Genomic DNA, 43729 nt, shown 5'->3' on the forward strand with positions numbered 1-43729 from the left:
TTTCTTGTATTGTTCGCATATTTTTATTCTTAGGTGTATTTATTTTGGGGATTGTACTTGTTTCTTTCGTGTATGAAGAATTAGTGGGATGCAATGCTATCGAAAATTATCCTCCCCCAGATGAATCTTCTTTTCACAGATCATCCCTGGGTTTTGGGGTATATACAGACGCATCTCATTCATGGGATATTACTGATGAAGTACTTTATCAAATAGACGCTCAGTACAAGGAAATTTTAGGATGTTCTGAGGAGGTTCTCAATGCTGAGGTAGATATTAATATTGAACCGGCAGAGCGCCCGCCATCTCTTGTGGGTAACGGTTTCCATATGGATACCGGTTCTTATTCTCAGAAAATACATGCCGTAGAAGGAAGAGACGGCACGGGTTCCCTAGATGTGCAATCTGCTGTTATCGAGGAAGCGCGTCTCCTTACCGGGAAGATAGCAAGCGATTTCAAGATTGTTTTAGTGAGCAAGGATTCCTGCATTGGGGAAAAAGGAATTGAAGGTGCCTATAAATATCTTGGTGATACAATAACAATTTGGGCAAATCAATTAGGTGATGTACTTGGACATGAATGGGAGCATGTTATTGCGAGGGTGCTGGACCTCACAGAGGAAGATGAAGAGAAACTCTATTCGTGTACGCCGTGGATAGAGCATATAGATGTTGAATAAAGACTATCTCTTTTTCGTGTCGCCATGCCCCGGTTTTGGAACACGTTCAACCACATGAGTGGATTTTTGTCGGCGTGCTTTCTCCACTGTTGTGAATCTACCTGTTCCGGCATCACGACCACGTAGAGAAGTTTTTGATTTCTTACTCATAATGAAAGTGGCCTCCTAGATATATTATTTTCATTCTATCTACAAATGAGATTAGTGTCAAGTATTAAGGACTTTCAATATTTAAGGCCTTATGATAAACTTTACGTATGCACCCAATACAAGAAAAACTCCTGGAGCTCTCAAAGAGTAAGAATCTAGCGAAGATGAGCTTGCGGGAGATGGCACACGCTGTCGGCATGCCGAATGAATCACCCCAAAAAATTAAGCATCATTTATTGCAACTTCAGAAGAGGGGCTTTCTGACCATTGATAGGGCAAAGGGGATGATGGAACGCACTAGTAACCAGCCTAGCTGGGCTAAGGGCTTGCTCGAAAAGCCTAAAAGTCTCTTTTCAATTCCGATAGTGGGGGCTGCAAACTGCGGCCCTGCCAACATATTTGCAGAGCCGAATTATCAAGGTTTTTTGCGGGTGTCGAGCAAACTGGTGGGCCGGTCTAAGCCGGACGGGCTATATGCCATAAAAGCTGACGGCTCTTCGATGAATCGAGTCAATATTAAGGGTAAAGGTATTGATGATGGGGATTATGTGATTATTGACGGTAATGATAAAGTTGCTGAAGATAAAAATATTGTTGTGGCAATAATTGACGGCAGGGCAACCATTAAGCGATTCATAGATGACAAAAAGAACAAACAAGTTGTACTCATGGCCGATTCTTCATTTGATTATGGACCGATATATATTCATCCAGAAGATCAAATCAGTATATGTGGGAAAGTGATCGGGGTAATTAAAAGACCGAAAAATTGAAAGTGAAGAAACATCCTCGAATGGCGAAAGTTATTATAGGTTACTGTAATTGACCAGCTATCGACGATAATAGGAGCTTTTGAATGCCTTCGCGCCATGTTCAAGAGAGTAAGAGAATAATTCCTACAGAATATAAACTATGGAAAACGAAATAACTCCAAATGAAGATACGGGTCTAACGGATATACCGCAACTACAACGAAGAGAGGAAAACTTTAGAAGTCATATTACCAACAGGATTAGAGATCTTTTTGCTACTCTATTCTGGCTTTATGTTATTTTAAAGCTCTTCATCTTTGATATTGATTTGTTCTTGATAAACAAATTCTTCCCGAACTATTCCTGGTTATCGAATTTCAAATTATTCGTTTTGATCGGAAGCTTAGCAATCATTTGGTTATTCACTAAAAATAGGCATATTGTAACTTGGTCACTCTATATATTATTTTTTCCCCTTATAGTCATTTTTTGGAAAGTCCCAAGATTCGTGCTGAAACAAAAGAGTTGGATTTTTACGTTTGCAGTTATCAATGCTCTGCTTTCATTCATCAAGTCAATCAAATATAACTTTATTGTCCTAGCATTCTTTTTGGTATCAGTAGCTATAATTTTTAACTTTTCGGATCAAAAGTTATTATGGTTTTCTCTTTCAATGTTGTTCATTATACTTACTATAATTTATGTCCATAGATTCATTCTCGTATTCAAACCATCCAGCATATATCAAGCTCATATCAAAATTTTAACCAGAGTCAGAATGCAAGGATTAGCTCCTTTCGCTTTAGAGGAAAATATCAGAAATCTACCAGTAGAAAGCTTAGACAAGAAACAGTTAGAAAAATGGACCACTAGCTTACAAACCTCAGTATTATTTAACAGGGTTTGTCTCTTTACAGCAAAGAAGCTACGAAATTATCAAAATAGTGGCTTCGATGTAGTTTCTGATGTATTGACCATCATATTATTGATATTGATGACAGTATTCTCTTTTTCCATGATCAATTTTGGTCTTTATAAAATCAACCATGACGTTTTTACCCTTTCTACTTCGCCATCATTTTTTACTTTCTTTTATTACAGCTTTAACAATCTCTGGCTTAATTCAATCAATGAGGTTGTTCCAATTATGCCAGTTTCGCAAGTGACGTTTATGATTGAGTCACTGTTTTCTTTTTTCCTCATCGCTATATTCTTATCACTCTTGTTTTCAGTTAAAAGTAAGAGGCATGAAGAAGAACTAAATGAAGTTATTAGAGGTATTGAAGGGCAAGGAAAGGACATGGAACATTTTATAAAAGATGAATACAGAATTAATAGTATTGAAGATGCTATGGCTGAATTGGATAAATTGAAAGCCAGTCTAGCAAAATTCCTTTATAAAATTTCAGAGAGTATAAAATAATTCTAATCAACTGCAAGCTATATTTTTTATCAAATCTCACTTTTATCACTTCCCTATATTTTCCGAAGAGTGATTAAAACCGTTTGCAATAGATTTCAAATGATCACAACAGAAAATTTTGTTTCTATTCAACGAGCTTTTATTAGAGTCATAAGTTTCATATTTTTCATGGGTTTCCCGAAAATGGCACAAAAAGGTAAACAGGAATGAATTCGAAATCAAGTAACAACGATGGGGAGCATTCATCTGTACACTTTGGTAATCATTAGAGTATCATTTAATAGATGAACACTTACGAACAGATCTTTCCACCTATAGAAACAGTTCTAGACATGGAACCAGAAGAACTCGCTCCTTTAGTTTTGAAACATCTAAGTGAATCAGGACAGCAGAAACTAAATATACACAACTACACCTTAGACACTGACCCTGATTTTATTAAATGGGCTGGCGACAACCATAAACGCAGGCAAGAAGTATTACAAAGATTTATCGTAGCATGGAGGTGGCTCGAACGAGAGCTATTTATTGCTCCGCAACCGGGGGATATAAATTGGGTATTTATAACTCCGCGAGGTCGAGTAGTGCTTGAATCTCAGGATTTTGATACATATAGAAAAGGACATCTTTTGCCTTCTGAGGGCTTAGACCCGGTTCTAGTTAGAAAAGTAAAACAAGCGTTTATCAGGGGCGATTATGATACAGCTGTTTTCCAGGCATTTAAGGAAGTTGAAGTCAGAGTAAGGAATAAAGCAGGACTAAGTAATAGCGACATCGGGGTCAAGCTTATACGTAAAGCATTTAATCCCACTAATGGTGTGTTCACCGATAAAAGCATGGACGAGGGTGAACAAGCTGCTCGCATGGAACTTTTCACAGGTGCTATTGGCACTTATAAGAATCCTGCCAGTCATCGTGATGTTGCTCTTTCAGACCCCAGGGAAGCAGCGGATATAATCCACATTGCGAATCAGCTGTTACGAATTGTCGATTCAATTCAAAATTCTTAGTTCTGTGATAATAATTTGAACTCAGAAGATTTTTTAACCGCCGCCGCGAGAATGCCTCACCGAAAAACTGAAAAATCATTATTCGAAACAAATGCTTACTGCGCCAACCAAAATTGTACAGGAGGTGCGTTAGATACTACAAAAAGCTTGGCTACGTTACCTAAGTAAAGATATCATTCTTTTGATCGAATCAGCTAATTGCTTTGGTGTGAACAAGGGTCGATTTTGATTATCTCCATGATGAATTCGATTTCTAATATATGTCATTAAAGTCTCCTCTTGTATGTTACCGTTAGCATCTGTCCACTTTATCTCTTTTGATTGTCCGTTCGAGGTGAACCAGGCTTCGATGTCACAAACACGCTCAAACCCAATTTTATCTTGTAAGCTTGCGTAAAGATCATCATGAAACTCATTCGTTGGTAAGTTATATGCGAAGTAGCAAATTTCTCCCCACGATGGGCTCCATTGTAATAATCCAAACCATTTATCTTTTGCATCACGAACGCGTACTTTGTCATCATTTATCTCTGCAAGCAAAACCTTAATACCAGATCGCTCAAAGCAGTTTTTAAAGAAGAATGGTGAGTGGGTTGAAGCAAAGACTTGTGAGGTTTTAGAGATATGTTCTAAATGATGGGCAATCTTATCCTGTAATGTTGGGTGTAAATGAAGTTCTGGCTCATCAATAATTATACATATTTCACTTTTTGAAATACGTGCTAGTGTCTCCAAAAAAACTAGAGCAGTAATCATTTCTATACCGCTCCCTGCTAATTGGATTGGGAGTTCAAACCCGTCAAAACGTTTTACGACCTCCGCAGTGTCATATGGAGTCAAGGTTTTGATTAAACTCAAATCAATGGGTGGTATATCCAACCTCTTAAGAGTCTTGTTGGTTTCTTCGATAGTACTTTTAAGAGTATCGCCGCCGGTATTATCATAGACATGTTTTTCCAAATCAGCTCGTTTATGTTTGAACTTTTCCGCATCTTCTTTGACACGTTCATTCTTCTCAAATCTCCAATTCAGGTCGTCTATTATATTTGATATTGATGTCTTAAATCTCTTTTGTAAATGTTTACCTCTGTCTCTACCGAAATAAAATGCTTTTGGCACTTCTGATGAGGCGTAGGACAAAGCCAAATGCCGCGCTGTAACTTTTAATTCACTTCCTGATTTTCTAGTTATGCTCCATCCTTCTTCACCCTTTTCTTCAATTGGCAGATAATGATGTTCTGCTACAACTAGATCATTAAAGGCTTTTCCTGGGGCAGACCTATCGCGTTTCTTTGCAGTTAGCGCGATTCCATTGCATTGTATTGTTTGTGCGTTTCCATATAAATCGGGGATGGAGACATTAAAAGGTTCTTCAAAAAAAGTTTTAATTTCTATTGGCTTGTCGCTTCCAAGGTAGAAATCTTTGATCGATAATCGTGAGGCTGCATAGCTAGATGATAAGCACAAATTAATTGCTTCTAGAATTGCAGTTTTCGATGTGCCATTATCTCCAATAAACAGGTTAAAATTTTCGCACTCAAAAGATGTCGGCTCATCACCGCCAATCCCTCGGAAATTTTTTACTGATACTGTTTTTATCTTCATCTAAACTTGCATACAATTGATTAATGCTTTCGAGAAACAGAACCTGTTTCGAATTTAGATGACCGGGGCTTTGTCCCTATCATCACTACAATAAGATTACATTAGCTTATCCGCGGGTAGAATAGTGTGTTAAATAATAGATTATTTTCAGATAGCTGTCCATTAAAACAAAATAAGCCCCATTAAATTGGAGATGAGAGGTTGGACCATCTATATTTACCCGTGTTCAGCTTATTTCCAAATAAAGCAGATCAAGATTCCCCTTAGAAATCTTGCCTAAAAAGGTAAATTTAGCTGTTTTATTGTGTACAAACTGTCTCAGGTATCTGGCATGCTTTAAGAGTCAAATTTCCCCACCTACCTTTAATTTTCCTTTTGGATATTCTGGGAAGTATAAAAATTAAATATCACGCCGCTTTTCTAAAATCTCTGAAATCAATAAGAGGTTTATTCTGTATGAGTTCATGTGTCTCAAAAACCCATTCTTCCCAGCGGTTCCAAGTTTTTAACATCATCTCCACATTGGTATATATTATTCACGTTCTTCCATGTTCCGTCTTGCGCGTCTTAACGGAATGGAGGTTCTACTGAACCAAACAGCATTAAATGAAAATTAAACCCATTCTCGAAAAAATAAGGTGCTATTCCGAGTCACTTCTGGTGGCAATTTTACGTCGTGGACGGAATACTATTTATGTCGAATCTAATATGAGAAAGTGGGTGAAAAAAGTTTTATTCTTCCTCAATCTATTCCTTATCTTTGTTCCGCCAATCATACTTGCAACTCCATTTCCGCCGTACATTGGTATCTATAAAATAGAACTTGTTCAGTTACAACCGGATGACCCTAAACCAACTGAAATTAGCATTCCTGAAAAAGCACAGTCACTTGGTGTCCCGTTCTTCTCAAAACTCACCGGTATAGAAGCCTATACACTTAAGACAGAAATCTGCCTGTGGAACAGAAATGACGTATTTCTGGGAGGTGAATATAAAAGTAAAAAAGCTTTATCTGATGGCGTCGAGGCAGGCGCAATGGAGATTAATATTGAATATGCCGATGGAGAAATATCCCCACTCTACTCTCCGAGAAATGAACTACGTTGTCTACCATTAAGAGATAATGCTGGAACCCCAACTTTAAAGAATAATCCGATAGTAAGAGGTCCAAATCCATTCGGGCAACCTATTGTTGAAGACACCGATAATGGTCCTATTGTAAAAATACCCGTGTACTCACAAGGTATTGATTCAAACAAAACAAGGATATTCGCAATACCGAATTTCAAGTCCAGAGAGTACCTTTTTAATTTAGTCCTATTTTTCTTGGCATGGAGCCTTCTGTATGTACACGCGATAAAAATTGGCAAGATAATAATAAACACATGGCGGTGGTCGAGAAAATAAGAGGTTCTAACATATTCCCGCAATCTACCCTAGACGACCCGCGATTCACATGTGCTACTAAATTCTTTTAGAGATCGTATATACTGCATATTCTCACAATCACACAAAGAGGTTCTAACGTCATTCATTAGGCTCCATAAATAAAAATAATCCTGTTTTAATGGGATTATTTTTATTTACAGGACTATGATGCGGAGGGGGAATTGAAGGGCGTAGGTATAATTTTGTTTTTGCGAAGCAGAAGGCAAAATTACCGAGCCGGGATCGCGAGATTTTCCCGCCAGGGAAAATACTTGTGACCAATTCCCAACTCATTGACAAAGCACCTTTATTTTAGTATTTTGTTTTTGGATGGTATTTATGGTCGGCATTTTTTGTTTGCCGTGCGTTCTCCATATTCGCAAGCAATCCTATGAAAACGAGAGAATATTTAAAATGAGAGGTGAGAAATGAATAAAGACGCAAAGAGGTTGCTGATTCTGGGAAGCATCGCAGCCATCGGCATTATTCTTCTGCTAGTTTTTTATCCATGCTAAACAAAAAAGCCCCCCTCGGGGCTTTTTATATTATTCGCGAATGACTGTGCCTCCGGCGTTTTCCCAATCCACAAGTCCTCCGATATTCTCTACATGGGTAAAGTCGTTTTGTTCGAGGATATCTTTTGCTCTTCCTGCGCGCGCTCCTCCTTTGCAGTATGCGTATATTGTTATGTCTTGTGATATGCTGGGGAGTTCTCCTGCTTGTAATCGTGCGAGGTCAAAGTGCGTGGAACCTGCCGCGTAGCCGTCGGTTTGCAATTCCGCATCTGTTCGTACATCTAAAAGAACCGCGGTGCCGTTGTTTACTTCTTCGGTAATGCGCGTAGGGTCAAGTCGAGGAGATTGTTCGTCGCCGGTGAAGCGAGGCAAGACAAAGGCGTAGACAAGATACCCCGCGGCAATGAGAGCAGGGATGGCAACAAGAGACTTTTTCATATAATGATTGTGTGTGAGATTGATAAAAGAGGCCTTTCTTTGATTGTATATCGGACAAACTCTACACCTTTTTATTCTTGTGTATATGTGATATAGAAATAGTGGAATAAGAACCAAGGAGGTTGCTATGGACCTTTTACAATTTGAGAACGATATTCCGCAAGACGCGAAGCAGATACGCGCAACGCTTCAAAAAATAATCACGGATCATCATCTTGTTTTTAAGACGAATGAGTGGTGGAGAGCCCATGAGTTTCCGGTGAAAGAGGTTGTCACTATTCTCCAGAAAGGAGATTTGATGCGGCTTGATACTGTTGTTGACGAAACATATGGCTGCTGGAGATGCGATTACCTGACATACGGTCTTTTTTCAGAAATGCTTGAATCGGTAGACAGCGGGCTCCGGAGTTTTCTTCCGTCGGTGACCAAGGGGCTTGTGCGTTATGCTATTCATCAATTTGGCTCTGAAGAGCAGAAACAAAAATATATTCCCGGTCTTGCTGATGGTTCGCTTATCGGGTGTTTTGCGCTTACCGGTCCTCCCGGGGGTTCTAACCCGCAGGACATGGAGATGAAGGCACGCATGACGCCGGATAAAAAGCATATTGCGCTCGATGGGAGCAAGATCTGGATTACAAACGGCTCTGTCGCGGATATAGCAATCGTGTGGGCGAGTCTCGGGGCGCGTTATAAAAAATTGCCGGAGATTCGTGCGTTCATCGTAGAGCGCGGCGAGAAGGGATTTACACAACAAGAAATGAAACATAAGGGAACACTCTGTGCATCAAACACCGGGCAGCTTTTTTTTGAGAACTGCTGTCTGCCGAAAGAAGCGATGCTCCCCGGAACGGAAAAGGGAATCAGTGCCGCATACGAATGCTTAAACCAGGCGCGGTTTTCTATCGGGTGGGGTGTTATAGGAGCGGCAAAAGCATGTTTCGCCGAAGCACTTACATTTGCGGGGGGCCGTTCATTCTTCAATATTGAGCGGGACATTATAAGTCAGCCGCTCAAGAAGAAGCAGATCATGCAGGCGTATTTCGCGGATATGGGTGCGCGGATAAGTTCTATGGAGGCGCGGGCATGGCGTGTTGCCCGTTTGATAGATGAGAAGGGGGGCATTACACGCAATCTTGCAGAAGCAATTTCGTTTTTAAAATGGCAAAATGTTGCGGATGCAAGACAGGTGGCGAATACCGCGCGGCGCATTCTTGCATCAAACGCATATCAGATAGAAGGAACCAACGAAACATATCGGCATTACATTAATTTAGATGCAGTAGAAACATACGAAGGCACGCCCGAGATACATCAGCTTATTTTGGGCAATTATTTCACAGCATGAATACAAAAACGGAGCATTGCGCTCCGTTTTTTATTTTGAGGAGCAGTGGTTCGGCTATTGACTTTTTCTAAAAAATATGATATTATGGCACCCAGTAAACGCAATTTTAAAAATAGAAAAAACATAAACAGGAGGCATGCAAATGCCAAGAAAATCTGCAAGCAAAATGCCGGATACTGTTGCAATGACGGTTAAATTACCACAATTAAAAGCTGCGGGAGGGTTGGTGTATAATGACAGGCACCACATTCTTCTTATTTTTAAACGCGGCAAGTGGGATTTGCCGAAGGGTCGTTTGGAGACGAGTACTGCAAATGCTGTAGAGACGGCATTGCGCGAAGTCAGCGAAGAGACGGGGCTCGACAATACGAAGCTTACCTCGGAGGGCAAAATCGTTTCGACATACCATACGACGCGGCATGGCAACAAAAAGTATATCAAAAAAACGAATTGGTTTGTTGTGCGCTATCACGGAGTAGACTCCGATGTTTCTCCGCTGATTGAAGAAGGTATTATTGAGTGCAGGTGGGTGCATCTCTCCGATCTCGACAATTACCTTCCGTTATTACTGCCCCGGATACATTATGTAATAGATTTTTGGTTAGAGAATCTCGCGTATGCGCCAAGAAAGTAAACAATAATAAATCCCCGCCCAGAGTTTTGGGCGGGGATGTTTTTATGCGCCAGTGTGTTAATTGCATTGACAGAAACACTAAGTATTTGTACAATATTCTCGGTTTTGAAAATAAAAAGGAGGGAATGAATCTATGAAAATCGGCATACCGCGGGAGATCAAGAATCACGAGGGCCGGGTCGGCCTTGATCCAAAGCATGTCTTCTTTCTGGTGCGGAGCGGAGAGGAAGTCTTTGTAGAGTGGGGCGCGGGGGAATTGTCCGGGTTTTCTGATGCAATGTATGAGGGCGCGGGTGCGCGCATGACAAGCCAGCAGAATGTCTGGGCGCAAAGCGACATGGTCATCAAGGTAAAAGAACCGCTCGAAAGCGAATACGAATTTTTACGCCCGCACCTTTCCGTAATGGCGTTTTTTCATTTTTCGGGGAACCCCGAATTAAGAAAGATATGTAAAAAAAAGAAGGTCATTTCTATTCCTTACGAAAATCTTAAAATAGGTGACCGTTATCCCATTTTAAGTGCAATGAGCGTCATAGCGGGAGAATACGGAGGCCGGGTAGTTGTGAGTAAGCATTTTTTAAAGAAGAGAAACGGAAGACGCATACACATGGAAGATGCCGCAGCAACTATTATCGGTATGGGCACGGCAGGCAAAGCGGCATTCCAGATGTTATACGAAAGCGGAGTGAAAAGATTCTTTGTTATTGATGAGCGCACTGTTCCTGCTCCGTACAAAGACATATTCTTTGTTTCTGGGAGCCCGGCCGCGTGTAATATCGTAGACGCATTGGCGCAAAGCGATATCGTTATCGGTGCTGTGCGTACGACCAAGGGAGCGCCGAAACTTATCACCCGGAGCATGCTTGCGAATATGGAGCCGTTTTCACTGTTCGTCGATATAAGTATTGATGAAGGCGGAATCTCCGAAACATCACGGCCCACATCGCATAGCAACCCCACATACATAGAAGAAGGCGTTGTTCATTATTGCGTGCCGAATATACCGGGCATTGTCCCGGATCGTTCAACCCCGGCGCTTATAGAGGGAACATTCCAGCTTATTGAGGAATATATACAAAAAAAGAAAGCGCGGTTTTCATAAATAAAAATCCCGTCCAAGGTTTTGGACGGGATTATTTTTTTGGCAATGTGAGCCATTCGGAACGCGGCAAGAATGGCCGTGTCCATGACACAGTGTGTCCCGCAAGAACGCAGGAAACAAATATAACCAAGGATGGGGCGAGAAAATCAATTGGTCCCAGATCGCGCTGTATCGAATATGTCGTTATTTTTAAAAAAAGCAGATACATAAACAATCCTATGCTTCCCATTATGCCCGCCGCATACCAAAGACGGAGAACAATATGGCGTGCGTACCATACATATAGCCGCATGCTACACCTCCAGATATCTTATTTACATTGGATATACCATGAAAGAGGTTCTCTTGCAATCGTGCGGGATGTGTCGTATACTCAATACTATCTGCAAGAGAAAACAAACATAAACAATAGCATACGAGCATCCGAACTCCGCGTAATTGATGCAGAGGGCGGTAACCTCGGTATTCTTTCGAAGGAAGAAGCGCTGGCGCGCGCGAAAGAGAAGGGGCTTGATCTTATAGAGATATCGCCGAATGCAAAACCTCCGGTGGCAAAGATTATGGATTACGGGAAGTACCGCTATCAGCAGGAAAAGAAGGGTCGTGAGTCAAAGAAGTCCCATCAAGTACAGGTACGCGAGGTTCAAGTAGGCCTGAATACCTCCCAGCATGACCTTGAGATGAAAGCCCGGAAGGCGTCTGAATTTTTGAAAGGAGGGGACCGGGTGCGGGTAGAGATTAGGCTTCGCGGCCGCGCAAAATATCTTGATAAAGAGTTTTTGCATCAAAGATTGAAGCGAGTGCTTGATTTTGTTGCCGAAGAGTATACTATTGTTGAGGGGCCACTCAAAAGCCCGAGAGGATTTTATCTCTTGATTGAGCGAAAAAAATAATCATGGTTATGGCTTCACTAAAAACGAACAAATCATTTTCAAAGCGCCTTAGGGTAACACGCAGAGGCAAAGTATTGCGCCGCAAGCCGGGGCAGGATCACTTTTTGGCGAAAGAATCACGCAGGAAGCAGCTTGCTCGGAAAGGGTGGGAGAATTTTCCTATTTCAAAAAAAGATCTTAGTCAGCGGATACCGTATTAATTATTATGGCACGAGTAAAACGAGGGACAACTTCAATAAAGCGAAGACGAAGAGTATTGCGGAAGGCAAAAGGATTCCGTTGGGGAGGCAGTACCAAAGAAAAAGAAGCAAAGGTGCGCTTGCTTCATGCGGGCGCGCATGCATTTCATGACCGCAGGAAAAAGAAGCGTGTAAATCGTAAGCTTTGGAATATAAAAATAAATGCTGCAAGCCGCAGCGGAGGAGAACTCTCTTATTCACGGTTTATCGACGCGCTTAAAAAGAAAAACATTGATATCAACCGGAAGATGCTTGCAGAGATAGCAGAACATCATCCGGACGCATTCCAAAAAATTCTTGAAGAAGCAAAAAAATAATTCCGCCGATATGCGGAATTATTTTTTTATTGCAAAAAGCTTCTTTCTTGGGCTTTTATTACACCATGTGTTTTTTGTGTGGCAATGTATCCGCGCTTAAAAATCTTGCTATAATACACCCCAGAATATCTTTGAAACCATGAGGTGATTTCATGAATGCAAAGCATGCACTCATAGCCGTACTCTTTTTGTGCGGGTTTGTGTTTTCCGGATGCGGCTCGGTAGCGATATCTGTTATAAAAAAACCCACAGCGGGTAAGAGCGATGAAGCCTTCATTCCTGAAAGAAGAGCGGATATCCCCGGCAACATCCTGAAGAAAAAAATACAACCGTACACGCACCAGGCTCCCGAGGGTCCTATAATCGTATTTGAGGGATACTCGTATGTATATCTGAACAAGGATTGCGGGCGTACCGATTCGTGTATATTGCGCACACTCTCGTTGCGGGAGGAAAAATATGCACTTCCGCCCACAGAAACTGACTCAACATTTTATAGCACTCTGGGAACAGTAGAGTGGACCGCAGCTGACGGACGCAAAGAAGATTTTCGGGTAGTGCAGTTCGTGCGCGGACGCAAGTGGGATACAGTAGAGCGCCCAGACGGAACCTATGCACGCTTCGTGTATTGGGAAGAAAAGGAATTTGTTCCGATGCCGGTAGGGTATAGTTTTCCCGTACAGGTGTTGCCGCGGTCAGAAAAACGGGACGAACAGGGAAATATCATTCCCGCCCATGTGTTAATACTTCCTTCCGGCTCGTATATCGATCAAAAGGCGCATTACCCCGGCTATAAAAAGGGCGTTGCGCATAACACCGCTTTTCAGCTCAAGACATGTATCTATAAAGCGGAATATTTTTCAAAGAAAATGACCGCTGATGAGGTAACGCAATTAGAGCCCATCGCATGCATAGAATGGTCAAGCGGATTTGTGTACGATTTTACGCAGCAAAAAATGCGCCAAATAGGCGATATGAATTCATTCTTAAGCCATCAATAACCATCAATACCTCGGTGCTTCACCGGGGTATTTTTATTTGCGTTATCCATAAAATATAGGTACCATCGTGTATACATTCTTTAAAAAGGAAGGGAGGGCGCATGAAGATATTTTTCGTGTTTGTGGGAGATTCCCGTGGCGAAATGCTCACTCCGCTCGGAGTGCGGCAGGCATACAAAACAGCCGATTTTTTGACGGAATATTTTAAAGAACACGGCATGGAGCCGAAGAAGGCATGTACCGTGCATTCAGACGAAAAAAACACATCCGATTGTACAAAAATTATCTTTGACATGCTTGGTCCCAAAAAGTGTTTTGAAGCGGACTGGCTTGAAGAAAATTCCCATACGGCGCATACGGAGCTCGCGCGGTTTTATATGAAGTGCTTTGTTGAGGGGTTTGAGGCCATTGTAGTAGTTGGCCACCAGCGCCAGCTTATGGATATCGTGTACGGTTACGAAAAACAGCTTTCTTGCACCATGCAAAGCATATGTTTTTATCGTGGCGGCGTGTACAAGATTGATGTGGGCGCAAGGTCTATAGGGCTCATATTTTATCCCGAACAAGAAAGATAGTACTATCCCGGCACATGTCGGGATTTTTTTGTTTTTACTATTGCGTAGCGGTAGGGCGTATATTATAGTAATTTTTATGCGAGATTTTTTGAACGGAACGGTTATGGCGATAACCGTCGGTATCAGTGCCGTCGTTCTTTTTCCATTGCTTCCCATTTGGACATTTGCGATATGGTTTACCGAAGGCGTTGATGTATTGGACGCAGCTGCCGATGTATTTGAATCGTATTTAAAGATTATCAAGATTGTGTAATTATTGACCTAAAAAAAGTATCTTGATACGCTGGCTTCAATATGAAGCCAGCGTTTTTGTTTTTTATCGCACTATTTCTTCCGTTAGCTGTCAACGCTTCTGTTGGTATCAATGAGGTTGCGTGGATGGGAACCGAGACTAATACTGCTGATGAGTGGATAGAGCTATTTTCTACGAGCGCAGAAAATCTTGATGGTTGGATATTGGAGGCAGCGGACGGCTCGCCAATAATCTCTTTTTCAGACAATTGTCCGGGCGCAAATATTTCTGCGGGAGGGTTTTTTCTCTTAGAACGGACGGATGATGAAAGTGTCCCGGGCATCCCCGCGGATTGTATCTATGTCGGTGCTCTTGGAAACGGAGGAGAGGCTCTTATACTTCGTAATTCTTCTGGTGCTGTTGCTGACAGCATTGATGCTTCTGCGGGGTGGCCTGCGGGGGATAGTGCTACAAAACAAACGATGCAAAAATCAGGAAACGAGTGGGTAACTGCAGATGGGACGCCGCGTACGGCGAATGCAGGAAGCGGCGGGGCGGAGGCAGAGGATACTGCTGACATGTCTGCGGAAGACGACATAGAATATCCCGCAGAAGAAAAGAAAGCGGTGGGATTTATTGAGAAAAAAAATTTTGGAGCAGATGCGGGCGGTGATACGGTTGCAATCGTTGGCGTTGAAAAGCTTTTTGAGGGGCGGGGATATGATCTTGATGGAGACCCGCTTGAGTCAGCTGATTTTTTATGGACATTCGGAGACGGGGCAAGTGCCCGCGGAATGAATGTACGTCATACATTTGTATATCCTGGAACATATCGGGTTGTATTTGATGTATCCTCGGGTATTTATAATGCGTCTGATGCAATTCTTATTACCGTTATCTTGCCCCCGCTTTCTATCGCCGAAGTAAAACCAGGCACGGACGGCTTTGTGGAATTACACAATACATCTGAATACGAAATGGACATATCGTATTGGGGGATTGGAAATGGTGCATTGATATATTATTTTCCGCATGGCATGCGCATATTGCCGCGTGCGTATCTTGTTGTCCCGTACACTGTTTCCGGGGTAGAATTTTTTTCTTCCGGGGATGCCGCGCTATATTATCCGAATGGCATTATAACCGACTCCATGCAGTATGGAGGTGCTGCGCAGTATGACGAAAGTTTTCATGTTATAAACGGCGATGCGCGGCTTGGTATCGCAAGCCCCGGGTCCGAACGCTTTGTTGCACGGGCGATACACAGCGTTTCAGGCGTTACCGGAACGGCTCATGTGTCCGTTTCAAAAAATGAACCAATGTCTGTTGTCGCAATGGAAGAAATAAAACAAGACGCAGCCCTGCAAACCGCAGCAGCATTTTCTTCCGCGGGGCGTATGTATGAGCAGACATGGTTTTGGTTTGCGGCAGCCCTTCTTTTGGGTGCGCTTTCAGGTATCGGTATTTTTGTGGCGCGAAAATTCATACACTAAACGGCTCACACTCCCGTGTGAGCCGTTTCATTATTGCCTTTTTGTGTTTTGCGTGCTAGCGTAGCAGAAACATTTCTTTCCTAAGGGGGTAGTATGTATGAAAGCATTACCCATGTTTTTCGTGATGGCATGTGCATCCATATTTTTTTTCTGCGGTTCTGATCTAGAAGATGTGTCGGCGGCAGGAGTTATGAATGCATCCATTGGAGCTGACACGCCGACATTAGTGGAGTTTTACGGTGATGGGTGCTACTACTGCGATGTTGTTGCTCCGTATATAACGAAGCTCAAAGAGGAAGAGGGAATCCACATAGAGAAGATAGAAGTGTGGCATAACGAAGAAAATGCAAAGATTTGGGAACGGTATAATGCCCGTTGCGGAGTGCCGTTATTCGTAAACATGAAAACAGGCGATACGCTATGCGGCGCTGTTCCTTACGAAAAGCTAAAAGCGTGGGCGAAAGAGTCGTTAGAAAAAACAAAATAGGAAATGGATTTTGGGCGCGCCTGACCAGGGGCTTAACATCATTTGAAAATACTTTTATAGAAAAAATAACCCATTTATATCCAAAAAGAGCGGTAAAAACCGCTCTTTTCTTTTGGTGTTTTTCATTGTATAGTAATGAAGATTAACTATGAGGATACTCATTGCAACAGGGCTTTTCCCGCCCGATATTGGGGGGCCTGCGCAATACGCAAAACATCTCGTTCTTGCTCTTGAGAAGCAGGGGCATACGGTAGATGTCGTTTCTTTCGCAAAAGACCGGGATTTGCCCACGGGCATCCGGCATGTTTTTTATTTCGCGCGCATTCTTCCGTATGTGCGGCGGTCTGATTTTATCATCGCAATGGATACATTTAGTGCCGGGTTCCCCGCGGTGCTTGCTGCGGAATTCTTCGGAAAGCGCATAGCGCTTCGTGTTGGCGGCGATTTTTTATGGGAATCATTTGTGGAGCGTACGCACCGGACGATAACGCTCAGAGAGTTTAACCGGAAACGCCCCGCATTGAGCGCAAAAGAAAAAATAGTGTTCACTATGTCTGCGTTTGCCATGAAGCACGCCTCTGCGGTTGTATTTAATTCTGAATGGCAAAAAAATATTTTTCGTGACAGTTACGGCCTTTCTCCGGGCCGGCTTTTTGTCGTAGAGAATTTTTATGGGGAACGGATAGCGGGAGAGACGCCACAAAAAAAGAATTTTTTGTGGGCAGGACGGCCGATGTTCTTAAAAAACACGGCAATGCTCAAGCGTGCATTTACGCACGCGCAAACAGAACGAAGCGGCATAACCCTTGAGTGCATAAGCGGCATGCCATATGAGGAGCTTAAAAAAAAGATAGCGGAATGTTATGCCGTTGTGCTCCCGTCTTTTTCTGATGTGCACCCGAATTTTATTATTGACGCGCTTCAGGCAGGACGGCCATTCATTATGACGCGGGAGTCCGGGCTTGCCGAAAAGCTCTGCGATATCGGCATATGTATTGACCCGTTTGATGAGCGGGGTCTCGTAGAGAGTATCATGCGCTTAGCGGAGGACGCAGAATACCGCGAATATAAAAAACGCGTAGAATCATTTTTGTATACACATTCTTGGGAGGAGATAGCGCATGAATTTACGAATATATATACGAACATACAATCATGAAGGTTTTAGTTATAGGGTCAGATAGAAAATTATTTGAAGAGGGTTCGGATGTACGCGGGCGTATTATTGAGTACGGCTCGCTTTTTGAAGAATTGCATATCATCGTATTTTCAACCACGCGCTTGCAAAAGCAACGGATAGCACCAAATGTATGGATATATCCGACAAATTCACGAAGTAGATTTTTCTATAGCATAGACGCGGTGCATCTCGGCAAACAGGTATGCAGAAAAGCGCGTTTTGACCGCGCGGCGGATATCATTTCCACCCAAGATCCGTTTGAGGCGGGTTTGTCCGGGTGGCTCCTAAAGCGGGCATCGGGCATTCCGCTCCAGATGCAGGTACATACTGATTTTTTGAGCCCATATTTCGGCAAGGAGTCCGCACTCAACCGCATCCGTGTACGTATCGCAACATTTCTTCTTCCGCGCGCAGACGGGATACGCGTCGTATCCGAACGCATCCGGCAATCAATTCTTCCGATTGTTGGAGAGCACAGGAATGCCATATTCGTCCTTCCTATTTTTACAGATACAGCAGCGTTTGAGCATGCGTCTCGGGTGTCTGATATGCGCGCCGAGTTTCCGGACGGCAGTTTTGTGCTGTTTATGGCGTCCCGTCTTACGCCTGAAAAAAACATCCATATGGCGATACAGGCGTTGCGAGATCCATGTATACGCGAATACGATATTTGTCTCTATATTATTGGGGAGGGTCCGCAGAAAGATATGCTCACGCAGGAAATCTCCGCATACGGCCTGGATAAGCGTGTTAGGATAAAAGAATGGACGAGCGCTGTTGCTTCGTATTACACATCTGCCGACGCGTTCGTACTCACATCCGATTACGAAGGGTATGGCAGGACCGCAATTGAAGCGATGGCCGCAGGTGTTCCGGTTATCATGACCAATGTGGGGGTTGCCGGAGAACTTCTTTTGCATGAAGAAAACGGCATTGTTATTCCGGTGCGGGATACGAAAGCGCTTGCGCGCGCTATACGTGAATTGTATGAAGACCCCGAAAAAAGAAAGCGGATAATAAAAGCTGCGCATGACACTATACAGCATCTTTCGCAAACCACACATGCTGAATACCTGCATGCGTACAAACAATCACTTGAACGATGTCTACAGTAATAAGAAGAACAAAAGTATGTTATGTGCTACCCGTGTATGATACACGCACGGATACGCATTTTAGTTATCTGTACGACATGCTGGTGCGTATAGGTGAACGCATGGATGTATTCTTAATCATAGAGCGGGCACCGGGCGGCGTTGCTTCCATCCCGAACATGAGAGGAATATATGTCCAGCAGTTCCGCTTCTTTCCGCTCCGTATTGTTGAGAATTTTTTAGTTTTGTTTTTTACGCGCCTGCGCGGCTATAGGAATATGTATGTCCATTACTCCTATATTTCTGCATGGAACGCGGGGATTGTAACACGGCTTCTTACGGGCAGGTCATATTATTGGAATTGCGGCATGCCGTGGCTTTTTGGAGAAGATGGATTTTTAAAAACTGCTCTTAGCATGGTGCATGTGCTTGTTACGGGGACCCCGCACATGGCGGATCTCTACGCGGGCGTATATGGCATCTCGGAAAAAAAGATAAAAGTTATACCGAATTGGATTTCGGTTGCTGATTTCGCCATCTCATTCTCTGATGAAGAAAAAGCGGCGCTCCGCAAAAAGCTTGCCATTGCTCCCGGGCAGAAAATAGCACTTTTCGTGCATCGGTTGTCGGAGCGCAAGGGCACGGGGATTCTGCCGCAGATTATTTCCTCTCTCGTGCCGCGTAACACCGTAACGGTTATTGTGGGTGATGGCCCTGGGCGCGAGACACTCGAATCTAATATAGTTGAATTGGATATTGCTTCTTCTGTGCGCATGGTGGGGAGTGTCCCGCACGGCGACTTGCCCCTGTATTACGCAATTGCAGATATTTTTATCATGCCTTCACTTGAAGAGGGATTCCCGCATGTGCTTCTTGAAGCTATGGCATACGGTGTCCCGTTTGTAGCGACTGACGTGGGCGGGGTGCGGGATATCGTACCACCGTCATTTCAGCAATATGTTGTTTCTTCGGATGACCCGGGAGATTTTGCGGTCAAGGCGGGAAATTTGCTATCACGCACCCCTGAAGAAGACCGGAACATGCAAGCATTATTCCGGGGATGGGTAAAACAATATGATATTTCTCTTGTCGCGAATAAGTTTGAAGAATTGTTCCATATATGATATTGAATAGGTGTATTTATGAATAAAGAACGTATACTCCAAGCAGCACAAGAAACAGCAGAATTGTTGGCACATGAGACGCTCGCAGACGATTTGGTGCGAACATATAATACGCTTATGCACTCGCTCAAAAATGGAGGGACCATCTTTGTGTGCGGGAATGGCGGGAGCGCAGAACAAGCCGGGCACTTTGCAGGAGAGCTTGTGGGGCGGTTTAAAAAAGAACGCAAGGGAATACGCGCTGTTGCGCTCGGAATGGCAGTTGCAACGCTTACCGCCTGGTCAAATGATTACGATTATGAGGGTGCGTTTTCCCGAGAACTTGAAACATTGGGGAGATCGGGCGATGTGCTTGTCGGGCTGAGCACGAGCGGGAATTCAAAGAATGTTATACACGCCGTAGCCAAAGCAAAAGACATAGGCATGCAGACAGTCGGATTTTTAGGAAAAGGAGGGGCGCTTGCGTCTATGGTTGATGTTGCGGTCCGCATCCCCGCAGAAGAGACTGCCCGTGTTCAGGAGGCTCATCTCTTTATTATTCATATGTTGTCTGAAGCGATTGAAGATGCATTGTCTGTATGAACAAGGCACAAAAAGAAAAATTGCATACCATTATAGACGGCTTTGCGGGGAAGTCGGTTGGCGTTGTGGGCGACATTATGCTTGACCATTATATCCATGGGGATGCAACGCGCATGTCTCAAGAAGCCCCCGCGCCCATACTTCGTGCCGAACGGGAGTCGTTTGTTTTAGGGGGAGCCGCGAATACTGCGGCAAATCTAAGAGCATTCGGCGCTGGAGTTATGCTTATCGGGCCGCTTGGGAGAGACGAAGAAGCGCGGGCAGTAAAAGCATTATGCAAAAAGGAAGGCATTGCTTGTGATGCTTGCATTGAGAGCAAGGCGCGGTCTACCACAACTAAAACGCGTCTTATTGCGAAGGGGCAGCAGATAGCCCGGATTGACCGCGAATCGGTAACACCACTTTCTCCATCAGAGGAGAAACAGATACTCCGTGCGATAGAAAAGCATATCCCCGAATGGCATGTTCTTGTCATCTCGGACTATGCGAAAGGAGGCATGACGCAATCGCTCGCGAAAGAGTGCGTTCGTCTCGCGCGCCGGTACAACATGCCGATTATCGTAGACACAAAGCCTCAGCACTTTTATTTTTTCAGAAATGCAACGGCGTATACCCCGAATATCCACGAAGCCGAAGCCGTATTCGGAAGCGCGCTCGCAAATGAAAAAGACATTCGTGATGCCGGCCGGTTTCTGCAAAAAAAGACAAAAGCAAATATTCTTATCACACGGGGGGCTGATGGGATGACATTATTCCAGGCGAATAGAACATATCACATCCCTTCAAGCGCACGGGAGGTCTATGATGTAACGGGTGCCGGAGACACGGTGATTGCGGCGTTTGCGCTTGCGCTTGCGGGAGGCGCTTCGTTCTCGCATTCGGCGACCATCGCAAATACTGCGGCAGGCGTTGTTGTCGGCAAGCAAGGGACGGCAACCGTATCGCAAGCCGAAGTTAAAAGCGCACTACTATAATGAAGGAGAAAAAAATAGTATCTGCTCCCCGGATGAAAGCGATTGCTTTGCTTTTGCGGAAAAAGAAAAAGACACTCGTCGCAGTAAGCGGTGCATTTGATATACTGCATTATGGTCATGTGCGATTTTTGCAGACGGCAAAAAAACAGGGAGATAGCCTTCTTGTATTTTTGAATAGCGATTCATCGGTGCGGGCGTACAAAGGCAAGGGCAGGCCAATCAACAAAGCGCGTGACCGCGCAGAGATGCTTGAGGCGCTTTCTGTTGTTGATTACATCGTTATATTTTCTGAGAAAGATCCGCGCAAGATACTTTCGCTTATTCGCCCGCATATATTTTATCAGGGGTCAGATTGGGGAAAGAATTGTATTGAACGCGAAACTGTTGAATCGTACGGAGGGGAAATACGAGTATTCCCGCGTATCAAAAAAATATCAACTACGGCACTGCTCAAACATACAAAGCATTTATGATACCAAACAGATTCAAACGGATAGCATTCATGGCAAAAGCGATACTTTTATCGCCCATATTCTATAGTATGATATGGAGCCGGGCGCGAAGACGGAACAAAGAAAAGCCATTGCGTATTCTTGTGATTCCGCAATTAACGCGTCTCGGCGATCTGGTGTGCGCAACGCCGGTTTTTGCCGCTATCAAGAAAAAATACCCTCAGAGTTTTTTGGCGGTGCTTACGACAGACAAGGTAGAAGGCATCATACGAAACAACCCCCATATTGATCAGATACTTCTCTACAAGAGCAACGACCTCGGAGGGCTTGTACAAAAAATCAGAAGCCTTCGCTTTGATTGGAGTTTTACATTGCCGGTATCTCCATTCGGATTATTGCTTTCTTTTGTCAGTCTTATCCCTCGGCGTGCCAAATTGATGCGTGAGGGGCGCCCGGCAAGTGAAATAATGACCGACTGGCTCTCGAATGCCCCGCTCCGGTATTATCATCATACATATCTCCCGCATGCGTATGTGGAGCTTCTTGAATATATTCATATCCATAACCCGGGGACAAAAAAGGAGGTGTATATAGACTCAGAAAGTGAAAAACGCGTTGCCGCATTCTTATCCGAACACGGGGTGAGAAAAAGCGATAGATTGGTGGGCATAAGCATTGCTGCGGGAAACGCGATAAAAGAGTGGGGGGATGAAAAATTTACGGAACTTGCTTCGCATATCCGGACGGTTCATCGGGCCCGGGTGCTTTTTTTGGGAACCGGCAAAGATGGGGATCGGGTAGATGCAATACGAAAATCGCTTGGCGATGATCTGGGTTGCATCAAAGCAACCGGGTTTTCCTTAATGGAACTTCCGGCGCTTCTTAATGCGTGCACTCTTTTTATTGCGGTAGACACAGGGCCCATTTATATTGCGCATGCCCTTGGCGTTCCGCTTATTGATATTACGGGGCCGGTAGACATCCGCGAACAGCCGCCGGAAGATGAGCGGAGCATACTCATAGCACCCGAAGGAGTGCCGCCATCAAGTTTTGTATTTAAAAAACCGGGGAGCGCGGAGGAACGGCGCCGGGCGGTTGAGGCAATACCCGTATCGCAGGTGGCAGCGGGGGTAGACGATATGATGAAGATGTATGGATAACAGTAGTCTTAAAATAGTATATGTAACGCATGCGCGCATCCCCACGCAAAAAGCCCATGGCCTTGCAACGGTAAAGTTATGCGAAGCATTTGCGAAGGCGGGCGCAGAGGTAGAGCTGGTTGTCCCTCGGGTATGGTTTTCGGGGGACGAGGATATCCACTCATTTTATAATACGCAGCGGAACTTTGCTGTTACGCGCCTTCCTGCTATTGACCTTGGGTTTCTTGGAATGTTTGAGCGGGCAACATTCCCGCTGCGGTTTATTTCGTTTTCAAAAATAGCCGCGTGGTATTGTTTGTGGAAATACAACAAAGCAAACCGTGTGGTGTATATGTCTCACGATACTATCCCGCTCTATTTTCTCAGCTTTATTGCTAAAAATATTTTTTACGATATTCATGACTTCCCTTCGCATTCGCTTTTCGCGCGGCGTGTTATGAAGACCGCGCGGGGGTTTTCCGTCCAGGCGCGCTCAAAAATCCCGTTTTTAATGGAGCACTTCGGCGTATCCCAAGAAAAGATTGCATATTGGCCGAATGGAACGGAAGTATCTCAATTCATGGCAGAAGGTATTACAAAAGAAGAGGCGAGAAAAAAGCTCTCAATTCCTTTGCAGAAAAAAATAGTACTTTATACCGGTCAGCTTTTCGGGTGGAAAGGCGTAGACACATTCATCCGCGCATCAAGTATGATTCCCGATGCCGATTTTTATATTGTGGGAGGGACTAAAAAAGATATCATGCGGACCAAACGCGAAGCCCGCGAATCTCAAAATGCCAACATCCATTTTTTTGGATATCGGCCGCATGATCAGATGCCGGTATGGCTCCGTGCAGCAGATGTGGCGGTACTTCCGAACACCGGCCGGGAAGATATTTCGCGGTATTGGACATCCCCCATGAAATTATTTGAATATATGGCTTCAGGCACTCCCATTGTTGCATCGCGCTTGCCTTCAATAGAGGAGGTCGTAGATGAGGGGTCGGCATTCTTTGCGGAGGCTGATAGCCCGCAGTCATTCGCTGATGCAATACAAAAAGCATTCCGTCACGGAAAAGAAAAAGGCGAGCGTGCACAGCAAGAATCAGCGCGCTATACATGGGATGCGCGCGCAGAAAAAATACTCACACACATCCGTACAGTATTAGGGTAGGCGGAGAAAGATTATTGTCCCGGGAGAATCGCGTTGAATTGAGAGAGGAGCTCTGAAAGCCGCGCAACATTGCTGGAGAATGCTTCAAGATACGGCTGTACTTTGATGAACCCGATAACAAGCAGCGCAATGACCAGTCCCCACTTTACAAAAAAGAAAAACCGGCCCCATAGGCGCGCGCGGTTCAGCGCTTTGAGTATCTTTAATGATTCACGCGATACCTTGAGGTTTTCCTCAAGGAGTTTTTTTAGTTCTTTATCGTCCATAGAGTAAGTATACTACGGGTTTGGGGGAGTGTCTGCATTTATTGACTTTTTGTAATTTTAGTGTATAATAGCATCAGTTTAAAAATCAAATATATGCTCGGTTTTGTCATATGAGACCGGGCAAGGAGGAGTCGTATGAATGCTGTCGCGGTACAAGAAAAGACGAAGAAAGTTTCGCCGCAGGTTGTCATCAAGAATTACATTATGAATGACCTGCGTGCGCTTGCTATGAAAGCTTTTTTGAATGGCAAGGGTGATATTTCTTGTGTCTCGTATGAAATAACAACCCCCGAACTTGCGAAGATGTTTGAGGGAGGCCTTTTGCCCGGCATCAAACGCAAGCATCTCCAGCAGTATGTGCGGGAGGTTCTCTGTGCGTGCGAGGACAAGAAAGAGATATTGCTGGTGCGCGACGGGAAGAAAGCAGTTCGGCGCATTCAATTTCGTATGCATTTTGGAGAGCATGCGGCAGGCATATGCAAGGGAAAACAAAAAACAATTCTCCGTAAAAAAAACGGGAACGATGTCCTTGTAGAGAGAATAAAGAACGGGATACAGCGTCCTGCGGGGCGTTTCATTTTTCCAAAGAGCAAGAAGCGCGGTGAGGCGCATGAGGCATGTAATAAAGGCGACAGGAATGAGATGCGCTTTTACCAGCTTATTTCTCTCTGGTGCGCTCGCATTACTTTTGCGCTCAAAGAGTTAGGCGTGACAATCCGTACACAAAAGTCAGGCAGACACAGACCCGAAGCAGGATTGTTCGACCGCAAGGACAAAGCGGGAGAGGACGTGGATGTTCTGGTGTTTCTCGGAAAGAAGCGTTTCTGGTTTATCTTTGATGTGAAGTCCTCGCGGAGCAGGGCGAAAGATTTTAATAAAAATATTTTTCTCACCAAGCATCAAAAAGACGCGACATTAAAACGGGCGATATTAGTGAATGATGAACGGAGTGATGACGACATTATAAAGGAAGTCATTCGTCACATTGCCCGGGCAACTACCGTTACTCTTCCTTTGTATTAAAAAACAGCCGCCTCTTCTGGCAACAGAAAGGCGGTTTTTTGTTACAATTTTTTAAGCACTCGCATCACAGCTTATTCGCTCCCGCCGTTTCGGGCGAAAGTGAAAATTGGCGGAGGCGGGAGGATTCGAACCTCCGAACCCTTTTTGGGGTTAATCTCACTTGCGGTAGGATTGCTTTGTTTTTGTTCCTTTTGATTTCGCAAAAACCCTGGGTGCGTCTTATAAACAATGCGGAGGCGGGAGGATTCGAACCTCCGAACCCCTTTTGGGGGTTAACACATTAGCAGTGTGTTGCTTTCAGCCACTCAGCCACGCCTCCGCATTGTTTATAAAATTTGAAGCACCCCCGCGAAAAGCAAAATTTTTTGCTTTTCGCCCACTCAGCCATCCCCTCCGTATTTCTTACAAAACAAGAACTTATGCCTCCATGTATGTGTAAAACTATATCATATTCCTCATCCCTTCGCTATGGTTATACCGAATATTTTTTCCGCACCGGCGTCTCGTAATATGCGCGCGCATTCGTTGAGTGTTGCGCCTGATGTGAGCACATCATCAACCAGGATGATTGCGCGTTCTTTTGGAGAAAAATTCTTTGCCAGAGTGAGCGATCCTCGGATATTTTTCTTTCGTTCCATTTTTGTGCGAAGTGTTGTTTGCGATGGCGTGTGTGTTGTTTTTAGTATTGCGTGCATATCTGTTTCCCAGTTGCACGCCTTTGCCACATGTTCCATAAATACTTCTGCGTGGTTGTATCCGCGTATTCGTTTTGTTTTTTGTGATATGGGCACAGGAACCAGAAGGGGGGAATGTGTTTCGGGAAAAAGCGAAGAGAGATCCCGCGCGTAATGTGCGGAGATACCTCCAAACCGCTCCGCGAGCCGTTTTGCGCGGCGGTATTTAATATGCCGTATAGCTTTCCGTACCGCGGGGGTGCTGTAGTGAAATAGCGAAAGCACGATAACGCCTGAAGAAAGCCGCGTGCGTTCGGGGCTTGCAAAGAAGCGCTCACACGCCTCGCAAAAAAGCTCATCTGCCTTCCCGCACCCAAAGCATCGCTCGGGGAAAAGGATGCCAGACGCCTTTAGGAGTGCTGTGTGGATAAGTCGGAATACCATGCGCATTTTTTATAGTATAATAAAAGGAGATTGACAAGGCTTTTTGCTTTATAGATGAATGATTACGCGCCTTTTATGGTATACTAAATAGACAGCGCTTGTTTCGTGTCTTGTGAATGGCACGACTTTTAGCGTAAGTATACATGGCCGACATTTCTTTTTTCAAAAATCTTGGTTTCGGAAAGAAAATTTCATTGTGGAGTAAGAGCACAAAGAGTATTACGGGTGTTGACTTAGGGTTGTCATCGGTAAAAATAGTCCAGCTCCGCAGAGAAAAAGAACGCGCAGTGCTTGAAACATACGGAGAGCTTGCAACGGGTCCGTATAGCGGACTTTCCGTAGGGCAGGCGGTTCAGCTTGTCGACGAAAAAATTGTGGAGATGCTGAAAGACCTGATCAAAGAGTCAGGCATTACCGCAAAAGATGTCGTACTTTCGATTCCGCTTCGTTCAAGCTTTGTGACACTTATTAAGGTGCCGCTTATGTCCGATGCGGAGATTAATCAGATGGTTCCGTATGAAGCGCGTAAATATATTCCCGTCCCGATTGATGAGGTGGTTCTTGATTGGTGGGCGATTCCTGAAGGATTTGTCCAAACAAAAGAAGGAGGCCCCGATGCCGGCGAGCCTATTGCTCCCGAAGAAGAAAGAAAGCGCACCGTTTCCATTCTGCTTGTTGCAATCCATAAAGAAACAATCGCCAAATATAAGGCGATTATGGAGAGTGTCGGGTTAAGTGTACGCGCTCTTGAGATTGAGGTGTTTAGTATCGCCCGTTCTCTGCTTGCGCGCGATTTAGCGCCTATTTTGCTTGTTGATTTCGGTGCGTCGTCTACAAAAATAACCGTTGTTGATTATGGTATTGTGCGCTCTTCACACAGCGTAGACAGGGGGTCGCAGGATATCACGCTGACTATTTCGCGGGCACTCGGTATTGATTTTACGCGCGCCGAAGAAATGAAGCGCGAAATTGGCCTTTCGCTCCGGCCCGAACACCGGGAAGTGCACGGCGTTATTGAGCCGATGCTTAACCATGTGTTTTCAAATGCGGTACGGGTAGCGCAGGATTACCAGCGGCGGCATAGCCGCTCCATCAACCGTGTTATTCTTGTCGGGGGAGGCGCAAAAATGTACGGCCTTGTAGATTACGCGGTGAAAAAGTTCGGCATAGAAACAACGCTTGGAGATCCGTTCCGGCGGGTGCAGTACCCGGCATTCTTGCAGCCGGTATTGAAGGACATAGGACCGTCGTTTGCGCAAGCAATCGGCCTTGCGGTGCGGGAGCTATAATCGTTAGTCGTTAACTTTTAATTTTTACAGTGTTAACAGTTAAGGATTAAAGATAAAAATTATGGCTGATACCCCATCATTTATTCCAAAACGAGCGCCGTCAGGCATCACACGCCGGCCGGAAGTACGGCGCCAACCGATAGACAAATTCATTATTCTTCCGTCTATCGTGCTTTTAATCTCCTTCTTGCTTGCGGGGAGTATTTTCCTGTACCGGCGGTTTTTAGAAAACCGTATTGACGATCTCAACACAAACCTTCGACGGATAGAAGGGCAATTTGAAGCGCCTCTCATTAACGAGCTGACGCGCATTTCAAAAGAAATTGAAGCGGCAAAATTAGTGCTTGCAAGCCATGTTGAGAATTCGGAAGTGTTCGATTTTCTGGAATCATACATACATCCGGATGTCTATTTCACATCCCTCACATTTGATGGAGCGACGGCAACGCTTTCAGGAGAAGCGCCGAGTTATACGGCTCTTGCCGAACAGATGAAATTATTTGAATCAAGTGGGGTGATAAAGTTGGTTCGTATTTCAAACCTCGGTCTGAAAGAAACAGGGCAGGTGAGCTTTGATATTGCTCTCGGTTTTGATATATCTATTTTTCACTATCAACCATAACGCATGAAACTCATAGCTTCCATTTTCATATTAGCAGGAGCAGTCGCGGTGTTCTTCTTTATCTCCCGCCCCGAACTCGACAGGATAACGGGACTTCGGGCAGAAGAAGGAGAGATTTCGCAGTCGCTGGCAGAACTTCAGGAACTTGCACAGCTCCGGGATTCGTTATTGTCGCAATATAACGCGGTCAATCCGCTGGATATTGAACGGCTGGACAAGATAGTTCCGTCAGCTATTGATTCGGGGCTGTTGATAGCGGAGCTTGAGGCGTTTGCCCAGCAGTATAATGTCATCCTGAACAGCGTTTCGATAACGGACGAAAAACAACAGCAACAACAGCAACAACAGCGGGGAGTAGTTGCGCGTACTGTTGCTGAACAGCCATTCCAGAAGCTCCCGATGTCTCTTCAAATAGCGGGGAGTTATACTTCTCTTCGTGAATTTTTGAAGCGCTTGGAGATAAATACCCGCATTGTTGATATTTCGGAAATACATTTTTCAGGAGGAGAGGATAATTTTTATGAATTCCAAGTCGAAGCGCATACCTATTGGACGGGAGACATCGCGCAGAGTGCAGGAACGGCTAATTAATAAAAAGCATATATGAGTAAAACAAAACAAAACATTCTCGTTGCTGTTCTCGCCGTTGCTCTTTTGGGCACTGCGTATATTTGGTATTCTCAATCGCCGACTACCGGCAATGAGGGTATATCGCGCGTTGAAGGCCCCTCAAACCAGCAACGGATACAGTTTCTTGCGCTATTGCGGACGCTCAAAGGGCTAAAGTTTGATACATCGTTCTTTCAGGATCCGGTATACCAGAGTCTCATTGACTCCGGGGTGCAAGTGAATATACCGGCGGAGCGCGGGGCGATAAACCCGTTTGAGCCAAGATAACAATATAATATACTACAGGCTTTATGGCTGACACCAGAATTTTAAATGCGCTTGCCGAAAAAAAGCTCATTGAATCGGATGCGGTTTCTGATATTGCAAACAAAGCCGCGACTGATGCCGATATTGAGCGGGAAGTATTTGAACGGGGAGTTTCCGAAGAAGATTTTTTAAAAGCGAAATCGGATGTATTGGGCGTTCCATTCCGGTATCTGAAAGGAACGCAAGTTCCGGGAGATGTTCTCCGTTTTATACCTCTTGATGCGGCAAAGCACTATCAAATGGCTCCCCTCGGAGTTGCCGACGGGGTTCTTGAGGTTGGCATGCTTGACCCTACCGACATTGAGGCGCGCGAAGCGGTGCAGTTTATAGCGACAAAATTCAATGTTGCGTTTAAGGTGTTTTTGATTGCGCGTTCTGACTTTACAAAAATTCTTGAGGAATATAAATCACTCGGGAGCGAAGTGACGCAGGTGCTGGGAGAGCTTGAGAGCGTTATGGTTGAAGAAGGGAAACGCTACAAAACGGAAGTGAAAGAAGAGAAGGAAGAAGACACATTTAGTGAAAAGGCGCCGGTAACCCGGATGGTTGCCGTTGTTATCCGGCACGCAACAGAAGGAAACGCATCAGACATTCATATTGAGCCGGGCCGTGATAAGCTGCGCGTGCGTTTTCGTGTTGACGGCGTGCTGCATACAAGTTTATTGCTTCCAATGAAAGTGCATGATGCGATAGTCGCACGCATAAAGATTCTCACGAATATGCAGCTTGATGAAAAGCGAAAGCCGCAGGACGGACGCTTTTCAACGCGGGTACAGGGCAGGAACATCGACTTTCGTGTTTCTACATTCCCTACGAACTTTGGGGAAAAAGTCGTACTTCGTATCCTTGATCCGGAAAAAGGCGTAAAAGATCTCAACGCACTCGGTCTTATGGGGAGAAATCTTGCGGTAGTAACCGAAGAACTAAAACGTCCGTATGGCATGGTCCTTGTAACCGGGCCTACTGGATCAGGAAAATCAACAACGCTCTATACAATGCTCCAGCTGTTAAACAAAGAAGGTTCAAACATTGTGAGCTTAGAAGATCCAGTGGAATATAATATCGCGGGGGTTAATCAATCTCAAGTACGCCCGGAAATCGGCTATACATTTGCTACAGGGCTCCGCTCAATTCTCCGCCAGGACCCTGATATTATTATGGTCGGTGAGATTCGTGATAAAGAAACAGCCCAGCTCGCTATTCACGCGGCATTGACCGGTCATTTGGTACTTTCAACACTTCACACGAATAATGCAATCGGTGTTATCCCGCGTTTGATAGACATGGGTGTAGACCCGTACCTGATAGCGCCAACGCTTATTCTTGCTATCGGTCAGCGTCTTGTGCAGGTGCTTTGCGAGGATTCAAAACGGGAGGTGCCTATCCAGGGAAAACTTGCGGCAAGTCTTCAAGAGGAGATAGATAGCATGCCTGCCGACATCAAAAAGAGCACAACAATGCCGAAGGCAATCTATCAGGCAAAGCCCTCAGCGACCTGCCCAAAGGGGACAAAGGGGCGAGTGGGCATCTTTGAAGTACTTGCGATGACTAAGGAGCTTGAGGGGATTATTCTTTCAGACGACCCATCGTCTCCGCGCATTGAAAAAGAAGCGCATCGCCAAAATATGATAAGTATGCGCCAGGACGGAGTGCTTAAAGTGCTTCAGGGGATGATTGGTATGGAAGAATTAGCGGCTGTTGCGCAACCAGTGTATAATGAAGAAGGCGATGAAGGCGCCAAAGCTTAATCAATACCAAAGGCACATGCTTGCACACAAGAAAAAGAATGTCATGTCCGCCGGAGGATTTACTATCCTTGAGCTTTTGGTTGTGCTTGCGATTATTGGTATGCTTGCATCGTTCGTTTTTGTGCAAACGGGAGGATTTCGTTCAAATTCTCGGGACGCAAACAGGGAGGAAAGCATCAAGCAGCTTCAAAACGGCCTTGATTTGTATCATGTAACGCATCTTCGTTATCCAATCTGTTCCGAGGTTGTCATAAACGGCACTACCGACTGTCTTTCAGCTGCATTGGTGGGTGATGGCGCGTTCAATGCTGCTCCAACCGACCCGCTTGGCCCGGTTACCGGAACATGCGGAGACCCGGGAGATTATGTATTTTGTTATGAATCTACCGACGGAGTGTCATATACCATTCAGTATCATTTAGAAACAGACACCGTATTAGGGAAGAGCGCGGGGTGGCAGACTGTTGGCCCATAAAGAAGCGCGTATGGCAAAGAAGGATATAAAAAAAATACTTATCGTGGATGATGATGACTTTTTACTGGATGTATACGCGTCACGATTCCGCGAAGCAGGGTTTGAGGTAGAGGTTGCGATGAACGGAGAAGAAGGCGTAGAAAAGCTCCGCAATGGATTCCGGCCCGATGTGGTTTCGCTTGATGTAATTATGCCCCGGAAGAGCGGTTTTGAGGTTCTTGCGCAGATCCAGCAGGAACAACTGATGAGGGGCGGCATTATCGTTATGTTGAGCAATGTTTCGGATAAGCATGACATCCAAAAAGGAAAGCGTATGGGCGCACACGGGTATTTCGTAAAGGTGAGTCACACACCATCTCAAATAGTAGATAAAATAGAATCATTATTACAAATATAGTCTTATCCAATCCCGAGAGAATATATGCCTACAAAAGATTATTCAAAACTGCTTGAGCAATTTATTTTCGAAGTGCTGAAAACCGGCGCTTCTGATTTGCATATTACGGCAGCCCGCCACCCAACGCTCCGTATCGCCGGAGAGCTTATTAAGATGAGGACGGCAGAAGTTCTTACTCCCGATGATACGAGAGGCATTTTGTATACGATGCTCTCGCCCGAAAAACAGCAGCACTTTGAACAGAACGATGAAATAGACTTCTCATTCATGTTTGAGGATAAGGCGCGATTCCGTGTGAACGGCTTTTTCCAGAGGGGATATGTAGGCATTGCCATGCGTTTAATCCCGGTAAAGATACGCACAATAGAAGAGCTTGCGCTCCCGCCAATCCTTTCGGAATTTGCACACAAGCAGCAGGGGTTTTTCTTAGTAGTAGGGCCCACGGGACATGGCAAATCAACCACGCTTGCGGCAATAGTAGATATGATTAACCATGAGCGGACCGAGCACATTATCACCGTTGAAGATCCTATTGAGTATATCTTTACTCCTGACCAGTCTATTGTAGATCAGCGCGAAGTCGGTCTTGATACGCGTAGCTTCAGTACAGCACTCCGGAGTATGTTCCGCCAGAATGTTGATGTGGCGATGATTGGAGAGATGCGCGACCACGAAACAATATCCGCTGCCGTCACTGCGGCAGAGACCGGGCATCTTATTTTTTCGTCATTGCATACAAACAACGCAGCGCAGACCATAGATCGTATCATAGACTCGTTCCCGCCCGCACAGCAAAACCAGATTCGCTCACAGCTTGCAAACACGCTCCTCGGGGTATTTTCTCAGCGATTATTGCCGCGCATTTCGGGAGGCTTAATCCCCGCGTATGAGTTTCTTATTTCTACAACTGCGGTAAAAAACCTGATCCGCGAAAATAAGATTCACGAGCTTGATTTAGTGATAGAGACCGGTTCAGAGTCAGGCATGATTAGCATGGATCAGACATTGCTTGATCTTGTGCGTAAGGGCGAAATTACGATTGATATCGCGCGCTCGTACTCGTTAAATCCAAAAATGCTCGAAGAAAAAATATAATCGATAATAGTATAGCTCATGCTTTTTAACTACGAAGCAAAAACAGAACAAGGAGATATTCGCAGAGGCACCATTGAGGCACCTACCTCTGATCTCGCGGTATCTGCATTGCAGCGCAACAATTTGATTGTTGTTTCGGTTACGGCGACGGAGGGGGATATATCGTTTTCTGAAAAATTCTCAGCGTTTTTTGAGCGGGTAAAGTTGCGCGATGTCGTTATCATTTCGCGCCAGCTCTCAACGCTCTTTGAGGCTAAGGTTCCTGTTGTTGAGTCGTTTAAGATTCTCGTATCAGAGGCGCCAAGCAATGTGCTGCGTAAGAATTTACGCGATGTGCTGGACGATATCCAGGGAGGGCTACCGATGTCTCAGGCAATGGCGCGTCATCCTAAGGTGTTTTCTGATTTTTATGTAAACATGGTGCGCGCAGGAGAAGAGTCAGGAGAGCTTGAGAAGGTATTTTCTTTTTTGGCAGATTATCTAGATCGCTCCTATCAGCTGACAAACCGTGTGCGCAACGCCCTGATCTACCCGGCGTTTATCCTTTCCGCGTTTCTTGTGGTTATGATTCTTATGATGACTGTTGTTATTCCTCGGTTGTCCTCCATCATCATAGATTCGGGCCAGCCGATTCCGCTCTATACGCAAATCGTTATTACCCTATCCAATTTCTTCTTACATTACGGTGTGTTTTTGCTGGTACTTTTGATTCTTTGCATTCTCGGATTGTGGAGATACACCCAGACAAAGACAGGGAAAGAAACCATCTCAAATCTACAGCTACAGATACCGTATATCGGCGAACTGTACCGGAAACTCTATATGGCGCGGTTTGCGGACAACTTACAGACGCTTGTTGCAGGAGGAGTGAGCATTGTGCGCGCGCTTGAGATTACCGGGGATGTTGTTGGAAACCAGGTATACCGGAATATTATTTATGATGCACGGGAGGCGGTACGCGCGGGAGCATCAATTTCCGAATCGCTTTTTGTGTACTCCGAAGTGCCGCGTTTGGTGTCCCAAATGATAAAAGTAGGAGAAGAAACCGGCAAGCTGGACTTTATTTTAGCAACGCTGTCCAAATTTTACCGCCAAGAGGTAAATAATGCCGTTGACAACCTTATCAACCTTATCGAGCCGATGCTTATTTTGGTGCTGGGGTTAGGAGTCGGGCTTTTGGTTGCGTCAGTTATCGTACCAATCTACAATATCTCAAGTTCTATTTAGGGCGGGTTTATCCACACCATACGGATTTTTTTGCTGTGTTTTCTTATATAATGGGGGTAAGGCAATATCTTGCCTTGTTAAAGCTTTAATAAGGTCGTTCTCTTTTATTATTTATTAAAAAGTCGTTTTAATTTACCATCACTTTTATGTTTACTTCTAAGACAAACGGCAAAGCAGGTTTTACCTTGATTGAGCTCTTGGTTGTTATTGCAATCATTGGTATTTTGGCTTCTGTTGTTCTTGCGTCTTTGAACAGCGCACGATTGAAGTCTAGGGATGCACGCCGTGTCGCAGACATCAAGCAAATCCAGCTTGCGCTTGAGTTGTATTTTGACGCAACTCGCTCGTACCCCGCAAACTTGGATGCACTTGACCCGACATACATTGCGCAGGTCCCGACTGACCCACTGAGCGCGGCATACACGTATGAACAGTGCAGTTCCACCATATACCACATAGGAGCAGCATTGGAAGACAGTGCCAACCCAGCGCTATCAAGCGATTTGAACGCAGCTCCAACCGGTTGTACCGGAACATGGGGCGTTGATACTGCTGCATGTTCAGGAACAGCAGGAACAAACCAAGGTTCTTACTGCTACGATATCGGTCCGTAATTGGCCGCATAATCTCATGACGTTCTTTGCATTTCTATTCGGATTGATATTCGGCAGTTTTGCAAACGTCATACTATTACGCTTAAACACCGGAGAGTCCCTGGTACGAAGGGGCTCCCGGTGTTTTTCGTGCGGAAAACCCATCCGTTGGTTCGATCTTATCCCGCTTCTTTCGTTTTTTGCACTCAAGGGAAAGTGCCGTGACTGTAAAAGCCGTATTTCTTGGCAATACCCGCTCGTAGAATTCGGGAGCGGGCTTCTTTTTTTGCTCGTTTTTTTGTATATTCATCCTCCCTTTTTTATATCGTTTGGCCTCTTTTTATATATACTATGCGTTACTGTTGCCTGGTTCTTTTTATGGATTGCCGCCCTATACGATATCCGGCACATGATATTGCCTGATGTGTTGCTTGCGGTTGCGTTTGCGTTCGGGGTAGGCGGGTTTGCATTAGGGTGCCAGTTCGCAAACGCCGGGTGCTCTCTGGAAAGCATCGCGTATCAACTGGGCGTTGCTGTGCTTGGGTTTTTGTTTTTCTTTTTTTTATGGCTCGTTTCCCGCGGGAGATGGATGGGGTTGGGAGATGCAAAGTTTGTCATTGCAATTGCCCCGCTTCTTTCCCCGTATATGCTGCTATTGGCGCTTATGCTCTCGTTTCTTTTCGGCACGGTGATAAGCGTAGTGCTTTTGGCATTTCAGAGAGCGGGGTTTAAGACCCAGGTGCCATTCGGGCCGTTTTTATTTGCGGGGGCGTTCGTGAGTTTTCTTGCAGGAAGCAACATTCTCGCGTGGTATATAGGCCTCTTTTCATGAGCGGCTTGCCCCGTTAAAAATGTATCGGAATAGACAGCTCTATTGCTATTGAGCGCCTGATATGCAGCAATGCATGTATTCATTTACCCTGTATTTGTAACGGGGTATAATAAAAATAAGCAATATGCGACATATTTTTCGGAACATGCCTGTACACACTGCAGGATTTACTTTGATGGAGCTCGTGGTAGTCATCTCTATTTTTGTTATCATATCAAGCGTTATTCTTGCGGACTATCCGGGTTTTTCGGAGCGGGTTGCGCTTGAGCGCACTGCGCAAGAGATTGCCCTTTCCTTGCGAGAAGCAGAAACCCTCGCGCTTGCGGTGCGCGAATCATCAGAGGGTTCTGGCGTGTTCCCAGGCTTTGGGGTCCATTTTGACGCGTCAACTCCGCGCGAATATATTCTTTTTTCGGACGACAATAATAATCTTGTCTACGACGGCGTGTCTGAAGAAATTGACCACTTTTTTATAGAAAAAGCGCCCGAAATAATCGCAATATGCGTTGATACAGAGACATCACCCCCGGGTAATTGCAGCCTTCCGTGGGTGGATATTGTTTATTTGCGTCCCGATCCAACCATAACGATTTGGAGTACTGATGGCGGGCATCCGGTATTCAGTATTACTATTCAGACGCCGAGAGAGAATTATACCAGAGAAATAATCGGATGGATTACCGGGCAGATTGAGATTCGATAATTATGGATATGTTCCCAAAGAAAAATCAAAAGTATATGCAAGGGGGGTTTACGCTGCTTGAGACTATTGTTGCGATATCCGTACTGGTGCTTGCAACTGTAGGTCCGCTAACGCTTGCATCAAGCAGTATCCGAAGTGCGTCCCTCGCGCGCAATCAAACAGCCGCATATTTTTTGGCTGAAGAGGCGCTGGAATATATTAACAACCGGGTTACTTCAAATAGTTTTTCGGGGGCAAATTGGTTACAGGGACTCGATCCCCTGTGCTCTAACCCAACCTGCAAGATTGATGTCCCCGCAAACCAAATTTCCGGCTGCGGCGGTGCTTGTGCTTTGCTCAAAATTGGCAGTGATGGCTTATACGGATATGGCTCCGGAGAAGAAACTATTTTTAGACGGACAGTTATTTTGGATGAGATTGAAAATGAACGGGAGGCCAAGGTGCAAGTGATTGTGGAATGGGAGCAGCTTGGAGGAATCCGTCAGGCTGCTGTTGAAGACCATTTATTTAATTGGCGTTAATATGAAATTTTTACTGCGCATCATCAAACAAAAAAAAGAAGGCTTTACGCTCATAGAAATGATCGTCGCGATAGGCGTGTTTTCAATAGCAATGTTGTTGTCTGTGAGTTCTATTTTGAGCATCTCTGCAGCGCAAAAACGCGCGATAGCAATCCAGAACATCCAAGACAACATCCGTTTTGCGCTCGAGACCATGTCAAAAGAATCACGCCTTGGGTATTCGTACCATTGCGGTGTTTCTATCGATGAAGTAACCACAACCCCTCGTGACTGCGGAGCGGGCGGTCCGTCGTTTACTTTTTTTAACTCGCGGGGAGAAGTCGTATCGTATCAGCTCCGGAACGGCCAGATTGAGCGATGGAGTGAGATTGATGCCCAATTTTTCCCGGTGACTTCCCAAAACATCTCCATAGACCGCCTTACATTTTATGTTCTGGGTTCGGGTGTAGGCGACAATCTTCAGCCCCGGGTTATTATCGCTGCGCGGGGAAGCGCAACGGTGAAAGGCACGGTTATCACGATTGACTTACAAACTACATTAAGCCAGCGCTTGCTCGATTCGTAATATGAATTTTTTAAAATACAAAAAGCGGCATAACAAAGCGGGGTTTACGCTGCTTTTGTCGTTGCTTGTCATTTCCATTGTGCTGGCTATCAGTTTGAGCGTATTTGGCATTATTGTGCGTGAGATATCGCTTTCAACATCCGCGCGCGAATCCCGCCTTGCGTTTTACGGTGCAAATACAGGCGTTGAATGCGCGATTTATTGGGATTTTGTGCAGGGCTCGTTTGCAAGCGATACGCCGCCGTCCGTTATTACTTGTAATGGGCAGGACTTTACTGTGGGAGGAGCAGAAACAAGCGTATTAAATAATTTGACGCTAGATAACGGGTCGTGCGCCTTTGAGGTTACGGTTACCAAATCATGTGTAAGCGATGTCGGCGGATGCACAACAGGGAATGAGCCCAATAAACGGATATTAACTACTATCCGTTCGCGCGGACACAACACCTGCACCGAAGGATTCGTTGTTGAGCGCGGATTGCAGGCGCAGTATTAATAAATCATGGGTAAAAGGGGGAACGATACGAAATTACATGTAATTTCGTATATTTCTTTGTATGGACCGAGCAGAAGCAAAAAAAAGGATAGACAAATTAAAAAAGGTGATAGAGCATCATCGGTATTTGTATCATGTCCTTGACCGGCAGGAGATTTCTGATGCCGCGCTTGATTCCCTTAAGCGTGAACTAAAAACGCTTGAAGATGCGTTCCCGCAGTTTCGCACCCCCGATTCGCCGACACAGCGCGTAGGCGGCGAAGCGTTAAAAGAATTTAAAAAAGTAGCGCATGTGTCGCCCATGTTCTCTCTTGAGGATGCATTTAGCCCGCAAGACATGCACGATTGGCTTTTACGCGTAGAAAACAAATTACACCGGACGCTTCGGAAAAGCGAGCAGTTATTTTATTGTGATTTAAAAATGGATGGTCTTGCTGTAGAGCTTGCCTATGCGGACGGAAGTCTTGTGCAGGCGGCAACCCGGGGAGACGGAAAGATAGGAGAGGATGTAACGCAGAACATAAAAACAATAGAAGCGATTCCATTAACATTGCGCGGTGATTTTCCAAAGACGCTCATTCTCCGCGGCGAAGTATTTTTGAGCAAAAAGGAATTTGAGCGCATAAACAAAGAGCAGAAAAAGAAAGGTGCAAAAGCGTATGCAAATCCGCGCAATGTGGCCGCGGGCTCCATCCGCCAGCTCGATCCCAAGATAACCGCCCGCCGCAAGCTGGATTTTTTTGCGTATGGCATTGTCGGCAAACCGAATGATGCGGCATATCTGAAGGCATACCCCTCGCGAAGCGCTGAATACGAAGCGCTCCGGAGCTTTGGCATTAAGACAAACTCTCACGGGAAAGCGCTTCACACGATAGATGATGTTATTGCGTTCCGGAACGAATGGGAAAAAAAGCGCGGTACGCTCCCGTACGAGATAGATGGCATAGTGGTGACTATCAATGACAATATGCTGTATGACAAGCTTGGCGCGGTGGGAAAAGCGCGGCGCGGCTCCATTGCCTACAAATTTGCCGCAGAAGAAGCGACAACGGTTGTTGAAGATATAGTAGTGCAGGTTGGGCGGACGGGCGCTCTTACGCCTGTCGCGCATCTCCGGCCGGTATCTGTGGGCGGGGTGACAGTAAGCAGGGCAACGCTTCACAATGAAGACGAAATAAAACGTCTGGATGTACGCGTTGGCGACACGGTGATCGTAGGGCGCGCCGGTGATGTTATTCCTGATGTGCGCGAAGTGGTAAAAGGCATGCGGACGGGAAAAGAAAAGCATTTCCATATGCCGCATACATGCCCCGTATGCGCGCGCACAGTAACAAAGGATGGCGCAATACATCGCTGCACGAACAGCACATGCCCTGCACGGCACCGCGAACATTTGTATCATTTTGCATCCCGTGCCGCTTTTGATATTGATGGACTTGGCCCCAAAATTATTGACGCACTTCTGGATAACGGACTTATCCAAGATGCACCGGATCTTTTTGAGCTACAAGAAGGGGATGTAGCACCGCTTGAACGGTTTGGTGAGAAATCGGCGGAAAATCTTATCCGTGCGATACACAAGCGTACCACCATAGACCTTCCGCGGTTTCTTCTGGGGCTCGGCATTCTGCATGTCGGAGAAGAAACGGCATACGATCTTGCGGGCCATTTTGGCAGCATTGATGCTATACGGTCCGCGTCTTTTAAGGATATAGAGTCTATACCGAACATAGGCGGTGTTGTTGCGCAAAGTATCTATGATTGGTTTCATGATCCGCATCATCAAAGCGTCTTAAAGAAGCTCCTCAAACATGTTACAATAACGCATTATAAGAAAACGGCAGGGACGAAGCTTAAGGGGAAAACTTTTGTTTTAACGGGCACCTTGTCTTCTATGATCCGGGATGACGCAAAGACACGAATACGGGATCTTGGGGGCAATGTGTCTTCGAGTGTTTCTAAAGAAACGGATTATGTCGTCGCGGGAGATGACCCGGGCTCAAAGATAGAACGGGCAAAAAAACTGGGAGTAAAGGTGCTCACGGAAAAAGAATTTTTAAAGATAGTAGGGTAACAAGCATGATATCAGCAGAAGAAATAGAACATCTTGCGCGTCTTGCGCGGATACATATAAACGAACGGGATAAGAATAATCTTGCACATGACCTGCAAGCGATTTTGGAATATGTAAAGACATTACAGGAAGCCGATGTGGGAGATGAAACATTTACACACTTTGAACATCTCACATCAAGTTTGCGGGGCGATACAAAAGAAAACACAGAAGACACCGAACTTATAAAGCGTTTGCTTGCTGCGGCACCCATGGAGGAAGACGGCTATATTAAGGTAAAAAATGTTTTAGAAAAATAATATGGCGCTTATCGATCTTAATACGCTTACCATAGCTGACGCTAAAAAAGCTCTTCATGACAAAGATATTTCCGCGCGGGAGCTTGTCGGGATGTATGCTGAAGAAATAAAAAAGAAGGACAAAGGGGTGCACGCGTATCTTGAAGTATTTGATGACGCGTTTGAGCGCGCACAAGAAATAGACGAGCGGCTGGCGTCGGGCGCGGAACCGCGGGTGCTTGAAGGCGTGCCGTTTGCGATAAAAGACAATATGCTTATCCGGGGCAAGCACGCGTCTGCCGCTTCAAACATATTAGAACCATATATTGCGTCGTACGATGCGTATGTTGTAGAAAAACTCCGTGACGCAGGCGCGGTATTTTTGGGGAGGACAAACATGGACGAATTTGCAATGGGCTCATCCACCGAACACTCGGCATTCGGTCCCACAAAAAACCCACATGACACAAAACGGGTACCCGGCGGGTCGTCAGGAGGTTCTGCGGCTGCGGTGTCTGCGGGTATGGCATTAGCAGCGCTTGGTTCAGATACAGGCGGGTCAATCCGCCAGCCTGCGGCATTCTGCGGCGTTGTGGGGATGAAACCCACATATGGCGCGGTTTCCCGTTCCGGCCTTATTGCGATGGCGTCTTCTTTAGATCAGATAGGCCCGCTTACGGGGACGGTCAATGATGCGGAGCTCATATATAATGTTATCCGCGGAAAAGACGAAAAAGATGCAACCACAGTCTCATCCAAAGAGCATGCAAAAAAAGAAAAGCTCGTTATCGGTATCCCGAAGGAATATGGATTAGATACGGAACTTGTTGACGCTGACATGAAAGATGTATGGATGCGTGCGCGTGAAGTTCTTGAAAAAGAAGGGCATATAACGAAAGAAGTATCGCTTCCGTACACATCGTACGCGCTTCCGCTGTATTATGTCATTATGCCTGCCGAAGTGTCATCAAATCTTGCGCGGTTTGACGGCGTTCGGTACGGGTTTTCTCACAAAGGGAAAAATCTTCTTGAGATGTATGAAGAAAGCCGCAGCAAGGGATTTGGTGGTGAGGCGCAGCGGCGGATTCTTTTAGGAACTTATATTCTTTCCGCCGGATATTATGACGCGTATTACGCGCGCGCTCAAAAAGTACGGGCGCGGTTTATTGCCGACTTTAAGCGAGTCTTTGGCGAGGTGGATATGCTTCTTACACCGACTACGCCGTCCCCAGCGTTTGCGTTCGGCGAAAAGTCGGATGACCCGGTGAAGATGTATGCGTCAGATATTTTTACGGTGTCTGCGAATTTGGCGGGAGTCCCCGCATTATCCGTGCCATTTGGCACTGGAGAACGCAATGGCGCAACGCTTCCGTTTGGCATGCAGCTTATTGCGCCATGGTTTGGGGAACCAATGCTTTTTGATGCAGGAAAAGCACTTGAGCGGTATAATTAATATATACTGGGTATGGAAGGATTTTTACAGACAGTCTCGGAGGTAGTCTTTTGGTGGAAGGCGATAGCCATCGTTGTTTCGGTTACGGCGGTAACCGCTATTATTGCAGTGGTGATAAAGACTCAGGAAATAGTCCGGTGGCGTGTTCTCCGTGAGATTACTGAATTTATTCGTACGGAACATTTCCCCAGAGAAGAACGCAAAGGAAGATGGGAGAATGTTGAGAAAAGAATGCAGTCGAATCACCCATCTGATTGGAAGCTTGCGGTTATTGAAGCAGACTCCATAATGGATGATCTACTGAAGCGCATGGGGTATGAAGGAATAACGATGGGCGATCGCTTAAAGCAGATAGAGCCGAGTGATTTTGAATCGCTCCAGGCGGTCTGGAAAGCCCATAAGCTCCGAAACCGTATAGCGCACGAGCCCGAAACGGCGGTTACAAAGAGCGAAGCAGAATACACAATAGACCTTTTTAAAAAGGGCCTTGAAGAGTTTGAATACATTTAGGTTGTGGCTTGCCGCGGAAGGAGTGTTGGCTGGCGCGTGTTTCTTTTACAGTATGCGTAAAGATTGATTTTTTGCATAAAAAGAGTTATGATGCGCGCAGTAAATTAAAAAAAGGAGATGAAAAAAATGAGGGTGTTTTCTTATCTGATAGGATTTCCAGCAGGCTTTATGGGAACGGTGGGAGTGCTTCTTGTTTTAATGGAACTTTATATAATAACGGGGCTCCATTTTGTGGGAGATGCGCTTGCAGCGTTTGACATAAGCACTCTTCATTTTGTACGGTTTTTTACCATATTCCTATTTCTTGCCGGTATTACCGGGGGCGTTCTGCTGGGTAAATGGTTCAGAAAGATGCCTGCCTGACGAAACCATACAACAAGAAGCGGACACGACATCATATAAAATCAAAGTTTTAAAAAAATCTGGAGCAGACGCCCCAGATTTTTTATTTTCGTTTTATTTGTACTTCGGGTGTTTTTCCTTTTTGCCTGATTTTTTCATCTCACTTCGCGCAAGCGCGAAGAGAAAACTGGACAAGCGGTTCAAGAACGCGACAGTCTCGGGGGATACTTCTTTTTTCTTCTTGAATCGCACAACCTCCCGCTCCACTTTTCGGGTTACGGCGCGGGCGTAATCAAGCCATGCTGATACTTCGTGCTCCCCGGAAATAACAAACTTCTTTGCTGGTTCTATTTCTTTTTCAAGCGCTTCAATGATTGCTTCTAGTTCCTTGATATGACCCTTTGTAATGCGCGCGGATTCCTTTCCCTTAAAGATAAGGGCGGCGATATGCGCCTGTATGATGAATATTTTTTCTTGCACGCCTCCCAGGTGTTTCCGCAAGTCTTTCGGGAGTTCCTTTTGAGATTTAATAAGGCCTAAAAGGCTGTTAAGCTCATCAAGCATCCCTAAGAGCTCTGCCTCAAAGCTGCCTTTGTCCATCTGCTTTTTGCCGACTTTGCTTTTTCCTTTGTCTCCCTTTCCTGTGTAAAATAATGCCATAGTTTGAAATAGTGAATAATAAAAAGTACATATTTATTATACGAAAAACACACGGAACACAAAAGCCCCCGAAAGGAGGCTGTATGTGTTTTTAGTGTGAAGAAATCCAATCCATAAAGCGTTTGCGGTGTTTGCGTATGGACCATTCGTCGGAGTTTTTGAAGAGATTCGGGTATATATTCCTAAACTGTTCTAATGCCTTAGTTGTTGCGCGTGGAAAGCTTTTGGGGATAGTTTTATTATAGTTGGCGAGAAAAATTTCAGAAGTCACAAAATCTTCGTTTATTGTTTGAGGGTTTTTGTTCATCTGTAAAGAGTACCATATTTTTTACAAAGAAGCAAGAGTTTTTGGGAGTACTTAAAAAGAAGGTTTGCGGAAACAGTAAATTTGTTGTACGATAACAATTACATCGCGGGGTGGAGGAGTAGTACCTCGGGAGGCTCATAACCTCCAGACGCCGGTGCAAT

At 45.2% G+C, this 43729-nt stretch carries 51 protein-coding genes and 1 tRNA gene; 44 read left to right on the top strand and 8 right to left on the bottom strand.

The features are described from left to right. The 4 genes from COU47_01825 to COU47_01840 form a co-directional block, all read left to right on the top strand. Nucleotides 1-680, top strand: a 680-nt coding sequence (locus tag COU47_01825) for a hypothetical protein (GenBank protein PIR69622.1), incomplete at its 5' end; no start/stop codon positions are given. A gap of 257 nt (nucleotides 681-937) precedes the next feature. Continuing rightward, nucleotides 938-1603: a hypothetical protein gene (locus COU47_01830; GenBank protein PIR69623.1), complete on the top strand. Its 666-nt coding sequence runs from the start codon at nucleotides 938-940 to the stop codon at nucleotides 1601-1603. A 139-nt stretch (nucleotides 1604-1742) separates the two neighbouring features. Next, nucleotides 1743-3005 (top strand): hypothetical protein, encoded by a 1263-nt coding sequence (locus COU47_01835; protein ID PIR69624.1) that lies wholly within the window; start codon nucleotides 1743-1745, stop codon nucleotides 3003-3005. A 284-nt stretch (nucleotides 3006-3289) separates the two neighbouring features. Then, entirely contained in the window at nucleotides 3290-4015 is a 726-nt protein-coding gene (locus COU47_01840; GenBank protein ID PIR69625.1) for a TIGR02391 family protein, read from the top strand. A gap of 156 nt (nucleotides 4016-4171) precedes the next feature. Here the strand turns inward: COU47_01840 and COU47_01845 are convergent, their stop codons facing one another. Beyond that, nucleotides 4172-5620, bottom strand: coding sequence for a hypothetical protein (locus COU47_01845; GenBank protein ID PIR69626.1), 1449 nt, complete (start codon nucleotides 5618-5620; stop codon nucleotides 4172-4174). 606 nt (nucleotides 5621-6226) lie between these two features. Here COU47_01845 and COU47_01850 point away from each other — a divergent pair. Further along, on the top strand, nucleotides 6227-7027 hold the full coding sequence (locus tag COU47_01850) for a hypothetical protein (protein PIR69627.1): 801 nt from the start codon (nucleotides 6227-6229) through the stop codon (nucleotides 7025-7027). A gap of 566 nt (nucleotides 7028-7593) precedes the next feature. Here the strand turns inward: COU47_01850 and COU47_01855 are convergent. Further along, nucleotides 7594-8001 carry a hypothetical protein gene (locus tag COU47_01855; protein ID PIR69628.1) on the bottom strand — a complete coding sequence of 136 codons (408 nt, stop codon included), beginning with the start codon at nucleotides 7999-8001 and terminating at the stop codon, nucleotides 7594-7596. 127 nt (nucleotides 8002-8128) lie between these two features. Between COU47_01855 and COU47_01860 the strand changes: the two genes are divergently transcribed. The 3 genes from COU47_01860 (at nucleotide 8129) to COU47_01870 (ending at nucleotide 11082) form a co-directional block, all read left to right on the top strand. Next, complete coding sequence (locus COU47_01860; GenBank protein PIR69629.1) at nucleotides 8129-9346, top strand: acyl-CoA dehydrogenase; 1218 nt, start codon at nucleotides 8129-8131, stop codon at nucleotides 9344-9346. Nucleotides 9347-9482: 136 nt separating this feature from the next. Further along, nucleotides 9483-9980: a hypothetical protein gene (locus COU47_01865; protein PIR69630.1), complete on the top strand. Its 498-nt coding sequence runs from the start codon at nucleotides 9483-9485 to the stop codon at nucleotides 9978-9980. Between the two features lie 133 nt (nucleotides 9981-10113). After that, nucleotides 10114-11082, top strand: a complete 969-nt coding sequence (locus COU47_01870) for an alanine dehydrogenase (protein PIR69631.1) — start codon at nucleotides 10114-10116, stop codon at nucleotides 11080-11082. Nucleotides 11083-11113: 31 nt separating this feature from the next. Here the strand turns inward: COU47_01870 and COU47_01875 are convergent, their stop codons facing one another. Continuing rightward, nucleotides 11114-11311: a hypothetical protein gene (locus COU47_01875; GenBank protein PIR69632.1), complete on the bottom strand. Its 198-nt coding sequence runs from the start codon at nucleotides 11309-11311 to the stop codon at nucleotides 11114-11116. Here COU47_01875 and COU47_01880 point away from each other — a divergent pair. From COU47_01880 to COU47_01950, 15 genes are all read left to right on the top strand, one after another. After that, a complete protein-coding gene (locus COU47_01880) occupies nucleotides 11301-11975 on the top strand; it encodes a translation initiation factor IF-3 (GenBank protein ID PIR69633.1) in 675 nt (224 codons plus the stop codon). The genes COU47_01875 and COU47_01880 overlap by 11 nt on opposite strands. A gap of 2 nt (nucleotides 11976-11977) precedes the next feature. Next, nucleotides 11978-12175 carry a 50S ribosomal protein L35 gene (locus COU47_01885; GenBank protein PIR69634.1) on the top strand — a complete coding sequence of 66 codons (198 nt, stop codon included), beginning with the start codon at nucleotides 11978-11980 and terminating at the stop codon, nucleotides 12173-12175. A 5-nt stretch (nucleotides 12176-12180) separates the two neighbouring features. Next, nucleotides 12181-12531, top strand: a complete 351-nt coding sequence (rplT, locus tag COU47_01890) for a 50S ribosomal protein L20 (GenBank protein PIR69635.1) — start codon at nucleotides 12181-12183, stop codon at nucleotides 12529-12531. A gap of 152 nt (nucleotides 12532-12683) precedes the next feature. Next, a complete protein-coding gene (locus COU47_01895) occupies nucleotides 12684-13532 on the top strand; it encodes a hypothetical protein (GenBank protein PIR69636.1) in 849 nt (282 codons plus the stop codon). A 101-nt stretch (nucleotides 13533-13633) separates the two neighbouring features. Further along, nucleotides 13634-14107, top strand: a complete 474-nt coding sequence (locus tag COU47_01900) for a hypothetical protein (protein PIR69637.1) — start codon at nucleotides 13634-13636, stop codon at nucleotides 14105-14107. 294 nt (nucleotides 14108-14401) lie between these two features. After that, nucleotides 14402-15832 (top strand): hypothetical protein, encoded by a 1431-nt coding sequence (locus tag COU47_01905; protein ID PIR69638.1) that lies wholly within the window; start codon nucleotides 14402-14404, stop codon nucleotides 15830-15832. A gap of 97 nt (nucleotides 15833-15929) precedes the next feature. Further along, nucleotides 15930-16319, top strand: a complete 390-nt coding sequence (locus COU47_01910; GenBank protein ID PIR69639.1) for a hypothetical protein — start codon at nucleotides 15930-15932, stop codon at nucleotides 16317-16319. A 148-nt stretch (nucleotides 16320-16467) separates the two neighbouring features. Further along, entirely contained in the window at nucleotides 16468-17478 is a 1011-nt protein-coding gene (locus tag COU47_01915) for a hypothetical protein (protein PIR69640.1), read from the top strand. Beyond that, entirely contained in the window at nucleotides 17475-18614 is a 1140-nt protein-coding gene (locus tag COU47_01920) for a hypothetical protein (GenBank protein PIR69641.1), read from the top strand. The genes COU47_01915 and COU47_01920 overlap by 4 nt, the downstream gene beginning before the upstream one ends. Then, nucleotides 18602-19717: a hypothetical protein gene (locus tag COU47_01925; GenBank protein PIR69642.1), complete on the top strand. Its 1116-nt coding sequence runs from the start codon at nucleotides 18602-18604 to the stop codon at nucleotides 19715-19717. The genes COU47_01920 and COU47_01925 overlap by 13 nt, the downstream gene beginning before the upstream one ends. 18 nt (nucleotides 19718-19735) lie before the next feature. After that, entirely contained in the window at nucleotides 19736-20299 is a 564-nt protein-coding gene (locus COU47_01930) for a phosphoheptose isomerase (GenBank protein PIR69643.1), read from the top strand. After that, nucleotides 20296-21273, top strand: a complete 978-nt coding sequence (rfaE1, locus tag COU47_01935) for a D-glycero-beta-D-manno-heptose-7-phosphate kinase (GenBank protein ID PIR69644.1) — start codon at nucleotides 20296-20298, stop codon at nucleotides 21271-21273. The genes COU47_01930 and rfaE1 overlap by 4 nt, the downstream gene beginning before the upstream one ends. Beyond that, the gene (locus COU47_01940) at nucleotides 21273-21746 is read left to right on the top strand and encodes a D-glycero-beta-D-manno-heptose 1-phosphate adenylyltransferase (GenBank protein PIR69645.1); all 474 of its coding nucleotides are present in this window, start codon (nucleotides 21273-21275) and stop codon (nucleotides 21744-21746) included. The genes rfaE1 and COU47_01940 overlap by 1 nt, the downstream gene beginning before the upstream one ends. Continuing rightward, entirely contained in the window at nucleotides 21743-22885 is a 1143-nt protein-coding gene (locus COU47_01945; protein PIR69646.1) for a hypothetical protein, read from the top strand. The genes COU47_01940 and COU47_01945 overlap by 4 nt, the downstream gene beginning before the upstream one ends. Beyond that, nucleotides 22878-24038 carry a hypothetical protein gene (locus COU47_01950; GenBank protein PIR69647.1) on the top strand — a complete coding sequence of 387 codons (1161 nt, stop codon included), beginning with the start codon at nucleotides 22878-22880 and terminating at the stop codon, nucleotides 24036-24038. Before COU47_01945 ends, COU47_01950 begins: the two co-directional genes overlap by 8 nt. Before the next feature lie 11 nt (nucleotides 24039-24049). Here the strand turns inward: COU47_01950 and COU47_01955 are convergent, their stop codons facing one another. After that, nucleotides 24050-24304 carry a hypothetical protein gene (locus COU47_01955; GenBank protein ID PIR69648.1) on the bottom strand — a complete coding sequence of 85 codons (255 nt, stop codon included), beginning with the start codon at nucleotides 24302-24304 and terminating at the stop codon, nucleotides 24050-24052. Nucleotides 24305-24439: 135 nt separating this feature from the next. On the opposite strand from COU47_01955, the gene COU47_01960 reads away from it, so the two are divergent. Beyond that, the gene (locus COU47_01960; protein ID PIR69649.1) at nucleotides 24440-25327 is read left to right on the top strand and encodes a hypothetical protein; all 888 of its coding nucleotides are present in this window, start codon (nucleotides 24440-24442) and stop codon (nucleotides 25325-25327) included. 231 nt (nucleotides 25328-25558) lie between these two features. Here the strand turns inward: COU47_01960 and COU47_01965 are convergent. Together COU47_01965 and COU47_01970 are read right to left on the bottom strand one after the other, a co-directional pair. Beyond that, nucleotides 25559-25646 (bottom strand) — tRNA-Ser (locus tag COU47_01965). A 136-nt stretch (nucleotides 25647-25782) separates the two neighbouring features. After that, the gene (locus COU47_01970; GenBank protein ID PIR69650.1) at nucleotides 25783-26451 is read right to left on the bottom strand and encodes a hypothetical protein; all 669 of its coding nucleotides are present in this window, start codon (nucleotides 26449-26451) and stop codon (nucleotides 25783-25785) included. A gap of 137 nt (nucleotides 26452-26588) precedes the next feature. Here COU47_01970 and COU47_01975 point away from each other — a divergent pair, with 137 nt between their 5' ends. The 20 genes from COU47_01975 (at nucleotide 26589) to COU47_02070 (ending at nucleotide 42622) form a co-directional block, all read left to right on the top strand. Next, nucleotides 26589-27734 (top strand): hypothetical protein, encoded by a 1146-nt coding sequence (locus COU47_01975; protein ID PIR69651.1) that lies wholly within the window; start codon nucleotides 26589-26591, stop codon nucleotides 27732-27734. A gap of 61 nt (nucleotides 27735-27795) precedes the next feature. Beyond that, nucleotides 27796-28356, top strand: a complete 561-nt coding sequence (locus COU47_01980; protein ID PIR69652.1) for a hypothetical protein — start codon at nucleotides 27796-27798, stop codon at nucleotides 28354-28356. A 3-nt stretch (nucleotides 28357-28359) separates the two neighbouring features. Beyond that, the gene (locus COU47_01985) at nucleotides 28360-28947 is read left to right on the top strand and encodes a hypothetical protein (GenBank protein PIR69653.1); all 588 of its coding nucleotides are present in this window, start codon (nucleotides 28360-28362) and stop codon (nucleotides 28945-28947) included. Nucleotides 28948-28959: 12 nt separating this feature from the next. Further along, nucleotides 28960-29253, top strand: a complete 294-nt coding sequence (locus tag COU47_01990) for a hypothetical protein (protein ID PIR69654.1) — start codon at nucleotides 28960-28962, stop codon at nucleotides 29251-29253. A 23-nt stretch (nucleotides 29254-29276) separates the two neighbouring features. Further along, nucleotides 29277-31040, top strand: coding sequence for a hypothetical protein (locus COU47_01995; GenBank protein ID PIR69655.1), 1764 nt, complete (start codon nucleotides 29277-29279; stop codon nucleotides 31038-31040). Continuing rightward, nucleotides 31021-31515, top strand: a complete 495-nt coding sequence (locus COU47_02000; GenBank protein ID PIR69656.1) for a hypothetical protein — start codon at nucleotides 31021-31023, stop codon at nucleotides 31513-31515. The genes COU47_01995 and COU47_02000 overlap by 20 nt, the downstream gene beginning before the upstream one ends. Next, entirely contained in the window at nucleotides 31505-31912 is a 408-nt protein-coding gene (locus COU47_02005; protein ID PIR69657.1) for a two-component system response regulator, read from the top strand. Before COU47_02000 ends, COU47_02005 begins: the two co-directional genes overlap by 11 nt. 24 nt (nucleotides 31913-31936) lie before the next feature. Continuing rightward, nucleotides 31937-33007: a type IV pili twitching motility protein PilT gene (locus tag COU47_02010; protein ID PIR69658.1), complete on the top strand. Its 1071-nt coding sequence runs from the start codon at nucleotides 31937-31939 to the stop codon at nucleotides 33005-33007. An 18-nt stretch (nucleotides 33008-33025) separates the two neighbouring features. Continuing rightward, on the top strand, nucleotides 33026-34234 hold the full coding sequence (locus tag COU47_02015; GenBank protein ID PIR69659.1) for a hypothetical protein: 1209 nt from the start codon (nucleotides 33026-33028) through the stop codon (nucleotides 34232-34234). Between the two features lie 146 nt (nucleotides 34235-34380). Next, on the top strand, nucleotides 34381-34848 hold the full coding sequence (locus tag COU47_02020) for a hypothetical protein (GenBank protein ID PIR69660.1): 468 nt from the start codon (nucleotides 34381-34383) through the stop codon (nucleotides 34846-34848). Between the two features lie 16 nt (nucleotides 34849-34864). Next, entirely contained in the window at nucleotides 34865-35659 is a 795-nt protein-coding gene (locus COU47_02025; protein PIR69661.1) for a prepilin peptidase, read from the top strand. Nucleotides 35660-35783: 124 nt separating this feature from the next. After that, nucleotides 35784-36362, top strand: coding sequence for a hypothetical protein (locus tag COU47_02030; GenBank protein PIR69662.1), 579 nt, complete (start codon nucleotides 35784-35786; stop codon nucleotides 36360-36362). A 2-nt stretch (nucleotides 36363-36364) separates the two neighbouring features. Continuing rightward, a complete protein-coding gene (locus tag COU47_02035; protein ID PIR69663.1) occupies nucleotides 36365-36883 on the top strand; it encodes a hypothetical protein in 519 nt (172 codons plus the stop codon). A gap of 1 nt (nucleotide 36884) precedes the next feature. Continuing rightward, a complete protein-coding gene (locus COU47_02040) occupies nucleotides 36885-37448 on the top strand; it encodes a hypothetical protein (GenBank protein ID PIR69664.1) in 564 nt (187 codons plus the stop codon). A gap of 1 nt (nucleotide 37449) precedes the next feature. Further along, nucleotides 37450-37944 (top strand): hypothetical protein, encoded by a 495-nt coding sequence (locus COU47_02045; GenBank protein ID PIR69665.1) that lies wholly within the window; start codon nucleotides 37450-37452, stop codon nucleotides 37942-37944. A 61-nt stretch (nucleotides 37945-38005) separates the two neighbouring features. Further along, entirely contained in the window at nucleotides 38006-40018 is a 2013-nt protein-coding gene (locus COU47_02050; GenBank protein ID PIR69666.1) for an NAD-dependent DNA ligase LigA, read from the top strand. Between the two features lie 5 nt (nucleotides 40019-40023). Beyond that, on the top strand, nucleotides 40024-40317 hold the full coding sequence (locus COU47_02055) for an Asp-tRNA(Asn)/Glu-tRNA(Gln) amidotransferase GatCAB subunit C (protein PIR69667.1): 294 nt from the start codon (nucleotides 40024-40026) through the stop codon (nucleotides 40315-40317). A gap of 1 nt (nucleotide 40318) precedes the next feature. Then, nucleotides 40319-41749, top strand: coding sequence for an Asp-tRNA(Asn)/Glu-tRNA(Gln) amidotransferase GatCAB subunit A (gene gatA, locus COU47_02060; GenBank protein PIR69668.1), 1431 nt, complete (start codon nucleotides 40319-40321; stop codon nucleotides 41747-41749). Between the two features lie 12 nt (nucleotides 41750-41761). After that, nucleotides 41762-42259 (top strand): hypothetical protein, encoded by a 498-nt coding sequence (locus COU47_02065; protein ID PIR69669.1) that lies wholly within the window; start codon nucleotides 41762-41764, stop codon nucleotides 42257-42259. 126 nt (nucleotides 42260-42385) lie between these two features. After that, on the top strand, nucleotides 42386-42622 hold the full coding sequence (locus COU47_02070; GenBank protein PIR69670.1) for a hypothetical protein: 237 nt from the start codon (nucleotides 42386-42388) through the stop codon (nucleotides 42620-42622). 93 nt (nucleotides 42623-42715) lie between these two features. On the opposite strand, the gene COU47_02075 is transcribed toward COU47_02070, so the two are convergent. Together COU47_02075 and COU47_02080 are read right to left on the bottom strand one after the other, a co-directional pair. Then, nucleotides 42716-43261, bottom strand: coding sequence for an ATP:cob(I)alamin adenosyltransferase (locus COU47_02075; GenBank protein PIR69671.1), 546 nt, complete (start codon nucleotides 43259-43261; stop codon nucleotides 42716-42718). A gap of 91 nt (nucleotides 43262-43352) precedes the next feature. Continuing rightward, nucleotides 43353-43568, bottom strand: a complete 216-nt coding sequence (locus COU47_02080; GenBank protein ID PIR69672.1) for a hypothetical protein — start codon at nucleotides 43566-43568, stop codon at nucleotides 43353-43355. Nucleotides 43569-43729 lie beyond the last annotated feature (161 nt).

It is taken from the genome of Candidatus Niyogibacteria bacterium CG10_big_fil_rev_8_21_14_0_10_46_36 (assembly GCA_002772995.1).
Taxonomy (GTDB): domain Bacteria; phylum Patescibacteriota; class Minisyncoccia; order 1-14-0-10-42-19; family 1-14-0-10-42-19; genus 1-14-0-10-46-36.

What these genes read in the sequence shown, in the direction of transcription:
- COU47_01830 (PIR69623.1), top strand. Translation starts at nt 938, where the DNA reads ATGCACCCAATACAAGAAAAACTCCTGGAGCTCTCAAAGAGTAAGAAT.
- COU47_01835 (PIR69624.1), top strand. Translation starts at nt 1,743, where the DNA reads ATGGAAAACGAAATAACTCCAAATGAAGATACGGGTCTAACGGATATA.
- COU47_01840 (PIR69625.1), top strand. Translation starts at nt 3,290, where the DNA reads ATGAACACTTACGAACAGATCTTTCCACCTATAGAAACAGTTCTAGAC.
- COU47_01845 (PIR69626.1), bottom strand. Translation starts at nt 5,620, where the DNA reads ATGAAGATAAAAACAGTATCAGTAAAAAATTTCCGAGGGATTGGCGGT.
- COU47_01850 (PIR69627.1), top strand. Translation starts at nt 6,227, where the DNA reads ATGAAAATTAAACCCATTCTCGAAAAAATAAGGTGCTATTCCGAGTCA.
- COU47_01855 (PIR69628.1), bottom strand. Translation starts at nt 8,001, where the DNA reads ATGAAAAAGTCTCTTGTTGCCATCCCTGCTCTCATTGCCGCGGGGTAT.
- COU47_01860 (PIR69629.1), top strand. Translation starts at nt 8,129, where the DNA reads ATGGACCTTTTACAATTTGAGAACGATATTCCGCAAGACGCGAAGCAG.
- COU47_01865 (PIR69630.1), top strand. Translation starts at nt 9,483, where the DNA reads ATGCAAATGCCAAGAAAATCTGCAAGCAAAATGCCGGATACTGTTGCA.
- COU47_01870 (PIR69631.1), top strand. Translation starts at nt 10,114, where the DNA reads ATGAAAATCGGCATACCGCGGGAGATCAAGAATCACGAGGGCCGGGTC.
- COU47_01880 (PIR69633.1), top strand. Translation starts at nt 11,301, where the DNA reads ATGCTTCCCATTATGCCCGCCGCATACCAAAGACGGAGAACAATATGG.
- COU47_01875 (PIR69632.1), bottom strand. Translation starts at nt 11,311, where the DNA reads ATGGGAAGCATAGGATTGTTTATGTATCTGCTTTTTTTAAAAATAACG.
- COU47_01885 (PIR69634.1), top strand. Translation starts at nt 11,978, where the DNA reads ATGGTTATGGCTTCACTAAAAACGAACAAATCATTTTCAAAGCGCCTT.
- rplT (PIR69635.1), top strand. Translation starts at nt 12,181, where the DNA reads ATGGCACGAGTAAAACGAGGGACAACTTCAATAAAGCGAAGACGAAGA.
- COU47_01895 (PIR69636.1), top strand. Translation starts at nt 12,684, where the DNA reads ATGAATGCAAAGCATGCACTCATAGCCGTACTCTTTTTGTGCGGGTTT.
- COU47_01900 (PIR69637.1), top strand. Translation starts at nt 13,634, where the DNA reads ATGAAGATATTTTTCGTGTTTGTGGGAGATTCCCGTGGCGAAATGCTC.
- COU47_01905 (PIR69638.1), top strand. Translation starts at nt 14,402, where the DNA reads ATGAAGCCAGCGTTTTTGTTTTTTATCGCACTATTTCTTCCGTTAGCT.
- COU47_01910 (PIR69639.1), top strand. Translation starts at nt 15,930, where the DNA reads ATGAAAGCATTACCCATGTTTTTCGTGATGGCATGTGCATCCATATTT.
- COU47_01915 (PIR69640.1), top strand. Translation starts at nt 16,468, where the DNA reads ATGAGGATACTCATTGCAACAGGGCTTTTCCCGCCCGATATTGGGGGG.
- COU47_01920 (PIR69641.1), top strand. Translation starts at nt 17,475, where the DNA reads ATGAAGGTTTTAGTTATAGGGTCAGATAGAAAATTATTTGAAGAGGGT.
- COU47_01925 (PIR69642.1), top strand. Translation starts at nt 18,602, where the DNA reads ATGTCTACAGTAATAAGAAGAACAAAAGTATGTTATGTGCTACCCGTG.
- COU47_01930 (PIR69643.1), top strand. Translation starts at nt 19,736, where the DNA reads ATGAATAAAGAACGTATACTCCAAGCAGCACAAGAAACAGCAGAATTG.
- rfaE1 (PIR69644.1), top strand. Translation starts at nt 20,296, where the DNA reads ATGAACAAGGCACAAAAAGAAAAATTGCATACCATTATAGACGGCTTT.
- COU47_01940 (PIR69645.1), top strand. Translation starts at nt 21,273, where the DNA reads ATGAAGGAGAAAAAAATAGTATCTGCTCCCCGGATGAAAGCGATTGCT.
- COU47_01945 (PIR69646.1), top strand. Translation starts at nt 21,743, where the DNA reads ATGATACCAAACAGATTCAAACGGATAGCATTCATGGCAAAAGCGATA.
- COU47_01950 (PIR69647.1), top strand. Translation starts at nt 22,878, where the DNA reads ATGGATAACAGTAGTCTTAAAATAGTATATGTAACGCATGCGCGCATC.
- COU47_01955 (PIR69648.1), bottom strand. Translation starts at nt 24,304, where the DNA reads ATGGACGATAAAGAACTAAAAAAACTCCTTGAGGAAAACCTCAAGGTA.
- COU47_01960 (PIR69649.1), top strand. Translation starts at nt 24,440, where the DNA reads ATGAATGCTGTCGCGGTACAAGAAAAGACGAAGAAAGTTTCGCCGCAG.
- COU47_01970 (PIR69650.1), bottom strand. Translation starts at nt 26,451, where the DNA reads ATGCGCATGGTATTCCGACTTATCCACACAGCACTCCTAAAGGCGTCT.
- COU47_01975 (PIR69651.1), top strand. Translation starts at nt 26,589, where the DNA reads ATGGCCGACATTTCTTTTTTCAAAAATCTTGGTTTCGGAAAGAAAATT.
- COU47_01980 (PIR69652.1), top strand. Translation starts at nt 27,796, where the DNA reads ATGGCTGATACCCCATCATTTATTCCAAAACGAGCGCCGTCAGGCATC.
- COU47_01985 (PIR69653.1), top strand. Translation starts at nt 28,360, where the DNA reads ATGAAACTCATAGCTTCCATTTTCATATTAGCAGGAGCAGTCGCGGTG.
- COU47_01990 (PIR69654.1), top strand. Translation starts at nt 28,960, where the DNA reads ATGAGTAAAACAAAACAAAACATTCTCGTTGCTGTTCTCGCCGTTGCT.
- COU47_01995 (PIR69655.1), top strand. Translation starts at nt 29,277, where the DNA reads ATGGCTGACACCAGAATTTTAAATGCGCTTGCCGAAAAAAAGCTCATT.
- COU47_02000 (PIR69656.1), top strand. Translation starts at nt 31,021, where the DNA reads ATGAAGGCGCCAAAGCTTAATCAATACCAAAGGCACATGCTTGCACAC.
- COU47_02010 (PIR69658.1), top strand. Translation starts at nt 31,937, where the DNA reads ATGCCTACAAAAGATTATTCAAAACTGCTTGAGCAATTTATTTTCGAA.
- COU47_02015 (PIR69659.1), top strand. Translation starts at nt 33,026, where the DNA reads ATGCTTTTTAACTACGAAGCAAAAACAGAACAAGGAGATATTCGCAGA.
- COU47_02020 (PIR69660.1), top strand. Translation starts at nt 34,381, where the DNA reads ATGTTTACTTCTAAGACAAACGGCAAAGCAGGTTTTACCTTGATTGAG.
- COU47_02025 (PIR69661.1), top strand. Translation starts at nt 34,865, where the DNA reads ATGACGTTCTTTGCATTTCTATTCGGATTGATATTCGGCAGTTTTGCA.
- COU47_02030 (PIR69662.1), top strand. Translation starts at nt 35,784, where the DNA reads ATGCGACATATTTTTCGGAACATGCCTGTACACACTGCAGGATTTACT.
- COU47_02035 (PIR69663.1), top strand. Translation starts at nt 36,365, where the DNA reads ATGGATATGTTCCCAAAGAAAAATCAAAAGTATATGCAAGGGGGGTTT.
- COU47_02040 (PIR69664.1), top strand. Translation starts at nt 36,885, where the DNA reads ATGAAATTTTTACTGCGCATCATCAAACAAAAAAAAGAAGGCTTTACG.
- COU47_02045 (PIR69665.1), top strand. Translation starts at nt 37,450, where the DNA reads ATGAATTTTTTAAAATACAAAAAGCGGCATAACAAAGCGGGGTTTACG.
- COU47_02050 (PIR69666.1), top strand. Translation starts at nt 38,006, where the DNA reads ATGGACCGAGCAGAAGCAAAAAAAAGGATAGACAAATTAAAAAAGGTG.
- COU47_02055 (PIR69667.1), top strand. Translation starts at nt 40,024, where the DNA reads ATGATATCAGCAGAAGAAATAGAACATCTTGCGCGTCTTGCGCGGATA.
- gatA (PIR69668.1), top strand. Translation starts at nt 40,319, where the DNA reads ATGGCGCTTATCGATCTTAATACGCTTACCATAGCTGACGCTAAAAAA.
- COU47_02065 (PIR69669.1), top strand. Translation starts at nt 41,762, where the DNA reads ATGGAAGGATTTTTACAGACAGTCTCGGAGGTAGTCTTTTGGTGGAAG.
- COU47_02070 (PIR69670.1), top strand. Translation starts at nt 42,386, where the DNA reads ATGAGGGTGTTTTCTTATCTGATAGGATTTCCAGCAGGCTTTATGGGA.
- COU47_02075 (PIR69671.1), bottom strand. Translation starts at nt 43,261, where the DNA reads ATGGCATTATTTTACACAGGAAAGGGAGACAAAGGAAAAAGCAAAGTC.
- COU47_02080 (PIR69672.1), bottom strand. Translation starts at nt 43,568, where the DNA reads ATGAACAAAAACCCTCAAACAATAAACGAAGATTTTGTGACTTCTGAA.